Source organism: Vibrio sp. A8-1 (assembly GCF_013048685.1).
Classification (GTDB): domain Bacteria; phylum Pseudomonadota; class Gammaproteobacteria; order Enterobacterales; family Vibrionaceae; genus Vibrio; species Vibrio metschnikovii.
On sequence record NZ_VHTC01000014.1, the window covers coordinates 1 to 57,671 of the forward strand.

A 57,671-nucleotide genomic window follows, 5' to 3' on the forward strand; every position below is an offset into this window, starting at 1 on the left:
CAAACGTTAACATGATGCTGCCAAGTTTGCTGTAGAAATAACATAAAAGCCTCCATAGGTAATGACTGTTGTCATTATCGGGGCTTGGGTTTAAATGGGAATAATGTCGAGAACTAAGCGCTTACAAAGCCGCTGAATCATTCAGCGGCTTTTATTATTCAAAAACGATCAATTACTTTTTCTTTTTGGCTTTCGCGTTTGGCAGGTCAGTAATTGTCCCTTCAAACACTTCTGCAGCAAGACCAACTGACTCATGCAACGTTGGGTGAGCGTGAATCGTGAGCGCGATATCTTCTGCATCACAACCCATTTCAATCGCTAAACCAATTTCACCAAGCAGTTCACCACCATTGGTACCGACAATCGCACCACCAATCACACGATGAGTCTCTTTATCAAAGATAAGCTTAGTCATACCGTCTGCACAATCAGAAGCAATAGCACGACCTGAGGCAGCCCATGGGAAAGTAGCGACTTCGTAGTTAAGACCTTCCGCTTTCGCTTCTTTCTCAGTCTTACCAACCCAAGCAACTTCTGGCTCGGTATACGCGATGGATGGAATCACTTTTGGATCAAAGTAGTGTTTCTTACCAGAGATCACTTCAGCAGCAACGTGACCTTCATGGACACCTTTGTGTGCCAACATTGGCTGACCGACAATGTCACCAATCGCAAAAATGTGCGGTACATTGGTACGCATTTGCTTATCGACATGGATAAAGCCACGCTCATCAACTTCAATGCCCGCTTTTTCAGCGTCCATCAGTTTACCATTTGGCACACGACCGATAGCAACTAAGACCGCATCATAACGTTCAGCTTCTGCTGGTGCTTTCTTACCTTCCATTGACACATAGATACCATCTTCTTTGGCTTCTACAGCGGTCACTTTGGTTTCGAGCATCAAGTTAAATTTGTTCTGAATGCGTTTGGTGTACACCTTCACAACATCTTTATCTGCCGCAGGAATCACTTGATCGAACATCTCAACAACGTCGATCTTAGAACCGAGAGAGTGGTAAACCGTTGCCATCTCAAGACCGATGATACCACCGCCCATAATAAGCAGTTTCCCTGGAACTTCTCTTAGCTCTAGTGCATCGGTTGAATCCCAAATGCGAGGATCTTCATGAGGAATAAACGGCAATTTAATTGGACGAGATCCGGCAGCTACGATCGCATTATCGAAGTTAACCAGTGTCTTACCTTCTTCACCATCGACTTCAAGCGTATTCGGACCGGTAAATTTACCAAAGCCATTCACCACGGTTACTTTACGCATCTTAGCCATACCGCCAAGACCGCCCGTTAGCTGGTTAATGACTTTTTCTTTCCATAAACGAACTTTATCAATATCAGTTTGTGGTTCACCGAATACAATGCCGTGATCAGCGAGCGCTTTCGCTTCTTCAATCACTTTAGCAACGTGGAGTAGCGCTTTTGATGGGATACAGCCGACATTCAAACAAACACCACCAAGGGTGCTATAACGTTCAACGAGTACGGTTTCAAGACCTAAATCCGCACAACGGAAAGCCGCGGAGTAACCGGCAGGACCTGCGCCCAGTACAACAACTTGGGCTTTAATTTCTTTGCTCATTTCGACCTCTTATAGTCAATATCCCTAACAGGCTGAGTGGAGGGTTCTATCTTGCTTGATAATAAAGAATTTAATCAAACATAATGGTTTAAAACGATTATTTTTCAGACCGCAACAGTTTACAGAGATGTTAATGGTGTGAAAAGTAAATCCATTTAGCCTGTGAGCTAGACGACAATTCGCTGAATAAAAAACACTATATCAGCCAATTACAAGATAATAGTTGAATCAAGGCGGCTGAAAAGCCGCCTTCACTCGCTAACTGCTTATAATACTAAACGACGAATATCGCTTAGGCAGCCATTCAAGTACGTAATAAAGCGTGCACCTTCTGCACCGTCGATCACTCGGTGATCGTAAGACAGTGACAATGGAAGCTGTAAGCGTGGAGCAAATTCTTTACCGTTCCACACTGGCTTAATTTCCGACTTAGATACACCAAGAATACCCACTTCTGGTGCATTGACGATCGGCGTAAATGCCGTACCACCAATACCACCTAGGCTAGAGATAGTAAAGCAGCCACCTTGCATATCAGCAGCGGTCAGTTTACCGGCACGCGCTTTTTTCGAGACTTCAGCCAGCTCAGCTGAAAGCTCGTAGATGCCTTTTTTATTAACATCTTTAAATACAGGTACCACTAGACCATTCGGTGTATCTACCGCAATACCCACGTTAACGTACTTCTTGAGAATCAAGCTTTCGCCATCTTCAGACAATGAAGAGTTAAATGCCGGGAAGGCTTCTAGCGCTTTAGCGACCGCTTTCATGATGAACACCAGTGGGGTGATCTTCATGCCAGTGTCTTTCTTCGCTTCGATGGCGTTTTGCTCTTTACGGAAATTCTCTAACTCAGTAATGTCCGCGTTATCCCATTGGGTAACGTGTGGGATCATTACCCAGTTACGGTGCAAGTTAGCACCAGAGATCTTCTTAATGCGAGAAAGTGGTTGAACTTCGGTTTCACCAAACTTGCTAAAGTCCACTTTTGGCCAAGGAAGCAGACCAAGTGCCGCGCCATCACCTTTACCAGAAGCGACCGCCGCTGATCCAGATTCAAGACGCTTTAGCGCTTCTTTAACGTAGTTTTGTACGTCTTCTTTTAAGATGCGGCTCTTACGACCAGATCCTTTCACTTTAGACAGGTTAACACCGAACTCACGAGCGAGACGACGAACCACTGGAGAGGCATGAGCGTATTCATGATTCTCTTGGAAATCAGCTGTCGTAGCAGCACTCGCTTGTGCTACTGGTGCAGCAGCGGCAGCGCTTGGTGCTGAAGCTTGTACAGGAGCAGCAACCGCCACTTGCGCAGGAGCTGCGCCAGCCACTTCAAACACCATGATCAGTGAGCCAGTAGAAACTTTGTCACCCGCAGCGACTTTAATCGCTTTCACTTTACCAGCAAAAGGTGCAGGAACTTCCATCGAGGCTTTATCGCCTTCAACGGTGATCAACGATTGCTCTTCTTCAACCATGTCGCCAACCGCAACCATGATTTCGGTCACTTCAACTTCATCGCCACCGATATCTGGCACTTGAACGTCTTTATCTGCTGCTACAGCCGGAGCTGCTGGAGCGCTAGCTTGAGCAACAGGCGCTGGAGCCGAAGTACCAGAACCAGCTACTTCAAAGACCATGATCAAAGAACCCGTGGTCACTTTGTCACCAGAGGCAATTTTGATTTCTTTCACTGTACCAGCGAAAGGCGCGGGTACTTCCATCGAGGCTTTATCGCCTTCAACGGTGATCAACGATTGCTCTTCTGTTACCACGTCGCCGATGGCAACCATGATTTCAGTCACCTCAACTTCATCGCCACCAATATCTGGCACTTGAACTTCTTTCAGTTCAGTAGCGGCAGGAGCCGCGGCCGCAGCAGCAACAGGAGCCTCAGCCACAGGAGCCGCTGCAGCGGCACCTTCAGCTTCAAACACCATGATCAAAGAGCCGGTCGTTACTTTGTCGCCGACAGTCACTTTGATCTCTTTAACAATACCTGCTTGAGATGCAGGAACTTCCATTGAGGCTTTATCACCTTCAACAGTGAGAAGCGATTGATCTTCTTCAACCTTGTCGCCAACGCTGACAAGAATCTCAGTAACTTCAACCTCATCGGCACCGATATCCGGTACATTAATTTCGATTGCCATTATTCTTTCCTACCTTCAATTAAGCGTATAGCGGGTTAGTTTTTTCGGTGTCGATATCAAATTTCTTGATAGCTTCAACCACTACCGATTTCTCAACTTCACCACGTTTGGCCAGTTCGCTTAGTGCTGCAACCACAACATAACCTGCATTCACTTCAAAGTGACGGCGAAGGTTTTCACGGCTGTCTGAACGACCAAAGCCATCTGTACCTAATACTTTATAAGACTCTGCTGGTACGTAAGCACGTACTTGCTCCGCATAGTTTTTCATGTAGTCAGTCGCAGCAATCGCAGGCTCTGTACCCATCACTTGTGCGATATAAGGTACTTTCGCTTCCGCTTCAGGATGAAGCATTGCATCACGCTCACACGCTTGACCATCACGAGCTAATTCGTTAAATGAAGTCACCGAGTAAACATCCGAAGCAACGCCATAATCATCACTCAGAATTTGCGCGGCTTTGCGCACTTCATTCATGATCGTGCCAGAGCTCATCAACTGAACTTTCGCTTTTGAACCTGTGTAGGTTTCTAGCTTGTAGATACCTTTACGGATGCCTTCTTCAGCGCCTTCAGGCATTGCTGGCATTGCGTAGTTTTCGTTCATTAGCGTCAAGTAGTAGAACACGTTCTCTTGGTCACCATACATACGACGAATACCGTCTTGAATGATCACCGCCACTTCATAAGCGAAGGTTGGGTCATAAGAGATACAGTTTGGTACTGTGCTCGCTAGGATGTGTGAGTGGCCATCTTCATGCTGTAGACCTTCACCATTTAGCGTAGTACGACCCGCCGTTGCGCCCAATAGGAAGCCACGAGCTTGTTGGTCGCCCGCCATCCATGCCATATCACCAACGCGTTGGAAACCAAACATCGAGTAGTAGATATAGAACGGGATCATCGGTAGATCGTTAGTGCTGTAAGAGGTCGCCGCTGATACCCATGACGACATTGCGCCTAGCTCGTTGATGCCTTCTTGCAATACCTGGCCTGACGTCGCTTCTTTGTAGTAAGAAACGATATCACGATCTTGTGGGGTGTAGTTCTGACCATGCGGGTTGTAAATACCGATTTGACGGAACAGACCTTCCATACCAAAGGTACGCGCTTCATCAGCAATGATCGGTACGATGTTTTTGGCAATATTCTTGTCTTTCAGAAGAATATTCAACGTACGTACAAACGCCATGGTCGAAGAGATATCACGCTTTTGCTCTTCAAGTAGCGGTTTGAATTCTTCTAACTCAGGAATAACTAAAGGCTGAGTAAAGTTAGGCAAACGCTGTGGGGTATAACCATGTAAGGCTTTACGACGCGCATGCAAGTACTCGTACTCTTTTGAACCTTCTTCAAGCGTTAAGTAAGGTAAATCGTTGATCGCTTCATCTGAGATAAGATCTTGTAAACCAAGACGATTACGCATCGCAAGAACATGAGTCATGTCCATTTTCTTGACTTGGTGCGCAATGTTTTTACCTTCCGCCGCTTCACCCATGCCATAACCTTTAACGGTTTTCGCTAGGATAACGGTTGGACGACCTTTAGTTTCTTGCGCATTCTTGAACGCTGCGAACAGTTTTGATGGCTCATGACCACCACGTTTCAGAGCAAAAATCTCATCATCAGTCATATCGGCAACCAGTGCCGCTGTTTCTGGGTATTTACCAAAGAAGTGTTCACGAACGTAAGCACCGTCTTTCGCTTTGAACGTTTGGTAATCGCCATCGATGGTTTCATTCATCAATTGCAGTAACTTACCAGAGGTGTCTTTCGCTAATAGTGCATCCCAGTTGTTACCCCAAATCACTTTAACCACATTCCAGCCAGCGCCTTTAAATAGGCCTTCTAGCTCTTGAATGATCTTGCCGTTACCCATCACTGGGCCATCAAGACGCTGCAAGTTACAGTTGATAAGGAAACATAGGTTATCCAGTTTTTCACGAGCAGCAAAAGAGATTGCGCCGCGTGATTCTGGCTCATCCATTTCACCATCGCCAAGGAAAGCGTAAACGCGTTGCTCAGAAGTATCTTTAAGACCACGACCATCTAGGTACTTAAGGAAACGAGCTTGATAAATAGAGGCGATTGGACCCAGACCCATAGATACGGTCGGGAATTGCCAGAATTCAGGCATCAATTTCGGGTGTGGGTAAGAAGGCAGACCTTTGCCATCGACTTCCTGACGGAAGTTGTCCAATTGTTCAGCAGTCAGGCGACCTTCAACGAAGGCACGCGCGTAGATTCCTGGAGAAATATGACCTTGATAATAAACGAGGTCACCACCATCTTTTTCGTTAGGAGCACGGAAGAAATGGTTGAAGCACGTTTCATAAAACGCGGCAGAAGACTGGAAAGAAGCCATATGGCCACCCAAATCAAGATCTTTCTTCGAAGCACGAAGAACAATCATGATCGCGTTCCAACGAATGATTGAACGAATACGTTTTTCAATCGTGGTGTCGCCAGGGTAAGCGGGCTCTTGGGCTGCAGGGATCGTATTGATGTAATTAGTGTTGATACCGGTTGGCATATCAACACCACCAAGACGAGCTTTTTCTAGAACTTCTTCTAGTAAAAATTGCGCACGCTCTACGCCTTCTTCACGTACAACGGATTCCAGGGCAGCTAGCCACTCCTGAGTTTCCAGTGCATCTACGTCATGCTTCATGTCAGACATGGCGATCTATCCTTCTGTTGGTTGGATTTATTTAGAACCGCAATGGACCGCTATTGCGGCTCATTACCCTGTTGGATGCGACGGAGAGAACGTTCACGTCGAGACTCTTCTCGGGTCAAATCCAACAATGTTTCTTCGATATAAGCTAAATGTGAGTGTGACATTTCTCGTGCTTTTTCTGGCTGACCAGAAACGATCGCATCCACGATATTAGCTCGGTGCTTAGTTACTTTCTCCTCCGCTTCGGGGCGGCGGCGTAATAATTTAAAATTTTGCAAAATATTTTGCTCAAGCAAAGGCGCAAGGCTACGAACGATATGCAGCAGCACCACATTATGAGTGGCTTCGGTAATCGCTATCAAAAAGGCCATGACCGTGCTGGCTTCTGCTTCGGTATCTTTCAAGTCTTGAACTTCGCTAATTCGCGCCAAACTGGTTTGAATACGAGCAAAATCTTCATCGGTACCACGCAAAGCGGCAAAATAAGCTGAAATACCTTCCAACGCATGGCGTGCTTCCAGTAAATCTAACTGTGTTTCCGAATGACTAGACAATAAATTTAGCAGAGGATCAGAGAAACTTTGCCAGATATGTTCACTGACAAAGGTTCCGCCACCTTGGCGACGCGTCAATAAACGTTTTGCTTCTAAACGCTGTATCGCTTCACGTATCGAAGGACGAGAAACCTCGAACTGTTTTGCCAGCTCTCGCTCCGGAGGGAGTTGCTGCCCTGGGGCTAATGTTCCTTCCACAATCAACCGTTCTAACTCTTGCTCTATCACATCAGAAAGTTTCGGCTGACGAATCCTTTGATAAGCCATAATTTATTGTTCTTCTACTGGTCATTTTTTGCAGGCAATTGGTAATACCAATTTCAAGTTGGGGTAGAAATTAACATAATTAAAACGCGAGTGTCCAGTCAAAAGTTGACCCAAATCATAGAACCAGCCAAGTTAAAACACTTTGATAACAACCGCGCATTAAAACAGCAATAGTATAGGTCAGACCAATTACAAATTAAGCCTAAGTCAATAACCTAATAAGGTCGTAGCGAAAAATAATAGCAATAGAGTGACCGGACTGAGTGTAGGTGAACTCAGTCCGGAATGAGAAGTTGGCGAGGATTATTTGGCTTCTAAGCAATCAATCAGTAACTGTAAAGACTGGTTGCCACGAAATTCGTTAATGTCGAGCTTATAAGCTAAGCGTACCGTTTTCACCGAAGCATCGGGCCAACGACGGAGATCAACATTAAAAGCAATACCATCGATCATGATATTGGTTGGATGACCTTTAAATAACGGTTCAAGCATTAATTTTAAGTGTTTTTCACCGACTAATTTTTGGTGGAGAACTTTAAACTCACCGTCAAACAGTGGATCAGGGAAGGCTTGTCCCCAAGGCCCTGCGGATCTTAATAACTCGGCGGTATGCATCGAGAACTCTTCTGGAGTTAACTCACCATCACTGAGTACGATCCCTTTTAAGCTGGCTTCATCTAACTGTAAAGCCACTTCATGCTCAAACAGCTGACGAAAACGCGGCAAGTTAGCTTCAGCAATGGTTAACCCTGCCGCCATCGCATGACCACCGAATTTGATAATGATCCCCGGATTCTGGGTATCAATTTTATCTAAGGTATCTCGCATGTGTAAGCTAGGGATCGAGCGACAAGAACCTTTAATTAATCCGTCGCCACCATCGGCAAAGGCAATCACGGGACGGTGGTATTTGTCTTTGACCCGGGAAGCTAAAATACCGATCACCCCTTGATGCCAATCTCGTTGAAATAACACTAACCCCTGTGGCAACGCGCTATTATCGGCAAACTGAAGACGCTCACAAAACGCCAACGCTTCTTGCTTCATCCCTTCTTCGATTTCTTTACGAGTTTGATTCAGGGCATCCAATTCGCTGGCCATACGCCGCGCGGCATGGATATTGTCGGTCAACAACAGTTCAACCCCAAACGACATATCATCCAACCGCCCTGCCGCGTTAATCCTTGGCCCGAGCGCAAAACCGAAATCGGCAGCCACTAGTTTTCGCGCATCGCGTTTGGCAATTTCAATTAAGGCTTGGATCCCCGGACGAGCCTTACCTGCGCGAATACGCTGTAAACCTTGATGGACTAAAATCCGATTATTGTCATCCAGCGGAACCACATCAGCTACGGTACCTAATGCCACTAAATCGATCAATTCCATGAGTTTAGGTTCAGGGATGCCGTGTTTAATAAACCATCCTGACTGACGCATATGCACGCACAGTGCCATCATTAAGTAAAACGCCACCCCTACTCCAGCAAGCGCTTTTGACGGAAACGCACATTGCTGTAGATTAGGATTCACCATGGCATCGACCTCAGGCAAGACTTGTCCGGGTAAATGGTGATCGGTGACTAAGACTTGCAAACCATGTTGCTTGGCATAACGTACCCCTTCGATGGAAGAGACGCCATTATCCACCGTCATGATCATCTCTGCGCCCATATGTAAGGCTTGATCAACCACTTCAGGACTGAGTCCATAGCCATCTTCAAAACGATTAGGGACTAAATAATCAACATTACGGCTACCCAGCATTCTCAGCGCTAATACCGACAACGCGCAACTCGTGGCCCCATCGGCATCAAAATCGCCGACAATAATGATCCGCTTTTGCTGCTCAATGGCATTCAATAGGAGTGACACGGCTAGTTCAATCCCATGCAGACTTTGATACGAATGCAAAGATTTAGCGCTTTTCTCTAATTGCTCAACACGGGTAATGCCTCGATTAAGATAAATACGTTTCAATAAATCGGGGATACTGTCAGGCAATAGGCTTAAATCGACTTCTGGTCTTCTGTGGATCTCGATCATAAAAATAATCAGGCTTGGACATGCCAAGCCTGTTTCCTCGTAATAAACAACGTCGTGAGATTAGCCTTGTTGAAGGCGTTGCAGTAATTGAGCTGCGGGTAAGTAGCCACCGATCATCTCACCGTTTGGTAAGAACATTGCTGGCGTACCTGAAATACCCAGCTCTTGACCTAATTGATAATGTTCAGCAATGGTCTGTTTACACTGAGCGATATTCCCTTGCGGGGTTAACGTTTTGCGCTCAATTTTCACCTCGTGCATCGCTTGCTTCGGATCGCTAGCACACCACATCGCCGCCATTTGCTCGGCAACAGGGCCGGCAACGCCTTGACGAGGAAACGCTAAATAACGGATGGTGATCCCCAAATCATTGTAATCTTTAATTTGGCTATGCAAACGAACACAATAACCGCAGGTCGTATCGGTAAACACACTAACGATATAACGCTCTTGAGGCGCTTTAAATTCAATTGTGCTCGATGCAATTTTTTGTAGTTTTTGTGCATTAATCGGCGCTTGGCGCTTGGCTAATACATCGACATAACTGCCGTCATCCTTCAATGCGTATAACGTTCCGGCAATAAAATGTTTACCGTCTGGTGAGGCATATAACACGCCACCGGGCGTTTGCACTTCGACCAACCCGCTGATCTCAGAAGGGACGATAGCCGTGACATCAATACCTAATGGGGCAAAACGTTGCTCAAACCCTGCTTTATCCAAACTTGGCGTTTGCTCTTTTGATTCCTGTGCATGGCATGCCATGGTGAAAAATGGTAAAGCAAAAAGCGTCAGACGGTGTAAAACCTTCATAAATAATCCTTTCTTTTAAGCCCTTGGATGGTGCTCGCTGTGTATTTGTTTGAGTCGCTCAGTCGCAACATGAGTATAAATTTGCGTGGTCGATAAGTCACTATGACCAAGCAGCATCTGTACCACGCGTAAATCGGCACCATAGTTGAGTAAATGAGTTGCAAAGGCATGACGTAAAACATGGGGAGACAGCTTTTCGACATCAATCCCAGCAATCACGGCATAATATTTAATCCGATGCCAAAAGGTCTGCCGCGTCATTTGTTGCGCACGTTTACTTGGGAAGACCACATCAGACGTATTCTCGCCCAGTAAATGTAAGCGCCCTTGAGCGATAAACGTTTCAATCCATTCAATGGCATTTTCACCCATCGGCACTAAACGCTCTTTACCGCCCTTACCAACTACCCGCACCACACCTTGACGTAAGCTGATGTTTTCCATGGTTAACGAAATCAGTTCAGTAACACGCAGTCCGGTCGCATACAATAACTCTAGCATGGCTTTATCACGCAACTCCAATGGATCATTAGGATCTGGCGCATTCAACAGCGCTTCGACTTGCTCTTCACTGAGATCTTTCGGTAAACGCTGTGGCAATTTAGGGCTCACCAATAAGGCACTCGGATCGTCACTACGCACTTTTTCACGATGCAAATACTGAAATAAACGACGTAACGCCGAGAGCATTCTTGCTCGTGAGGTTTGTTTATAATCTTGATCGGTTAGCCAGCTCTGATACTCCAACAACCCAGCCAAGCTGATGAAATCTAATCGGTAATCGTGTTGCTCCATCCAGAGCAATAATTTTGTGAGATCATTGCGATAAGACATCAGGGTATTTTCCGCTAATCCTCGCTCCATCCACATCGCATCTAAAAACTGCTCAACCAGTCCATGGTCGGCCGACAATTGCTTTGACACCGCTTCTTCTCATTATTTATTAGATTTAGACCTCAACTTAATACCACAAAATAGTCGCCACTCCTAGGTGGCATCTCTGGTCGAATTGGGTATAGAATTCGTCCATCGTTCTAAACCATGAATAAGATTCTATGAAAATTGGCCTATTTTACGGTTCTACCACCTGTTATACCGAAATGGCAGCGGAAAAAATGCGCGCCATTATTGGCGAAGAATTATTGACCCTCCATAATGTCAAGGAGACGCCACTAAGCAAAATGCGTGATTACGACCTGCTGATTTTAGGCATCTCAACTTGGGATTTTGGTGAAATCCAAGAAGATTGGAGTGCAATATGGGATCACATCGATGGCGTACCGCTAAACGACAAGTGCGTCGCATTGTTCGGCTTAGGCGATCAAGAAGGCTATGGCGAGTGGTATCTGGATGCGATGGGGATGCTGCACGACGAGATCCAGAAGAGCGGCGCTAAGCTTATTGGCTACTGGCCCAATCATGGTTACCATTTTGATGCCTCGAAAGCACTGACTGCCGATGGTGAATATTTTGTCGGTTTAGCACTCGATGAAGATTCACAATATGAACTCAGTGATGAGCGTATTGCCAACTGGGTAGAACAGATCCTCACTGAATATCAACAGCTCAATTAAAGCGATAGCTGCTGAAAAAAATAGCGCCAATCAAATACCAATCCTGGATCGGTTTTGCGTTGCGGAGCGATATATTGATGACCGGTGATCCGCTGCTGAGTGATTGCCGGATAACGCTGTTGCAAAGCCTTTGTTAAGCGTACCAATGATTGGTATTGCGCCGAAGTATAGGGCACATAATCACTGCCCTCTAACTCTATACCTATTGAATAATCATTACACCGCGCTTGACCCGCAAAGGATGATTGTCCAGCATGCCAAGCTCGCCCAGAAAAAGGTACAAACTGCACGACCTCGCCATCACGGCGAATTAAACAGTGCGCTGAGACCTGCATCGTCGCAATGGTGGCAAAAAATGGGTGTGCGCTCGGATCCAATTGACCGGTAAAAAACTGTTCAATATAAGGCCCTCCGAACTGCCCCGGCGGTAAACTGATGTTATGCACGACCAATAGAGAAATGGGTTGTTGCTGAGTGCGCTGATCAAAAAAAGGCGACGGAACATATCGAGCGACTTGATACCAGCCCTGTTGGTCAATCATCATTTTCACCTTATCCGTTACACAAAAACCGCGATTAATGGCTGAATTTCACAGCGAGTCAGCGTATGATTCTGACTCCATTCGATAGCATACTAGATTAGATTCGCGATGAAAAATACCCATAACAGCCAACAACGCCTTGCCTACCTTAAACAACAGCTTCCCTTGGATATTACGCGTGCGGTACGTGATGCACTAGAAGAAGATCTTGGTGGTAGTGTCGATCCAACGGCAGATATTACCGCCAGCCTGATCCCTGCCGATGCCCATAATGTGGCGACGATCATTACTCGCGAATCGGGCGTATTTTGTGGCCAAGCTTGGGCTGATGAGGTTTTTCGACAACTTGGGGGTGAAGTAGCGATAGATTGGCATGTGCAAGATGGTGACTCGCTCGAACCCAATCAAGTATTGTGCACGCTAAGCGGCCCTGCGCGTGCACTCTTGACCGGTGAACGTAACGCGATGAATTTTATCCAAACCTTATCTGGCTGCGCTACCGTTACCGCCCAATACGTCAAGCAACTGGAAGGCACCTCGTGTCGTCTATTGGATACCCGCAAAACGCTACCGGGACTACGTAATGCCTTAAAATACGCCGTCACTTGTGGCGGTGGCTTTAACCATCGTATCGGTGTATTTGATGCTTACCTGATCAAAGAGAATCATATTATTGCTTGCGGTGGGATCACCCCCGCGATCACGACTGCAAAAGCGCTTAATCCGGGCAAACCGGTTGAAGTGGAAACCGAAAACTTAGCCGAGCTCGAAGAAGCGATTCACGCCGGGGCTGATATTGTTATGCTCGATAATTTTAGCTTAGAGATGATGCGTGAAGCCGTGCGTATCAACGCAGGACGGGCTGCTCTGGAAAACTCAGGCAATGTCACCTTAGCGACCATTCGCGAATACGCGCAAACGGGGGTAGATTATATTTCGGTAGGGGCATTAACCAAGCATATTCAAGCGTTGGATCTCTCCATGCGCCTAAAAGGCTAAAGGTTCATCGGGTTTTATCCCCCTGAAGCATCGCCTCAGCCTATCATCGAATTGATATCAAACCACCATTGCCTCTTTATCACTCCCGATAAACACCAATTGCCACACTGTTTATCGGGATATCTTTAACTGACTCGCAGAATTTCAGCAACGACATTTCAACGCGGATGTAAAAATTGTCACCTGACTCGAAGCACATTTGTGTGACGGTTTTATTAATATAACCAGACACCTATCCTAATTCGGTCTCAACGACTGACCATACCCAAGGATAACTCTGTTATGAATACTCACTATACTAAACAACAAGGCTTTACTCTCATTGAACTGATGATCGTCGTGGCGATCATTGGCGTGCTAGCGGCAGTCGCTGTACCTGCTTATAAAGATTATGTCACCAAATCTCAAGCATCCTCTGCTATTGCCACATTGAAAGCACTACAAACCCCGGCTGAACTGCATATTCAAGAGTATGGCTCATTAACTGCTCTCGGTGATTTAGGCACTTCGGAAAAAGCGAATGGATTAGGCACATTATCAATTGGAGAAGATAAAGAAAGCATCGTCTTTACCTTCGATAAGGGTGTATTGGATACCAAGAAAATTACTTTAGAAAGAGATAAGGACACTGGCTGGACATGTAAGGCTGATAAAGAGATAACAGATTTCGACATAAAATCTTGTAACACAACAAAATCATAATTTATCAATAACTTATGCTCACCAATCTCATCGCGATTTTGCGTCAGGCGCAACTACTTAGCCTGACCCAAGAAAAAGCGCTGGTCGAACATATCCAAGCTTCTGGCGCTAGCGCGCCGGAAGCTTTGTTGGATTTGGCGATCTTCGATAGCCAAGAGCTGAGCGAACACATCAGTCAGCTGTTCGCACTGCCGATCCAAAACCTCAGCGATTATGCCTACCCAGAGCTGTGCCAACAGCTCGGATTACGTGAGTTAATCATGCGCTACCAAGCGCTACCGATTGAGAATAATGGCTTGGTACTCACCTTAGCCATGGCCGACCCGACTCATCTGCAAGCAGAAGAAGAATTTCGCTTTGCCACCGGACTCGCGATTGAAGTGGTGTTGGCAGACTATAAAGTACTACAAGGGGCTATTCGCCGCTTATACGGACGCTCATTAGCTGGACATTCTGCGCAAGGCAAAGAGATCAGCCAAGACGAGCTAGCCAGCTTAGTCGATATTTCTGATGATGAGCAGCAACAAGTCGAGGATCTTAGCCAAGATGACTCTCCAGTTAGCCGATTTATTAACCAAATTTTGCTTGATGCGGTGCGTAAAGGTGCGTCCGATATTCACTTTGAACCTTACGAGTCCCTTTATCGAGTTCGCTTACGCTGTGATGGTATTTTGGTGCAAACCCAACAACCCGCCAGCCATTTAGGCCGCCGGCTAGCGGCGCGAATTAAAATTTTAGCGAAACTGGATATCGCCGAGCGGCGCTTGCCACAAGACGGGCGAATTAAACTGCGCCTCAATGCCACCACCGCGATTGATATGCGCGTTTCCACCTTACCCACCTTATGGGGAGAAAAAATTGTCCTCCGTTTACTCGATAGCAGCGCCGCCAGTTTAGATATTGACAAATTAGGCTACAACGAGATGCAAAAACAGCTCTATCTCAATGCTCTCAAACAGCCACAAGGGATGATTTTGATGACTGGCCCAACCGGCAGCGGCAAAACCGTTTCCCTTTATACTGGGCTGAGTTTATTAAATCGTGAGCAGGTGAATATTTCTACCGCCGAAGATCCCGTCGAAATCAATCTCCCCGGCATCAATCAGGTACAAGTGCAACCGAAAATCGGTTTTGGCTTTGCTAAAGCGCTGCGTTCTTTTTTACGCCAAGATCCGGACATTGTCATGGTCGGTGAAATCCGTGATGTCGAAACCGCTGAAATTGCCATTAAAGCTGCTCAAACCGGGCATTTAGTGCTCTCTACGTTACACACTAACTCAGCAGCAGAGACCGTGATTCGCCTGACTAATATGGGCATTGAACCTTTTAATCTCGCTTCTTCATTAAGCTTAATCATCGCTCAGCGCTTAGCACGCCGTTTATGTCCGAACTGTAAAGTCGCCAAACAACCAAACGTAACGGAACAACAGCAGTTTGACTTATCAGCCGATGACATTCTCTACGCGGCGGATCCGAACGGTTGCAGTGAATGCACCAAAGGCTACAGTGGCCGAGTCGGCATTTATGAAGTGATGGCTTTTAATAGCCAATTAGCTGAAGCGATCATGCAGCGCGCTTCGATTACTCATATCGAAGCCATTGCTAAAGCTAATGGTATGCAAACTTTACAAGAATCTGGAATAGAAAAACTCCAACAGGGGATCACCAGCATTGACGAGCTGCAGCGTGTTCTTTACTTCTAATCGATTGGATTTCTCGCTATGACGCTATCTAAAGCACAAGAACTGAAAAATTATCGCTGGAAAGGCATCAATAGCTCTGGCAAAAAAGTGTCAGGGCAATTTTTAGCGATCAGCGAATTGGAAGTGCGCGATAAACTCAAAGATCAACATGTGCAAATTCAAAAGATCAAAAAAAGCAGCCTCTCTTTGATCACTCGTCTCACTCATCGCGCCACAAACAAAGAGATTACCCTGCTGACTCGCCAACTCTCGACCATGCTCGCGACGGGGGTCCCCATTGTTCAAGCCTTAAAGTTAGTCGCTGATAGTCATCAAAAAGCAGAAATGAAATCGATCATCACTCAAATAAGTAAAGGCGTAGCAGCAGGGACGCCGATCTCAAAAGCAATGCGTACCGCCAGTAGCCTGTTTGACCCTCTTTACGTTGATTTGGTACAAACGGGTGAACAATCGGGTAACTTGGCGGAAGTTTTTGAGCGCCTTGCCACCTATCGAGAGAAAACCGAACAACTGCGCGCCAAAGTGATCAAAGCGTTAATCTATCCAGCGATGGTGATGTCGGTTGCGCTTGGCGTCTCTTACTTAATGCTCACCATGATTATTCCTGAATTTGAGCTTATGTTTCAAGGTTTTGGTGCCGAGTTACCTTGGTTTACTCAACAAGTACTTAAACTGTCGCATCTGGTTCAAGCCTACAGCTTAGTCTTTGTACTGCTCTGCATTTCCATCGTATTCGGTTTTAAACTTATCCGTAAAAAATCGTTCCAATTCCGTTTAAAAACCAGCCGCTTAGCACTCACTATACCCATTGTTGGTGGCATACTCTGCAAAGCGTCGATCGCCAAATTTAGCCGAACCCTCGCCACCAGCTTTGCGGCTGGGATCCCGATTCTTGATAGCCTAAAAACGACCGCGAAAACCGCAGGTAATCTTCATTTTGAAACGGCTATTCAACAAGTCTACCGAGATACTGCGGCAGGCATGCCAATGTATATCGCAATGCGCAATACCGGCGCTTTCCCAGAATTGGTTCTACAAATGGTTATGATTGGCGAGGAGTCTGGTAAGCTCGATGACATGCTGAATAAAGTAGCAACGATTTATGAATTCGACGTTGATAACACCGTAGATAATTTAGGTAAAATCCTCGAGCCCCTAATTATTGTCTTTCTTGGTACAGTGGTTGGTGGACTGGTCGTGGCAATGTATTTACCTATCTTTAACTTAATGAGTGTATTGGGGTAGTATACTCACTTTCGATGTTTTATCCCCAAATCACTGAAGAAGCAGATTGGTCATGATGAGTGATAAGCTCATCGCCTTGCTAAGCGCTCATTAAATATCAATAGGCTTAGCCCACCTCACGCCCACTCTAAGTTGAAAGGGAATAACACTCCTGCTGCCAACAAGAGCACCCTAAATGGACATTTTTTACTATATACCTTGGCTATTTCCCGCCTTAGCAACGCTATTAGGGTTAATCATTGGTAGTTTTTTGAATGTGGTGATTTACCGCTTACCAACGATGATGCAACGAGAATGGCGTCAAGAATGTGCCGACGCTTTTCCTGACTATGGCATCACACCCCCTGATGGCAAGCTCACGCTCAGTACACCTCGTTCAACTTGCCCTAAATGTCATACGCCTTTGCGCATAAGAGATAATATTCCACTTATCAGTTGGCTCTGCTTGCAAGGCAAATGCGCGCACTGTTCAGCACCGATCAGCGCTCGCTATCCGGCGATTGAGCTATTAACTGCCGTGAGCAGTTTGATCATTGCTCTGCACTTTGGCTTTAGCCCTTATAGTGTGGCACTGCTGCTGTTTACTTATGTGTTAATTGCCGCCACCTTCATTGATTTGGATAGCATGTTGCTGCCAGACCAATTGACTCTGCCTTTACTGTGGGCAGGGATCAGCCTAGCACTGTTGAATATTAGCCCACTCTCACTCAATGACGCCGTGATTGGAGCGATAGCAGGCTATCTTTGCTTATGGTCGATTTATTGGCTATTTAAGCTACTGACCGGTAAAGAAGGTATGGGCTATGGTGACTTTAAGTTGCTTGCCGCGCTCGGAGCTTGGTTAGGTTGGCAATTATTACCGTTAATCGTATTACTCTCTTCACTGGTCGGTTTGGTGTTTGGATTGATTCAATTGCGTTTGCAAAAACAAGGCATTAATAAAGCTTTCCCGTTTGGTCCTTACTTGGCGATTGCTGGTTGGCTGGCGATGTTGTGGGGCGATAAACTGATCGCTTGGTATCTACATTCATTGGTAGGATAACGCTCATGACGCTGATTATTGGTCTAACTGGAGGCATCGCGAGTGGCAAAACCACTGTCGCCAATCTGTTTCAAGAACATTTCTCGATTGATATCGTTGATGCCGATATCATTGCTCGGCAAGTGGTTGAAGTCGGCACTCCGGGCCTGAGCGCCATCATCGAGCACTTTGGTGAGGATATTTTACAAGACGATGGCCACTTAAACCGCAGCGCCTTACGTGAACGAATTTTTGCCGACCCTAAAGAAAAACAATGGCTTAACGCAACGTTACACCCACTGATCAACCAACAAATGGCCGAGCAATTAAAGCTCGTTACATCGCCTTATGGTTTACTCGTTGTACCGTTATTAATTGAAAATCAATTACAATCGATGGTTGATCGCGTGTTAGTGATTGATGTAGATGAACAGACTCAAATTTCGCGCACCATGGCACGAGATAAGGTGGATGAACAACAAGCTCGAGCGATCTTAGCCGCTCAAGCAACCCGAGCTGAGCGTTTAGCGATGGCCGATGATGTGATTAAAAATGGAGCAAAAAACCGACAACTTTTGCCGCAAATCACAGAATTACATCAAAAGTATCTGGTAATGAGCGGTACAAATCGGTGAGAATACAGGTAAATCAATCAAGGCCAGTTTCATGAGCACACATAAGTTTGAACATCCGCTAAATGAAAAAACGCGCATTTATTTACGCGTCGAAGCGCTGCTCAATCAAATGGATCGAGCCTGTCAAACGGCTGACGGTATTCAGCATCAGTTGCTGTTTCGTTCTCTCTTTGACCTACTAGATATTTTTGAGCAGATGCAACTGAAAAGTGAATTAGCAAAAGATATTGAAAAACAGCGTCAAACCTACCGACAATGGATTGATATTGACGGTGTCGACCAACAGATGCTGACTAGCCTGTTACAAGAGATTGACAGTGTTCATCGCTGCCTATTAGCCGGCGAACGCTTCGGCCAATCGCTAAAAGATGATCGATTCTTAAGTACCATTCGTCAACGATTTAACCTCCCTGGTGGCTCTTGTTGCTTTGATCTTCCCGCTCTGCATTACTGGTTACACTTATCATCAGAACAGAAGCAACTCGACATAAAACAATGGGTTGCAACCTTGCAACCCCTATCTGATGCGCTTGCATTATGGCTAAAACTCACCCGAGAAACCGGACATTTCCGAGCACGAATGGCACAAGATGGTTTCTACCAAAGCGACGCGGAAGACGCGAATATCCTGCGTTTATCGATTCCTTTAGAGTACGGCGTCTATCCGATGATTTCTGGTCATAAAAATCGCTTTGCCATTAAGTTCATTGATTTTTCTTCTGGTAAAGCCAGCAGCCAAAATATTCCTTTTGATCTTGCGGTGTGCAGCTAAATCCGTATCCTTCTGATTTGGTTTACCTACAGGATAGTGTCATGTCAAAAAAAATCACCGTGGTAAAATGCCCCCAATGTGGCGATGATGTGCCGTGGAGCGCGCAAAGTCCTTTCCGGCCCTTTTGTAGTAAACAGTGTCAGATGATTGATTTTGGTACTTGGGCTGATGAAGAAAATACCATTCCTGGTGCACCCGATATGTCAGATAGTGACGGTTGGTCTGAAGAGCCGCTATAAGTCCCTCAGGGATAGAGGTTTAAAATACCCACCACCCTGAAGTAAATCTGAGCATAAAAAAATCCCCAGCAGATTGGCTGGGGATTTTTTATGCTCTTATTCTACAACCAAAGGATCGGTAGGTTCTGCATCAATCTCTATTTGCGTCACCCGCTGTAATCCTCTCGGTAGCAGTGCCCCTCGGCGGCCTCGCTCACCTCGGAAATTATCTAAATCCGTAGGCTTTAAGCCTAACTTTCGCTTTCCAGCGTAAAGCGTAATCGATGATCCAGACGGAATAGCCAGCAAATGAGAAACCACTTCTTCTCGCGCTTTCGCTTTCGCACTAGGAATATTAATGATCTTATTGCCTTTACCTTTGCTTAATTGCGGCAGATCTTTGATTGGAAATAGCAGCATTCGTCCCTGATTGGTCACCGCTAAAATCTCATCATGTTGCAGATCATTGACGGCTTGTGGTGCCAGTAACTCAGAGTTATTCGGCAAATTCACTAAAGCTTTACCACTGCGATTTTTCGATAACAGATCCGAACCTTTACACACAAAACCATAACCGGCATCAGAACCGACCAACCATAGCTGATCGTCTTCACCCATAATTACTTGGCGAATCGAACTGCCTTCAGTAATGTTCAACCGTCCGGTAATCGGCTCTCCCTGACCACGAGCAGAAGGCAGAGTATGTGCTTCTAATGAATAACTACGCCCATCACTGCCTAAAAAAGCCACCTGTTGATTACTCTTCCCGCAAGCATGCGCGAGGTAGTTATCACCGGATTTATAGTTCAAGCTATGGCAATCAACCTCATGCCCTTTAGCATGACGTACCCAACCTTTCTCTGAGATCACCACAGTGATCATTTCATTAGGCATCAGGTCACGTTCGGTTAAGGCTTTGGCCTCCGCACGCTCAACAATCGGTGAGCGGCGATCGTCACCGTATTTTTCCGCATCCGCTTTTAATTCTTTCTTGAGTAGCGTGTTCAAGCGTCGCTCAGAACCAAGTAACTCTTCTAATTTAGCGCGCTCTTTATCCAAAGCATCTTGTTCGCCACGAATTTTGACTTCTTCAAGTTTTGCTAAATGGCGCAGTTTGGTGTCTAAAATCGCATCGGCTTGAATGTCGCTAATCCCGAAGCGCTCCATCAAGATGCCTTTGGGTTCATCTTCTTGACGAATGATCTCTATCACTTCGTCAATATTGAGATAAGCAATCAACAAACCCTGTAGGATATGTAAGCGAGCCAAAACCTTATCAAGACGATATTGCAAACGAGCGCGCACCGTTTCACGGCGAAATTCAATCCATTCACTCAGAATCTGCGTTAAGCCTTTAACTTCAGGGCGATTGTTCAGGCCAATCATATTGAGGTTAACCCGAAAACTCTTTTCTAAATCAGTTGAAGCGAATAAATGATTCATCAAAGTATCGCAATCAACTCGACTTGAGCGCGGTACAATCACTATCCGTGTTGGGTTTTCGTGATCCGATTCATCGCGTAAATCTTCCACCATCGGCAGCTTTTTAGCGCGCATTTGCCCAGCAATTTGCTCCAACAGTTTCGCACCAGAGACTTGGTGCGGCAGCGCTGAAATAACGATATCCGAGCCTTCTTTATGCCATACCGCACGCATTTTGATGCTACCACGCCCGGTTTGATAGATTTTTTCTAAATCAGACGGTGGTGAAATTATTTCCGCTTCGGTTGGAAAATCAGGACCTTTGACATACTGCATCAAGTCAATAAGACTGGCAGAAGGATGCTCGATGAGGTGAATCGTCGCCTCAACGACTTCACGGACATTATGGGGCGGAATATCGGTTGCCATACCAACAGCAATGCCGGTAACCCCATTAAGCAAAATATGTGGTAAGCGAGCCGGTAACATTTTCGGCTCTTGCATGGTGCCATCAAAGTTAGGCTGCCATTCCACCGTACCTTGGCCTAATTCACCCAATAGCACTTCGGCAAATTTAGACAACTTAGCTTCGGTATAACGCATCGCGGCGAACGATTTAGGATCATCCGGAGCCCCCCAGTTGCCTTGACCATCAACCAGTGGGTAACGATAAGAAAACGGCTGTGCCATCAATACCATGGCTTCATAACAGGCCGAATCGCCATGAGGATGATACTTACCCAGTACATCACCGACGGTTCGTGCCGATTTTTTGTATTTCGCTGATGCCGACAACCCCAGCTCAGACATGGCGTAAATGATCCGCCGCTGAACCGGCTTTAAACCATCGCCGATATAAGGTAAGGCGCGGTCCATAATCACATACATAGAGTAATTGAGATAGGCGTCCTCGGTAAACTTGCGCAGCGGTAACTGTTCTACGCCCTCAAAACTGATTTCACTCGACATTCTATTGTACCTCGGCCATATCACCATTGCGTTGTAACCAACTGCGTCGATCGTCCGCGCGTTTTTTACCCAGCAACATATCCATCATTTCATCGGTCTCTTTATCGTCATCAATGGTTAACTGCACTAAACGACGGGTGTTCGGATCCATGGTGGTCTCACGTAATTGCAGAGGATTCATCTCCCCCAAGCCTTTAAAACGTTGGACGTTGATTTTAGCTTTTTTACTACTGAGACGTTCGATGATTGCCTTTTTTTCATTGTCATCAAGTGCATAGTGCACTTCTTTACCGCAATCAATCCGATACAGTGGCGGCATCGCCACATAGACGTGACCGGCACGAACCAAGGCACGAAAATGACGAGTGAATAAGGCGCACAGCAATGTCGCAATGTGTAACCCATCGGAGTCCGCATCGGCTAAAATACAGACTTTACCGTAACGCAGTGCCTCTAAATCATCATTATCAGGGTCAATCCCCAAGGCAACAGAAATATCATGTACCTCTTGTGAAGCCAGCACTTGATCAGCTGAGACTTCCCAAGTATTAAGGATTTTACCGCGCAGTGGCATGATGGCTTGAAACTCACGGTTTCGCGCCTGTTTGGCACTGCCACCCGCCGAATCCCCTTCGACCAGAAACAGTTCTGTGCGGCTGAGATCTTGCTGAGAACAATCGGTTAACTTACCAGGCAGCGCAGGACCAGAAGCGATTTTCTTACGCACCACTTTTTTACTCGCGCGCATCCGGCGATGAGCATTGCTGATACACACTTCTGCCAATAGCTCAGCCAATTGTGGCTTTTCATTCAACCATAAGCTAAACGAATCTTTAACAACACTGGCAACAAACGAGGCGGTTTGGCGAGAAGAGAGTCGCTCTTTGGTTTGTCCTGCGAATTGTGGATCCTGCATTTTTATCGATAAGACATAGGCGCAGCGATCGAATACGTCCTCACCGGTAAGTTTGACTCCACGCGGCAACAAATTACGAAATTCACAAAATTCACGCATCGCATCAAGTAGCCCTTGGCGTAAACCATTAACGTGCGTACCACCTTGTGGAGTAGGAATTAAGTTCACGTAGCTTTCGGTAATTAAATCGCCACCTTCCGGTAACCAAATGACTGCCCAGTTTGCGGCTTCTGTCTCGGTTTTAAACTCGCCCGTAAACGGCTCTTCAGGCAGTAAGGTATAACCTTTTACCCCTTCGGCAAGATAGTCTTTCAAACCGTCTTCATACAGCCAACGATACTCGTTATTGTTCACTTTATCGGTGAAAGTAATTTCTAGACCGGGGCAAAGTACGGCTTTGGCGCGTAAATTATTGACCAAACGCGAGACGGAAAAATTGGCAGAATCAAAATAACGCGCTTCTGGCCAAAAATGCACCGAAGTACCACGATTACGACGTCCACAAGTCCCAGTGACCGTTAAATCAGAGACTTTTTCACCATGTTCAAAGGCAATGTCATACACCTGACCGTCACGGCGAACCGTCACTTCAACCCGTTTAGAAAGGGCGTTAACCACCGAAATCCCCACCCCGTGTAAACCACCAGAAAATTGGTAGCTTTTATTGGAGAATTTACCGCCAGCGTGAAGCTTACATAAAATAAGTTCAACCCCAGAAACGTTCTCTTCTGGATGAATGTCTACGGGCATACCACGCCCATCATCAATCACCTCTAGTGATTGATCAGCGTGAAGTATCACCTGAACCTTGGTGGCGTATCCGGCCAACGCTTCATCGACACTATTGTCGATGACTTCTTGCCCAAGATGATTGGGACGCGTGGTATCCGTATACATCCCGGGACGGCGACGTACTGGTTCTAAGCCATTGAGAACTTCGATGGCTCCAGCATTATATTGTTCAGTCATAATACGGAATGCTTTTATCGATAAATGATTGGTAACTTTACTACCCATTAAGGATTTACGCTTGAATTATCCACCAAAAAGCAGATTTGGTGATAAAACACAGCAGCTCAATGGAGCAAGAACAAGACAGACATAGTCTGGAAGAGCCCCTTCGATGTCAAGTGACATCCGTAAGCCTAAGGTAAAATTATGACTTTTCGCGCATGATGACAGCGAATTTATAAGTGCAGAAAATCGATGATTGCCGACGGATAGCGCTCAAAACCAACAAAACTATGATCACCACCGTCTTCAACCGTCTGGCGAGCATGACGATATTTCTCTACCGCTTGTCGATAATCGAGCACTTCATCACCCGTTTGCTGTAATAGCCAAAAATGCTCAGGATGATCAATCGAGTCAATCTCTAGCGCTTTTAATTCATCAATATGCTCAACCGTCAGCAGGTAACGTTGTTGAGTATACGGATTCTGCTGCTCACCAAGAAAATTACGCAGTAATTCATACGGTTTCACCGCTGGATTCACCAACACCGCAGGAACCGTATAGTGCGCATTAAGCCAAGTGGCTAAATAGCCACCTAATGAACTTCCCACCAGACCAATCTGATAATCGGCTTGATAAGACTCCATTAAATTACGTAACTGTTCAGCGGCTTGCTGTGGAAAAGGCGCTAATTTAGGGATAACGACCTTGATATCCGGCCGTTGCTGAGCACAATACTGCTGGATCACCTGAGCTTTGTGTGAAAGCGGTGAGCTGTTAAAACCATGTATATACAGCAGTAGCGAAGAGCGCACACCCATATTAATACCCATTTGAAGTAAAGTCCGGCACAAAGGCTCCGCGTGCTAATCGTTTGACCTGCGTTGTCACTTGACCATCAGCGTGTAATTCAAGCTCACGCCAACCAGGAGAGCATTGATCTAACGCGAAATCATCGGAATTCGGTTTAAACTGTACACACGTTGACGGACTTGCCATTACTTTTACCCCGGCGAAAGTGCGGTCCATATCTTGATGAACGTGACCACACAAAACGGCTCGTGCGTTTTGATGTCGCTGAATGACGCTCCAAAATGCATCACTGTCTTTTAAGGTATGTTGATCAAGCCAAGCACTGCCCACTAACAGAGGATGATGATGCAATAAAATCAACGCATAGCGATCTGGACGTTGAGCGAGTTTTTCATCTAATAGATTCAGTTGGTAATCACTGAGACGGCCATGCGGCACGCCAACGACTTGAGAGTCGAGTAAAATCATTTGCCAGTGCTTCCCAAGCAAGACATGCTCGGGGGCATGCAGTTGTGAAGACGGCATAACACTACCCATGTTGGGTTTATAATCATGATTACCCGGTAACCAAAAGCACGCTTTTTGCAAGGCGCTGATCTCAGAAGCAAAACGCTGATAAGACTCCGCGCTATGATCTTGTGAAATATCGCCAGTAGCAAGCAGAGCATCAAAAGCAACCTTTTGCTCAATAATCGCTTGCACAATGGCATGAAAACTGTCTGCTGTATTCACACTAAGTAAACAACCGTCATCAGCCGCAAACAGGTGCGTGTCCGTGATCTGAACAAGCTTAATATTGTCTGATGGGTCTAAACTGGGCGACACGTTCAAATTGATAAACCTAATGCTATGAATAGTTAATATTAATCGGCGCTCGGCTAATGCCTTGTTTCAAACAGAAGGTGAGCCAATCACCTAAAAAACGGTTGATTTGTGCTTTCTCATCTTTTTGCACCATCTTATGGTTAGGATACTCATAACGAGCCGCAATACGCGTTAATTGATCGCTAGCACACACTTCAGCAACTCGTGCATCGTGATACAGCCTGACAGACATCACAGGTAATGAAAACGTTGAAATATCATCACTTTGACAAATTTCCACCAAAGTTGTGTACTTTGTGACCTCGAGCACTTGTAACTGATAAATCAGATCAGCCGCTTGATAACAACGGACTTCACCTACACTCGCTGGTTTTGGCAGCAGAGCATTGAGTTTTGCGTAATTGGTTTCATAAGTTCGCATCAGATCCGCAAGATCCACATGATACGACTTAGTGGCTATCGCTCTGCGCATGAGGTTATCAACTCCGCCATTGAGATTGTAATTGCTGATGATGCAACTCTAACCATTGTAGTGCGATTATTGAGGCACCATTCTCAATTTGGCCATCTTTGATCCATTGATAAGCTTGCTGACGACTGAGCACATGCACTTTAATATCTTCACCTTCAGTGTCCAAACCATGCACACCTCCCGCCAGTGTAGTATCTACTTCACCAATGTAGACATCGAGTTTCTCAGAACATCCCCCTGAAGAAGGGTAATAACTGGTGATTTTTTCTAATCTTGCCACCGAGATCCCAGCCTCTTCGAATGCTTCACGACGTACAACGTCCTGCGCATCCTCACCCGGTTCAATCATGCCTGCGATAATTTCTTTCTGCCATGGCTGATCATGTTCTAGTGCTCCGACCCGGATCTGCTCAATGATCACTACTTCATCACGTTGAGGATCATAAGCTAACAGCGCCGCGGCGTGACCACGCTCGAACATTTCTCGCTCGATCGTCTCACTCCACCCACCTTGGAATAATCGATGCTTAAATTGGTATTTAACCATGCGAAAAAAACCTTGGAACAGTGTCTTTTTTGAGACAATCTGCAGATCATTAACGCTAAACTGGTCTTTTTCTTGGTCTGTGGGTTGCATAGCCATTCCTTCTCGGTGAATCTATTAGTTTACTCATGAAGGTTTACGACTGCCAACGACATTGCTCAACTTTTTGTATAAAAGTTATGTTTTTTTTTAAGTGATTGCTCTTTTATCATGATAGATAGCTGATTAAATAAACCTTTTTATGTAATGAACCATTCGCAAGCTCTGTCACTGATTGGTTAATACATTAATTTATATTGCACAAGTGGATAATTAAGTGTAAAAAAGTGCAAACTTTCGCATGAAATACCAACAATTTGAGTTACACTCTGTCAACGTAACTCCTTTCATATCTAGGCAGGAATAGGACCGATGAAAAAACTGCTTCCTTTTTTAGTGAGTGCAACCCTTGGTAGCTTTAGTATTAACGCATGGGCCGATGATCTTGCACAAATTTATGATCAAGCAAAACAAAATGATCCGCAATTGCTCAGTGCTGCTGCTCGTCGTGAAGCCGCTTTTGAAGCAATCAATTCGAGCCGTAGTTCGTTGTTACCACAGATTAATTTAACGGCTGGGTATAACCTCACTCGTAGCGATGTTGATGCGCGCGATAGCGATCGACTATCAGCAGGCATCAGTTTTGCTCAAGAACTGTATAACCGCTCAAGTTGGGTATCATTAGATACTGCTGAGAAACAAGCTCGCCAAGCCGATGCACAATACGCCGCCGTACAACAAGGATTGATGTTGCGCGTCGCTCAAGCCTACTTCGAAGTGTTGAGTGCACAAGATAACTTAGAATTTGTCCGTGCCGAAAAAGCCGCGGTGGCACGTCAGTTAGAACAAACTAAGCAGCGTTTTGACGTTGGGCTCTCAGCCATTACGGATGTCCATGATGCACAAGCGCAATACGATAGTGTTTTAGCGCAAGAAGTTTTAGCGGATAACACCTTAATCAATAGCTATGAATCATTAAGAGAAATTACTGGTCAAGGCTATTCACAATTAAGCATTCTTGATACTCAACGTTTCTCAGCCAGCCGCAATACGGAATCAATGCAGGCATTGATCGAGCGAGCTCAGCAACAAAACTTAGCCTTGCTTTCTTCGCGTATTGCTCAAGATGTGGCAAAAGATAATATCGCTCTCGCCAGTTCCGGTCATTTGCCGTCGTTGAAGTTAAACGGTGGTTATAATTATGCGCGTGAGTCGAATAGCAATAATTCCGCGAATAATACCGATTTTAACGATTTTACCATTGGGCTAAATCTCAATGTTCCGCTGTATACGGGTGGTAACGTAACGTCATTAACCAAACAAGCCGAACATGCGTTTGTCGCCGCAAGCCAAGACTTAGAAGCGACCTTCCGCAGCGTGGTCAAAGATGTGCGCGCCTATAACAACAATATCAACGCTTCAATTGGCGCATTACGTGCTTATGAACAATCGGTGATTTCCGCTCGTTCTGCCCTAGAAGCAACCGAAGCCGGTTTTGAAGTTGGTACTCGGACGATTGTTGATGTATTAGATGCAACGCGACGTCTGTATGACGCCAACCGTAATCTCTCTTCAGCGCGCTACGATTATATTTTGAATCGTCTACAACTTAGTCAAGCAATTGGCTCTCTCAGCGAACAAGATATTCTCGATATCAATGCTGGACTACAACGCGTGAGTCGATAAAGCAATCCCAAAATGAAATAAGGGGCTTCAATTGAAGCCCCTTATTTTTATGCGCTTACGCACTGAAAACACAGCGATTGGCTATCTCCATCGAGATCACCGTCGTTAACCTTTACCGCCTTTAATCGCCTTGATAATGTCTGTGGTCGAACAGCCTTCTTCGAAATTCAGTACTTTCACTTCACCACCCGCAGCAATCACTTCTTCACCACCAGCGATATCTTCAGGTTTATAGTCGCCACCTTTAACTAAAATGCTTGGTAACACTTCTGCAATTAAGCGCTGCGGAGTATCTTCGCTAAATGGAACCACCCAATCTACGGCACCTAGCCCGGCTAGTACCGCCATGCGACGATCGGTTGGATTGACCGGACGCCCTGGGCCTTTCAAACGTTTCACCGACTCATCGGTATTAACCGCTACAATTAAGCGATCGCCAAGCTCTGCTGCATGATTCAAATAAGACACATGTCCAGCGTGTAAAATATCAAAACAGCCGTTAGTCATGACAACTTTTTCACCGCGGGCTTTGGCTTTTTTGACCGCTTCAATCAGCGCACTTTCACCAATAATGCCAAAATCCGCCTCTTTGCTGCCATGAATGGCTTCAGCCAATTCAATCGTCGATACCGTCGAAGTTCCCAGTTTTCCAACCACAACGCCAGCGGCAGCATTGGCTAAAACACACGCTTCATCCAAAGATTTACCTGCAGCCACCGACGCAGCAAGCACCGAAATCACCGTATCACCAGCACCGGTTACATCAAAGACTTCTTTGGCTTGCGTTGGCAAATGGAAAGGCTCCATACCACGACGCAACAAGGTCATACCATGCTCACTGCGGGTCACCAACAAAGCTTGTAGATCAAACTGTTCAATGAGCCCCAAGCCTTTTTCAACCAACTCTTGATCCGACTTAACTTTTCCTACTACCTGCTCAAACTCACCCATATTCGGTGTCAATAAGGTTGCACCACGATAGCGTTCAAAATCAGCTCCTTTAGGATCAATAAACACTGGGACATTGGCCATGCGGGCTTTTTGAATCAACTGCTGAACGTGCTCCAAAGCGCCTTTCGCATAGTCAGATAAAATCACCGCGTTCACGCTCGCCAGAGAACGTTCCATGCGCGACAGGATCAGCTGAGCATCAATATTCTCAAATTTGTCTTCAAAATCGAGACGGATCAATTGCTGTCCACGACTTAACACTCGTAATTTGGTGATGGTGGGGTAATCAGCTAAACCAACGAAGTCACACTGCACATTCAGCGAGGTTAATTTTTCTTGCAGCACTTGTGCTGGCTCGTCAATGCCAGTTAAACCTATGATATGCGCCAAACCACCTAAAGAGGCAATGTTCATCGCCACGTTAGCAGCGCCTCCTGGACGCTCTTCGTTATGCTCAACTTTTACCACTGGCACTGGCGCTTCAGGGGAAATACGTCCCGTTGGACCATACCAATAACGATCAAGCATGACGTCACCAATGATAAGCACACCCGCTTTGCTGTAGTCAGGTAGGATTGGTTTCATTATCGATCTTCTCCACTATTAATCTATGGCGCAGTGTAACATAGCCCTCTATCGGCAAACCACTTTGAGTTACCGCTAAGCGGTGTCAGTACGACCAATCTTTATCGGGTTCAGTAGGCAGCGTTTCCTCGCTGACAGTGTTCAGCCTAACCAGTGATGCCAAGTTTCAATCACCCATTCTCGCTGAGCTACCCATTGTGCTTCATCCACATCCGCATCAAGATTCAATAAGTTACGATGATGGATTTGATCTCGCATCTCGGTATACGCGCGAGTTAATGCCTCAGCTGATGCGGGATCCAGTACCGCTTCGTTCATCAACGATTCAAAAATACGCACATTATCCGACCAACGCGTCAACTTTGGATGCTGATGACTATAACGTAAGACAAAATATTGCGCGAGAAACTCAATATCGGTGATCCCACCTTGATCGTGCTTTAACATGAAACGTCCGGCTTTTTTGCTGGCCAAGTGTTGACGCATTTTGTCACGCATCTCGACCACTTGTTGTTGCAAAGTGTTTGGATCTCGCGGCAAACAGAGTACAGAATGTCTGACATGATTAAATTTGGCTTGTAAATCCGCTTCACCGTAAATCATTCTTGCTCGGACCAAGGCTTGATGCTCCCACGTCCAAGCCTCTTGATGCTGATAATCGGCAAAAGCGTCTATCGAGCTGACCAATAACCCCGAAGCGCCGGAAGGACGTAGACGGGTATCGACTTCGTACAAAATACCGGAAGCGGTACGGGTCGAAAAAAGGTGAATGATCCGCTGAGCAAGACGCAGATAAAATTGTCGCCCATCAATCGGTTTGATCCCTTGAGTCATGGAAGAAGCCGGACAATCATGAATAAAGACAATATCTAAATCGGAGTTATAACCCAGCTCCCATCCCCCCACTTTGCCATACCCTGCCACAGCAAAGCCTTTACCAGCTTGTTGGGTTAAATGATCCGGCACACCATGTTTGGCACTGACTTGCAACCAAGCTTGATTAACGACGGCATCGACAATGGCTTCAGCTAAATACGTTAAATGATCACTGACTTTCATCACTGGCAACACACCCGCGATATCAGCAGCAGCGATTTTCAATATCCCGATCTGCTTAAATTGACGCAGCGCTTCCATTTGCTGCTCCATGTCCTCTTCTGGAATACGAGCAAGAAAATCACGCAGCTCGGTTTTATAACTACCAAGATCGATCGGATGATAAAGATGCTGCGGATCAATCAACTCATCCAATAAAATCGGGTAACGAGCCAGTTGCTCAGAAATCATCGGGCTGGCTGTGCACAAACGAACCAGTTGATGCAGTGCTGCTGGATATTCATCCAACAGCTCTAAATAGGTGGTGCGCGTGGCAATACTATTCAGTAAATGCAGCACTCGCGCTAAACCAAATTGCGCATCAGGATGAGAGAATATAGCCTGATAAACCTTAGGCATTAAGCGATTTAATACCTCTCGGCCACGTGGACCAATGGTTTTTTTAGCTAAATCCTGCTTAAACGTTAAGCAGCAATGCGCCAAATTCGAAGGTTCTTCAATCGCCAACTCCTGCCTAAAAATAGGTACAATCACATCCAGCTTATCTGCCATGTCCCACAGTTCATGAAAATGATCAGCCGTGGTGCTTTCTTCATCATCATCCTCACCAATCAAAGTGATGAACACTTGATGAACCTGCGTCATATGATGTTGTAACTGGCTAAGTAACGCATCCCAACATTCATAGACCATCGCAATGGCCAGACGCCATTGATCGTCTTCTTTTTCTGGCAGCGTTTGCGTCTGTTTATCTTCCATGGCCTGCATTAGGTTTTCTAATCGGCGCAAAAAACGATAAGCGGCGACCAATTGCGCGACTTGTTCGGTGGTTAATAGTTCAAGTTCGGCAATCGCCTGTAGTGTTTCTAACAATCCTCGCTGGCGCAAACTGGGCTCTCGTCCGCCACGAATGAGCTGGAAAACTTGGGCAATAAATTCAATCTCCCGAATACCACCAGCACCCAGTTTAATGTTATTACTCAATCCACGACGACGTACCTCACTACGGATCATCGATTTCATTCGCCGCAACGATTGAATAGCACTAAAATCGATATAACGACGAAATACAAAAGGCCGCAGCATTTGCCGTAGTTCTTGATACTGATGATGCATTTCACGGCCCATCACCCGCGCTTTGACCATCGCATAGCGTTCCCAATCACGTCCTTGTTCTTGGTAGTAATCCTCTAATGCGGCGTAGCTCATCACTAAAGGACCACTTTCGCCAAACGGACGCAAACGCATATCAACCCGATAACAAAAACCATCGAGTGTCGGTTGATCAAGCATTTTTATGATCCGCTGGCCTAAACGGGTAAAGAACTGTCCGTTATCAATACTGCGCCTGACGCCTTGAGTTTGACCGTTTTCAGGATAAGTAAAAATCAGATCGATATCCGAAGAGAAATTGAGCTCCCCACCACCTAATTTACCCATGCCGATAATCAGCATCGGTTGAGCCTCACCTTGCGCATTGCATGGCGTTCCCCACTCTTGACAGCACAGTGAATATTGCCATTGATACGTCTCGACGATCAGCGCTTCCGCCAGTTCAGAAAGATGTTCAAGGCTCTGCTCGACAGGCCAAGTGGCTAAAAAATCACGCCAAGCAATATAGACCATCTCTCGATAACGAAACTGACGTAAAATCCGTTGTCCGGTTTGTTCATCAGGGCACGACGTTAATAAAGCCTGTAATCGCTCGCGATAAGTCTCTGCTCTCGATTCACTTTGTAACCAATTAGGAAATTCATCGACCAGCCACTCATCACGAGAGAAGGTCTGGGTGACAAAACGGCTCAACGTAGTCACATAACGAAGTGATTGCTGTAATTCAGACGGCCACTGACTCAGCTTCGGCTGCTCAGCAAGCAACTGTTGGTAGGCGTTATCGGCATGAGTCATTAAGTGTTCGGGGAGCTGCATAAATCATCCTTGTCTCTCATCATCGACTCACTCTATCGCAGTCTGAGATAAATAAAAACGCCCACTAAACAGTGAGCGTCGTTGATATCAATTAATCTGAACCGATCACACCTTGAAGACGGTGATTTTTCGATCCAGCTCTTCAGCATTATTTTGCATCAGCTCAGAAGTTTCCAGCAACTCACTGACTACCGTAACCGATGCTTCGACTAACTCTCTCACATTGGTGATATTTTGATTGATCTCCACCGCGACACTGCTTTGTTGGCCCGCTGCTGTCGCAATCTGTAAGTTCATATCATTGATGAGTTTGACTTGTTGGACAATACCGTCCAACTCTGTGCCGGCATTGGTGATTAATTCAACGCCATCAGCCGCTTCAACGACACTTTTTTCCATTAAATCCACTGCCGAGTTAGCACTGCTTTGTAGATGGCTAATCATATCTTGAATTTCAACCGTTGCCGTCTGAGTACGCTGAGCTAAGTTACGAACTTCATCGGCAACCACAGCAAAACCGCGCCCCGCCTCGCCAGCACGAGCGGCTTCAATCGCGGCATTTAACGCCAATAAATTGGTTTGTTCAGAAATACTTTGAATGGTACCGACCACACTGCCAATCGCAACGACTCGCTCTTCAACTTGGTTTACGGCTGAAGCTGAAGCGGCAATATCTTTTGATAACTGATCAATTTTACGAATGGTTTTTTGAACAAACTGCTGCCCCGTAGCCGCACTATGAGAAGCGGTCTCGGTCAATGAAGACGCACTTTGTGCATGATCGGCGACCGTTTGTACCGTTGACGACATTTGATTCATTGCGGTGGCTATTTGATCAATCTCATGGAACTCTTCCTGCGCGGAGTCTTTCGTCTCTGACATACTGATTGTCATGACTTCCGTCAAGGTGGTTAATTCTTGTGATGTGGTGATCTGCACTTTGATTAAATCTTGCAGTTGGCGGCGAGTTTTCTCTAGCTCACGAGCAACATCACCATACTCATCTTTACAGTCCATAAAAATAGGTTCGGATAAATCGCGTTCAGCCATCTGCTTGATTGACTGACTAAGAAATTGGGTTTGCCGTAACATCACTCGCGCGGCAAACATCAGTAATGAAACAAAAGTGACAATCATAAACCCGGTTTGCCAAATGACTTGGACGATGTAGGTATCATAATGCAGTTTGGCTATTTCCGTACTTTGAGTCGCAGCAAGTAAAGAGTCATAGAACAAGCTCGCATCCCACAGTTGCTTGCCGATCACTAAAATCGTACTAAAAAACATTAGCATGACCATTTTAGGGATCAAACGTATGTCTGTGATCACCCGTTCCCACGGTTTAAATGCCATCCTCGCCATGACTGATTCTCCACTCCGTTTTTAATGCTCGCCCATCATGGTTGTGATACCCACCTACCACGTATGAATTATTTCGAGCTTCGTATGAAATTAATACTATCAAAAACCAGCGGCTCTCGATGTGTATTACCTCGCGAATTTGCAGATTGATGGTGTGATTTGTCTAAGCCGATGGATTATGCATTACACCCTCTCTAATGCAGTATATCTCCAACCATCACCGTTTTTATCGGCGACACATCAAATGGCTACAATGGAATACACCAGCGGTTGCGCTATTTGTGAGTTAACTCTAGTTTTTCAATAAAGAAGGGAGTAATGGAAAGGTAGGCTCAAAGTGGCACATTCCCGAAGCGAAAGTTCAGAAATGTGCTTGATGAGCGTATACCCAAACGACTTGAAGTTGCAGGTAGGCGGCAAGCGAGTGAATCCCCATGAGCATAGGCAAACGATGTGATTGGGGTGAACGAACGTAGCCAACACCGCTGCAGCTGCAAGTACGAAGGGGATAGGCACTATTCACGCCAATAAGGCGTCGCTTCTATGCCAATGCGACGCGTTTGCTCCATGGCGTGCAAAATCGAGTTTTCTTGACGATTAAGCCAACGGGTTAACTGCTCTTGATCTTGTTCATCTTGTAACATATCCAGCAGTTGCTCTAACGTTTTTAAGGTTAATAAGTCATCGATACCATGTAATAAATCAATCCATGGCATCCGAAACGCTAAACGCTGCTCGGCATCATATAAACGCGCGAAACTGACCCCAGTATAAAGCGCACGTATCAAACGATATTGCTGTTCAATATAATCATCAGCTGAGAGTGCCTCTTCTGGCGGAAAAACCTCAACCAACTCCGCCCATGCTCGGTCAAGCTGTTTGACAGAAAAAGGCCCCACCAGTCGAGCCATTCGCTCACGAGCTTTATCATCCAAAAACGGCTGCCATCCGCGGGTTAAAATCCAACGGCTGAGATCCAGCAATAATGCAGTATAACGGGCACTGTGTAATAATTTTAATGACGCTTCACGTTGAGGTAAGGCTTCTTGGCGCTGCTTAAGCTCGTTGACTAAAAACTTACGGGCATCCAGCTTACGTAACGCATAGCCCTTATCTTTGAGTAAGTCTTCTAGATAGTCATACTGTTTTAACCACGCCAATTCACCATCTAACCATTTAAGTTCTTGACGTAAAATCGCACTGGCTCGGCGTGGAACAATACCACCGTATACGCTGAGTAATTGGCGAATAAAACTGATTGCATGACGAATCTCATGCAAAGCGGCTATCGAGTCTTGTTCGGTGTAAATTTGTTCATGGCGATGCCAATGAGCAAGAGCGTGCTCGAGTGAGCGAATAAAGCAAGACTCAACGTTATCATTGCTCTGGGTATTCACCAGCGTGAGCCCTTGCACCTCATCACCTTCGTACCCCATCGCTAAACGATAACCTTTTGCCGCTTTACTTTGGTTCCCCAACCGCATACCACCTTGTTCAGAGAGGTGACGAGCAAGCAAAAACAGAGCATCTATCTGCCCCGATTTAAGCTCTAACTCAACCTCACAAATCGGCGCTTGTTTATCCCCAGCCTCGACAACGCCTTGATCAAACGCCACTTCAATTTGACTACCATCATTCATGGCGACTAGCCACTGTTCACGGGTAAAATTGGTCGAAAATAAAGCGACCAATTGCGATTGCAGGGTTTCAGCATCGCGCCCTTGAGGCCAAATATCTTCAGGATGTAGGGTTAAATCGGGATGATTGCCCGTGTGCTCTGCATTGTATTCCGGCCTTTGATGCAGGCCTGCAACGACTCGTCCTGCAGTTTTGACGGTTTGCACGTACACCTCATCAAAACGACGAATACGTAGCCCAATATCGTGTTGACGTAACCAATGGTCAGCAGAATCAAAATAGGTGTTACCCAGTTGCCGACAATGGTGCTGAAGCACTTTGGTTTCGGAAATTTTATTACGCAAAACGTCTGAAAAATCAGGAGAAACAAAAAACTTCAGTTCTATCTCGGTTTCCATAGTTATACCTTTCACAGCAGATAGCGACAGGATATTGCCTAATAGACAGCGGGGCAAGTGAGAAATATCGTCCTATTGATGATCTAAAACAGTTTTAATGATTCTATTATTAGGTTACCATGCGCGCCTTTATAGCCAACGCTCAACATTTCACCAGGCTATCGTGGTGTCTGTTCTTTCTCGGTTATAGTAATTAGGTTGAATGACCATGCCAGTAAATACCATTATGGGGTTATTTGCAAAGTCCCCCATTAAGCCTTTGCAACGACACGTTGTGTGTGTCAATGAATGCTGCTCGCACCTGATCAACTTCTTTGAAGTTTGTGCTCAAGGTGATTGGGAAAAAGCGGCAGAAATACGTGCACAAATTTCTCATTTAGAGAAAGAAGCCGACGTGTTAAAACGCGAAATTCGTCTGAAACTCCCTCGCGGTCTGTTTCTGCCGGTTGATCGTACTGACATGCTTGAGCTTCTCACTCAACAAGATAAGCTGGCAAATCTTGCTAAAGACATTTCTGGCCGTGTTTACGGTCGTCAGCTTATTATCCCTAAACCTCTCCAAGATAATTTCCTCGCTTATGTTCAACGCTGTCTTGACGCGGCGACACAAGCACAGAAGGTGATCAATGAACTTGACGAGTTATTGGAAACCGGATTTAAAGGTCGTGAAGTCACGCTCGTGGCGGAAATGATTAATCAACTGGATGTCATAGAAGATGATACGGACAACATGCAGATTCGCTTACGCCAACAGTTAATGGCTATCGAGTCAACCATGAATCCGATTGACGTCATATTCTTGTACAAAATCTTTGAATGGGTCGGCGGTATCGCTGATCAAGCTCAGCGAGTCGGTGCTCGACTTGAACTGATGCTTTCCCGTTCTTAAATCATTTAAGTTAACCAAATAACTAAGAGTCATAATCGTGTTTCCCACCATTCAAGCGCTGACTATATTCTTGCGCTAATGGTTTTTTTCGTGCCTAAAAAGCACCACGATGAGTCTCCGCTTGTTATCAACAACTAGGTATTACGATGGATATCCTTGCGAACTACGGCATTGTCCTGATTATTGTTGCAGCGATCTTCGGTTTATTAATGGCCATTGGTATTGGTGCAAATGACGTCGCCAATGCGATGGGCACATCTGTTGGCTCAAAAGCGCTCACCGTCAAGCAAGCGATCATCATTGCGATGATCTTTGAATTTGCTGGCGCTTATTTAGCCGGAGGCGAGGTCACCGATACGATTCGCCAAGGCGTTATTGACACCACCCTGTTTGCCGATCAACCAGACCTGCTGGTCTATGGCATGATGTCATCCCTGCTCGCCGCAGGTACTTGGCTGCTTGTTGCCTCTTATATGGGCTGGCCAGTCTCAACTACCCATTCGATTATTGGTGCGATTATTGGTTTCGCAACAATTTCTGTCGGTACAGAAGCTGTTGATTGGAGCTCAGTACAAGGGATCGTTGGCAGTTGGGTTATCACGCCATTTATTTCCGGCTTATTGGCTTACGCTATTTTTGTCAGTGCACAAAAACTGATCTTTGATACAGAAACGCCGCTGATTAATGCCAAGCGTTTCGTCCCCGTTTACATGTTTATTACCACCATGGTGATCGCCTTAGTGACCATTAAAAAAGGCTTAAAACATGTTGGGCTGCACTTAACCAGTAGTGAAGCTTGGATCTGTTCGATTCTGGTTTCAGGCATTGTCATGGTTATTGGCTATCTGTACATTTATAAGAAATTTGCCGATACCGAAGAAAACCATGGTTTTTCTAATGTTGAGCGTATTTTCTCTGTTTTAATGGTCATTACCGCCTGTGCGATGGCGTTTGCCCATGGTTCAAACGATGTCGCGAATGCGATTGGTCCCCTAGCCGCGGTGGTTTCTACGGTTGAAAGCCTAGGTAATGTCGCGTCTAAAAGTGCGATTGCCTGGTGGATATTACCACTCGGTGGTATCGGGATTGTGATCGGCCTTGCGACACTGGGTCATAAAGTGATGGCTACCGTCGGAACAGGGATCACTGAGTTAACACCAAGTCGTGGTTTTGCCGCTCAGTTAGCTACCGCTTCGACGGTGGTACTCGCTTCAGGTACTGGCTTACCGATTTCAACCACTCAGACCTTAGTGGGTGCGGTGTTAGGGGTAGGCTTTGCTCGTGGCATCGCGGCGCTCAATTTAGGTGTGGTGCGTAATATTGTCGCGTCATGGATTGTGACTTTACCCGCCGGTGCTTTACTGGCCGTGATCTTCTTCTATGCGATTCAAGCGGCGTTTACTTAATCGATTCGTCAATCCAATGTAAACGGATTGTCATTATTGACTCAAACGCACAGAAAGGGAGGCTCAGCCTCCCTTCTTTGTTGCGCCGCGCGCAGAAAGTTTTTACTATTTGTAAAACAAACCTTAAGACTGATAATAAAGTCGTACATAACCCTATTGCGCGCCCATCAACAGAATGAGATGATTCAAAGCTCTCACGCGCAATATTGACCATAATTAAGGGATCTACCGTGAAAAAACTCATCTGCATGGTGCTATTTTCTTTATTAGCAGCACCAGCGCTCGCTCAAGACCGTTATGTCGCAGATAAACTGTTTACTTATATGCATTCTGGCCCAAGTAATCAGTTTCGTATTATTGGATCAATTGATGCGGGAGAGAAAGTCAAACTGCTCAACACCAATAAAGAGACAGGTTATAGTCAAATTGTGGATGAACGAGGACGCAATGGTTGGATAGAAAGCCGCTTTGTAACTCGTGAAGTCAGTATGGCGGTTCGTCTGCCACAACTTGAAAAAGAACTTAAAGAAGTAAAAAACCAACTGGCTAATGCTCGCCAAAATGCCGATAGTGAAAAAGCCGGACTGGTCGATTCATTAGAAATCCGTAACAAACAAATCGCCGATCTAGAGCAAAGTTATAGCGATATCAGTCAGCAACTGATTGCTTCGCAAACTGAAATCCGTGAACTGCGTGCTCGCCTAGATACCCAAAAAGAGGATTTACTCTTGAAATACTTTATCTATGGCGGTGGCGTTGCTGGCGGCGGCTTGCTGTTTGGTCTAGTGCTGCCACACATTATCCCTCGCCGTAAACGTAATCCGGCCGGATGGGCATAATGACACGAACAACGGTCACCTAAGGTGGCCGTTTTTGTCTTCGCACTTGTTTTCTCAATAAGGAGCCTCTGTGCAAGTTTATCTCGTCGGTGGCGCGGTGCGCGATCAATTACTCTCTTTGCCAGTACATGATCAAGATTGGGTCGTCGTCGGCAGTAGTCCAGAGCAAATGCGTCAAGCCGGCTATCAAGCGGTCGGTAAAGATTTCCCTGTCTTCTTACACCCTAAGACAAAACAAGAATATGCTCTGGCTCGTACCGAGCGTAAAACAGGATCAGGCTATACCGGATTTGCTTGTTATTACGCCCCAGATGTCAGTCTTGAAGAAGACCTCGCTCGGCGCGATCTGACGATCAACGCCATAGCACAAGACAACACCGGCAAGCTGATTGATCCCTATGGGGGTCAGCGTGATTTGCACAACCGTCTATTACGCCACGTTTCTGATGCCTTTATCGAAGATCCGCTTCGCGTCCTTCGCGTCGCACGATTTGCGGCAAAGTTAGCACATCTCGGGTTTACCATTGCTAGCGAGACGATGCAATTAATGACACAGATCGCTCAATCTGGAGAGTTACATCATTTAACCGCGGAGCGCATCTGGCAAGAGTGGCATAAATCGCTTTCGACCGCGAATCCAGAAGTCTTTCTCTCTACACTGCGCGAATGTGGGGCGCTGGCTATTATATTACCTGAAATTGACCGCTTATTCGGTGTCCCACAGCCCAAGCAGTGGCACCCTGAAATAGATACCGGAGTACACACGTTAATGGTCGCCGCACAAGCGGCAAAGCTCTCTCCATCCATTGCGGTGCGTTTTGCTGCGCAAGTACATGATGTAGGTAAAGGCGTAACACCGCAGAATGAATGGCCAAGCCACAAAATGCACTGCCATACCGGAGTTAAGATTATTAACGCGTTATGCGAACGTGTCCGCATTCCTAATGAGTGCAAAGATCTAGCATTATTAGTCTGTGAACAACATTCAAACATTCATCGAGCGGCAGAGCTTAAAGCAAGCACCAAGCTTAAGATACTCGACAAACTCGATGTCTGGCGTAAACCCGAGCGTTTGCATGACGTTTTGCTCTGTTGTCAGGCGGATCACGCTGGTCGATTAGGCTGCGAAGCAAACGCTTATCCGCAACGCGATCTCTTTCTTAATGCTTATCAAGCGGCTCTAAGTGTCGAGGTACAGCAGGTGATCGCTGATGGTTTTCAGGGAAAAGCTATTAAAGAAGAGCTTAATAAACGACGAATACAAGCGATTAGCGCAGCGGCATAAGCCCCCTACTGCACCGGCCTTGTACTTATCTTCAATATAAAAAAACGCCCTGCTATGCAGGGCGTTCTCTAAGCAATAATGCTAAGCCGTATCCAAAAGGATTACGCTTGGCCTTTCACTTCTTTTAGACCGTTGAAAGGAGCACGACCCGCTAGCGCTTCTTCAATACGGATCAATTGGTTGTACTTAGCAACGCGATCAGAACGGCTCATAGAACCCGTTTTGATTTGACCTGCAGCAGTACCTACCGCTAGATCAGCAATCGTTGCATCTTCAGTTTCGCCTGAACGGTGAGAGATAACAGCAGTGTAACCAGCATCTTTCGCCATCTTGATAGCAGCCAATGTTTCAGTTAGTGAACCGATTTGGTTAAACTTGATCAGGATTGAGTTAACAATACCTTTCTCAATACCTTCTTTCAGGATCTTAGTGTTGGTTACGAACAGATCATCACCCACTAATTGCAGCTTGTCACCAAGTAGTTCAGTTTGGTGCTTGAAGCCATCCCAATCTGACTCATCAAGACCGTCTTCGATAGATACGATTGGGAACTTGTTAGCTAGCTCAGCAAGGTAGTGGTTGAACTCTTCTGAAGTGAAGGTTTTACCTTCACCTTTCATGTTGTAGATGCCGGCTTCTTTGTCGAAGAACTCAGATGCTGCACAGTCCATCGCTAGAGTGATGTCTTTACCTAACACGTAGCCAGCCGCTGCAACCGCTTCTGCGATAACTTCTAGCGCTTCAGCGTTAGATTTTAGGTTAGGAGCGAAACCACCTTCGTCACCAACAGCAGTGTTGTAGCCTTTAGATTTAAGAACTTTAGCTAGGTTATGGAACACTTCTGCGCCCATACGTACTGCTTCTTTTAGCGTTTTTGCGCCAACAGGTTGGATCATGAACTCTTGGATATCTACGTTGTTATCGGCGTGCTCACCACCGTTGATGATGTTCATCATTGGTAGAGGCATAGAGAATTGACCAGGAGTGCCGTTTAACTCAGCGATGTGCTCATACAAAGGCATACCTTTAGCGGCAGCGGCTGCTTTCGCGTTCGCTAGTGATACCGCAAGAATCGCGTTCGCACCAAACTTAGATTTGTTTTCCGTGCCATCAAGGTCGATCATCACTTGGTCAATCGTCGCTTGATCTTTTGCGTCTTTACCGACAAGAGCATCAGCAATTGGGCCATTAACCGCAGCAATCGCTTTAAGAACACCTTTACCTAGGAAACGAGACTTGTCGCCGTCACGTAGCTCAAGCGCTTCGCGAGAACCAGTAGATGCACCAGATGGAGCAGCTGCCATACCAACGAAACCGCCTTCTAGGTGTACTTCAGCTTCTACTGTTGGGTTACCACGTGAGTCGATGATTTCACGACCTAGAACTTTAACGATCTTAGACATTAATGTTTCCTCTCATTGAATTTAAATGTCAAAACTAAAAGGATAGCCGCACAACTTAAGCCGCTACCCATATCCTTTTACTTTAATTCACCGCGTTGGAACTGACCGGCTGCTTTCACAAAACCTGCAAATAATGGATGACCATCACGAGGCGTCGATGTGAATTCTGGGTGGAATTGAGCCGCAACAAACCATGGATGAGCTGGGTTTTCAATCACTTCCACCAGTTTCTTGTCTGCTGACAATCCAGACACTTTCAAGCCTGCTTTTTCAATTTTTGGACGAAGATGGTTATTCACTTCATAACGATGGCGATGACGCTCATGAATCGTCGCGCTACCATAAAGCTCATAAGCTTTGGTGCCTTTCGTCAAGTGACAAAGCTGCGAACCTAAACGCATGGTGCCGCCCAAATCGGAACTTTCGGTACGCTCTTCTACGTTACCTTCACCATCAACCCACTCGGTAATTAAGCCTACCACAGGGAATGGGGTTTCTTTGTTAAATTCTGTTGAATGCGCGCCTTCCATACCCGCAACATTACGTGCGTATTCAATCAACGCCACTTGCATCCCCAGACAGATGCCTAAATAAGGGACATTATTTTCACGTGCATATTGAGCAGCAAGGATTTTACCTTCAATACCACGATCACCAAAGCCACCTGGAACCAAAATAGCGTCAACACCTTCTAAGATTTCAACACCTTTGGTTTCAACATCTTGCGAATCGATGTATTTGATATGCACGCTTAAACGGTTTTTAAGGCCCGCGTGTTTCAGTGCTTCGTTAACCGATTTATACGCATCCGGTAACTCGATGTATTTGCCGACCATGCCAATCGTCACTTCACCCGTTGGGTTAGCATCTTCATAAATGACTCGTTCCCACTCGGTAAGATCGGCTTCTGGAGCGGTAATACCAAAACGTGCACATACCAAGTCATCTAAACCTTGTGACTTGATAAGCTGAGGGATTTTGTAGATCGAATCAACATCCTTCATTGAGATAACGGCTTTTTCAGGGACGTTACAGAATAGAGCAATTTTCTTACGCTCATTCGCAGGGATCACTCGATCACTACGACAAACCAGAATATCAGGTTGAATACCAATCGAGAGTAGCTCTTTAACCGAATGTTGGGTTGGTTTGGTTTTTACTTCACCAGCGGCAGCAAGATAAGGCACTAACGTCAGATGCATAAACATCGCCCGCTCACGACCGACTTCGATCGCTAACTGACGGATAGCTTCCATGAAAGGTAAAGACTCGATATCACCGACGGTACCACCAACTTCAACAATCGCGATTTCATGGCCTTCAGAGCCAGCAAGAACACGATCTTTGATCGCATTGGTAATATGAGGAATAACCTGAATCGTTGCACCTAGGTAATCACCACGACGCTCTTTACGCAATACATCAGCATAAACACGACCAGCAGTAAAGTTATTGCGCTTAGTCATTTTGGTACGAATAAAACGTTCGTAGTGACCAAGGTCAAGGTCAGTTTCAGCGCCATCTTCCGTGACAAACACTTCACCATGTTGGGTTGGGCTCATTGTGCCCGGATCAACGTTGATGTAAGGGTCAAGCTTCATCATGGTCACTTTAAGACCACGAGCTTCTAAAATCGCCGCAAGCGATGCTGCTGCAATACCTTTACCTAGAGAGGATACAACCCCGCCAGTAACAAAAATATAATTTGTTGTCATGTTTAACCTGAAATTGGTTGAATGAGGGAAATGGATTTCTTCTGGACGGGATAAAACTATACCAGAACCCATTTATCGCCACAACGTGAAATCTATCACACTCAGTTTTTTATTTTTTGCTTCAAATCAAACAGATTGAAGTCGGTGCTTTTTCTTGGCTCACCACGGTTGATTAACTCGCTCAAAATGACGCAGTGAGAAGATCCATGCGATACATAGAGTCAACGAACCTTTTTCTCTTGTCGTTTTACTTGTTCCCATAACGCATCTAACTCGTTTAATGTCAAACTGGTTAGTGACTGCTCAGCTAATGATGCTAATTGCTCTACGGCTTGAAAACGGCGTACAAACTTATGATTGGCTTTATTTAAGGCCAGTTCAGGATCCTTACCTAAATGACGAACCAGATTAACCGTCGCAAACAGTAAATCCCCAAGCTCTTCTTCTACCTTTTGCTCATCGACGGGCACTTGCAGCACTTCCGCCATCACCTCATCCAACTCTTCCTGCACCTTCTCCGCCACAGGGCCGACACTTGACCAATCAAAACCAAATTGAGCGCATTTCTTTTGGATTTTATTAGCCCGCGACAAGGCCGGTAACGCTTGTGGTATTGAGTCTAGAATACTTTGTTCTGTTTTGCCTGCTTGCTGCTTTTCTTTATGTTTTTCGGCCTGCCAATGGGCAGCCAGTTGCTGCTCATCGGCAAACTTTGCGTCAGAAAAGACGTGCGGATGACGGCGAGTGAGCTTTTCATTGACGGTGTCTACCACATCAGAAAACTCGAATAATCCTTGCTCTTTAGCCAGCTGGCTATAAAAAATCACTTGGAACAATAAATCGCCGAGTTCTTCTTGTAAGTTAGGCCAATCTTGCTGGACTATCGCATCGACGACTTCATAGGTTTCTTCGATGGTATGCGGAATAATCGTTTCAAAGGTTTGTTGTTTATCCCATGGGCAGCCATGCTCTTTATCACGTAACTGCGCCATAATCTGTTCAAGTTGTACAATAGGATGAGACATACTTTCTCTTTACTGATACGTAATAACGAGGCCAATGAGCATCATCGCACCTCGTTATTGATTAAGGACTAATCAGCGACACGACGCCATCGCCACTCGCACTGATCGGCGTAGGTCATGGTTCAGCCCAATCGTTTGACGAGCATAACGTCTTTGATTTGCTCCGTTCGCTTCATGATCCGCTGTAGAACTTCAACACTATTGACCTCTAACTCAAAGTCCATGATCGTCAATTGACGTTTATAATCACTGCGGTTTTTCATGCTGATCACTTTCACTTTCTCGTTAGCCAGTAATGTGGTGATGTCTTTTAATAACCCGCTGCGTTCCATCGCTTCAATCCGTAACGTCAAGCGATAAGTTCCCACAAAACCTCGCCCCCAAACCGTTTCAATGATGCGTTCAGGCGCATGGTGACTGAGTTCTTCAAGCTGCTCGCAATCGCTACGATGTACCGAAATACCGCGTCCTTGAGTGATATAACCGCGAATATCATCACCAGGAATCGGCTGACAGCAACGAGCAAGATGGGTCATTAAATTATCCACCCCTTGCACCACGACCGCATCCTTGTGAGTGGTTTGAGTGGTGGTCGTTTTTACTTCACCGGCTAATTTTTCTAAGGCGATCTTATCTTCTTCTTCAGCGGTGGGCTTATTCACTAATGCATTGATATGATTAATGATTTGATTGATGCGCAGATCACCACTGCCAACACCAACGTAAAGCTCATCGGCGCTATTAACATTAAAGCGCTTTAACGCGTACGCTTCGGCATCTTTTAACTTAGCGCCAATTTTTGCCAATTCGTTTTCGAGAATTTCACGTCCCGCTTCGAGGTTTTTCTCTCGGCTCTGTTTACGAAACCAAGCGTTGATTTTGGCTCGAGCCCGACCAGAATGCACAAAGCCCAGTGATGGATTTAACCAATCACGAGAAGGATTAGGCTCTTTAGCGGTAATAATTTCTACCTGATCTCCCATGTGTAATTTATGGGTAAACGGCACAATTCGCCCTGCCACTTTAGCGCCAATGCAGCGATGACCTACTTCTGAGTGAATATGGTAAGCAAAATCGAGCGGTGTTGCGCCCATCGGTAAATCGACGACGTCACCACGCGGCGTAAAGGCATAGACCCGATCGTCAAAGACTTGACTGCGCAGTTCATCAAGCATTTCCCCTGAGTCGGACATCTCTTCTTGCCAATCAAGCAGCTTACGTAGCCAGGTGATTTTTTCATCATAACCACTACGAGCCGTCGATGCGCCTTCTTTATATTTCCAGTGCGCGGCAACGCCAAGCTCAGACTCTTCATGCATCTGCTTAGTTCGGATCTGAATCTCAATGGTTTTGCCTTCGGGGCCTAAAATCACCGTATGAATCGACTGATAACCATTAGGTTTCGGATTGGCCACATAGTCGTCAAATTCGCCCGGCAAGTGTTTATATTTAGTATGCACAATGCCTAAAGCGGCGTAACAGTCTTGCAATTTATCAGCGATGATCCGCACCGCGCGCACATCAAACAGCTCATCAAACGCGAGGTTTTTCTTCTGCATTTTGCGCCAAATGCTGTAGATATGCTTAGGACGACCACTCACCTCAGCATTGATATTCAATGCTTGCATCTCTTGGCGAAGATCATTGACGAAATCACGGATGTATTGTTCACGGACAATACGCCGCTCAGAGAGCTGTTTAGCGATTTGTTTATAAGTATCTGGTTGTTGATAACGAAACGCGTAATCTTCAATTTCCCATTTTAACTGACCAATCCCCAAACGGTTCGCTAGTGGCGCATAGATATTGGCGCACTCTTTAGCTGCGGCGCGACGCACTTCATCAGGCTGGTCTTTTACTTCACGTAAATTGCAAATTCGTTCTGCTAACTTAATGACTACACAACGAAAATCATCAACCATCGCCAACAACATACGGCGAACATTATCAACTTGTGCCGACGCTTCACTGCCTTGCATGGTGATATTGAGTTGCCCAATCGCTGCCATCTCTTCAACACCATGAATCAACTTGATGATCTCTTTGCCGTAATGCTCTTCGAGTTCTTCTTGATCCAACAAACCGCTGGTGGCAATCGGAAACAGTAGCGCTGCCACTAAGGTGGGTTTATCCATCGACAAAGTGATCAATATTTCGATCATTTCCCGTCCACGCCATAGCAACATTGGACCTTGAGAGTGCCCCTCAAGCCAATGATCACACTGACGATAGACTTCCATCAGTCTCGCCGTCGTTTTGCTATCTTGCTGCAAACTAGCAATCCATTTTTCTAGTTCAAACTGTTCGTCTGGGTTTAAATGTGCGCTACGAACCGCAACCATAGGGATAATCCTAATTTTTAGATTTTAGGGTATCGACTGACTTTCGCTCCCGAAAGTTCAGCCGCTTACCGATTTTTTACAAACAGAGCCATCGATTCTAAATGACTAGTATGAGGAAACATATCAAGCATAGCCAATTTCGCCAAATGATAACCTTGATTGAGTAAGCTTTGGCTATCACGCGCTAAAGTTGCGGGGTTACACGAGACATAAACAATACGTTGAGCCGATAATTGTCCCAACTGTTCAACAATCCCTGCTGCGCCCGCTCGCGCCGGATCAAGCAGTATTTTATCAAACTTTTCAGCCGCCCACGTTGCCTTGGTCATATCTTGTTCCAAATTGGCTTGGTAAAAGGCGCTATTATTGATCTGGTTCAAATGAGCATTCTCACTGGCCACTGAAACCATCTCATCGACGCCTTCAACCCCAACCACATAGTGAGCAATGCGTGCCAGCGGTAAACTAAAATTGCCTAAGCCACAAAAGAGATCAAGCACTCGGTCATTGGCTTGAATCTCTAACCATTCGATAGCTTGGTCAACCATGCGCTGGTTGATGGATTGATTAACCTGAATGAAGTGAGTGGGCAAAAAATGCATCGTCACTCCCGTCTCTTGATAGTAAGGCGTTTCACCTTGCACATGCTCCAACGGGTGATCATCGGTCAACAAATACAATGCCAATTGATGACGCTGAGCGAATTCAGACAAACGTTGCTTATCGGCACTCGGTAACGGCGCTAAATGGCGCAATAAAAGCACACTGGTATTATCGGCTTTGATCAACTCAACATGCCCCAGTTGTTCTGGCTGCTTAAACCCACTCAGTAAAGGTTTTAACTCAGCTAAGCATTGATTAAGATGAGGTTCAAGGACTGGGCAATCCGTCACATTGACAATACTTTTACTCTGCTTACGCCGAAACCCAACCTGCAATTGCCGTGTTTTTTTATCCCACCATAAACTGAGTCGCGCTCGGCGACGGTAGCCTTTATCTTCATCAATGATCGACGCTGACAATGGTACCGCTTGCTTAGCGAACTTGCTCATTAAATGGCTAAGAGTTTGCTGTTTATGAGTAATTTGCGCTTCACGAGATAAGTGTTGCAAATCGCATCCGCCACACTGCTGATAATATTGGCAAAATGGCACGACGCGTTCGGGACTAGGGGCAAGCACCTTGATAAGCTTTGCCCGCGAAAATTTGCTTTTACTTTCAGTGATTTGAATCACAACTTCTTCACCAGGCAACGCTCCGTCAATAAAAGTCGGTTTGTCTTGCTGATACGCAATCCCCGCGCCAAGATGATCCAGCTTAGTCACCATGACTGACTGATGTTTAGATTGAATCGAGGTGTTCTTCTTCGCTTGGAAAAAACGTGCCATGCTCTGTGCCTAAGTGTGATTTATAAAAAGGTTTTTGCCCCAGCATCACTATTCTGTGTGGGGAAGATTGTCGAAGCCATTACTCTTGCATTAAGCTATAGTGGCTTAGCGTTGTAGGTAGACAACCGCCGTCTGACTCAACCACGATAGCGACTTATTGAATAGCTTCGCCACTGTAATGCGGGTTATTTTCCCATATCCACACCACGATGTTTAGACAATAATGACCAAATATGGCTTACGTGCGCGTGTTATTACCCTGACTTTAGCACCAACCTTAATTATTGGGTTACTGCTTAGCGCTTTATTCTCATTCAATCGTTACCACGATTTGGAAATTCAGGTTCTCAATTCTGGGGCAAGTATCATTGAACCACTGGCGATTGCCAGCGAAGAAGCGTTAAAAAACCAAAGTAGAGAATCGGTACGACGGATCATTAGTTATGCTCATCGTAAACATTCCAAATTAGTACGCAGTATTGCGGTATTCGATGCTCGCCATGAGTTATTTGTTACCTCCAACTTTCATCCCAACTTTGAAAGCTTGATGTACCCTAAAGAGCAACCGATCCCCGTCCTCGGCAGCGCTCAGCAACATGATAACACCCTGATTCTCCGTACACCGATTTTGGCAGAAAGTCGCCTACTCGAAGATAATACCAACAGCGCGCGATCGGTACCGGTACTGGGTTATATTGCCATTGAATTAGATCTCTCCTCGTTGCGTTTACAACAATATCAAGAGATTTTCTCCGCCTGCTTAGTATTAATTATGGGCTTAGTGCTCTCTAGCGTTTTCGCCGTTCGCCTCATGCACGACGTGACTCGTCCCATTACCCATATGAAAAACATGGTTGACCGCATTCGGCGCGGCCATTTAGATGTTCGAATTGAAGGGAGAATGCATGGTGAGTTGGACTCGCTACGTAAAGGCATTAATGCCATGGCGGTCTCGCTATCCGAATACCATGTAGAAATGCAACACAGTATTGATCAAGCCACCTCAGATCTGCGCGAAACCCTTGAGCAATTAGAGATCCAAAACGTTGAACTGGATATTGCCAAAAAGCGCGCTCAAGAAGCCGCTCGAATTAAATCTGAGTTTTTAGCCAATATGTCACACGAACTGCGTACTCCGCTCAATGGGGTGATCGGCTTTACGCGTCAAATGCTGAAAACCCAGTTAACCAACAGTCAAACTGACTACCTACAAACCATTGAGAAATCAGCCAATAACTTATTAACCATCATTAATGACATCCTTGATTTCTCAAAACTCGAAGCGGGCAAGCTCGCTCTGGAAAATATTCCTTTTGAATTTCAAGAAACCTTAGAAGAAGTGGTTAATCTCCAGGCCACCAGCGCCCATGAAAAAGGCTTAGAAATCACGCTCAAAGTTGATCCAAAGATCCCGTTAGGCCTCGTCGGCGATCCACTACGCATTCAACAAGTCTTAACCAATTTAGTCGGCAACTCGATTAAGTTTACCGAACGTGGCAACATTGATATCAGCGTCGAAATGCGCTCACAACGGGATGATATGGTTGAGTTGCAGTTTATGGTCCGCGACACCGGAATCGGCATTTCAGAACGTCAGCAGGCCCAGCTCTTCCAAGCCTTTAGTCAAGCGGATGCGAGCATTTCGCGTCGTTACGGTGGCACAGGTTTGGGCTTAGTCATCACGCAAAAGTTAGTCGGGCAAATGGGCGGCGAAATCAGTTTAACCAGCCGGCTGCATCAAGGTTCGACATTCTGGTTTACGTTGCGTTTACCTGCGACAACCATGCCAATCAGTGATTGGGTCGATCCGCAGGCGCTATTAGATAAACAGTTATTACTTGTTGAACCTAATATGCAGGCCGCTTCTATTGTTCAGCAGCAGTTAGTGCAAGCCGGGTTAAGCGTTACCTATCGCTCATCGATGCCTGAAGAATCGGAACACTACGATTATATTTTACTGAATTTATCACCAACGAAAGAAACCGACAGCACCATCGTGGAGCAATGGATTCAACAAGCATTGCAATCTGCACCACATGTCATTATTGGTACACCAAGTACCGAGCTGGCATTGGCAGACCAACTGATGAAGCATTATCCGGTACAATGCGTCACTAAACCGTTGTCACGCCGCAAACTATTGCAAACCTTATTAGCTCATCAGCCGACACGAGCGACGCCTATAGAGCAACCGCGTGAAATAGATAAACTGCCCTTGACCGTGATGGCGGTTGATGACAACCCAGCCAACTTAAAACTGATCAGCGCCCTACTGCAGGAAAGGGTTGCACAGGTGGTCACTTGCAGCGATGGAATAAGCGCAGTGGAGCAAGCGACGCTGCGCGCCTTTGATATCATTTTAATGGATATTCAGATGCCACATATGGATGGGGTTAGCGCTTGTAAAGCAATTAAACAGTTACCGCTCAATGCCACCACACCGATTATTGCGGTAACCGCACACGCCATGGCCGGAGAGCGAGATCGGCTGCTAAAAGCGGGCATGGACGATTACCTAACCAAACCGATTGAAGAGCATATTTTACAACAAGTACTGGTGCACTGGAGTCCAACCCACTTAACTCATGGTGTAGAGAAACTTCCCTTGAGCCACCATCAAGCAGAGCCGATCCTCTCGCCCCACTCTACCGCCAATCTATCCTCTTCAATGGTGATTGATTGGCCACTGGCCTTAAAGCAAGCCGCAGGCAAAGAAGACTTAGCTAAAGAGATGCTACAACTGTTGGTCAATTATCTTCCTGATGTTATTCAAGTGGTGAATCAAGCACAGCAAGATGATCAATATGCGTTAGACGATTTACTGCATCATATCCATAAACTACACGGTAGCTGCTCTTACAGCGGTACGCCATCACTAAAAGCCATCTGTGCAACCTTGGAACACATGTTGCGCTCAGGGAGCCAACTCAGTGATATCGAACCAGAATTATTTGAACTGCAAGATGAAATGGAGAAGCTACTCAGCGAAGCGCCACAATACCTTCACTAGTACGCGTAGTGGAGATAGGCGGTTAATTCGAAGGCACCAATGACTCAAAAATCACCGTAGCGACAGCATAATGTCGCTCATCGGAAAGCGATAGATGAATGGATGTGACTTGCATGGCTTCGGCGAGTTGCTTCGCTCGGCCATGAAGAGTTAGATGAGGTTTACCTTGGGCATCATTGGTGATTTGAAAATCATGGAACGTGACACCATTGGCGATCCCAGTACCTAAGGCTTTGGCCGCCGCTTCTTTGGCGGCAAAACGTTTGGCTAAAAAGCGCGCGGGCTGTTTTAAAGCCGCACATTTAACCTGCTCTTCAGGGGTGAGGATCCGCGCCGCAAAGGCACTACCACTGCGGGTAAGCACCTTCTCAATGCGTTCAATCTCAGTAATGTCTGTGCCTAAGCCTACAATCATCGACGATTAACGACGTACGTTATCCATGATGGCTTTCATATCTGCAACCGCTTTACTCAAACCATCAAACACCGCTCGGCCTACAATCGCATGACCAATGTTCAGCTCATAAATTTCAGGGATAGCAGCAATTGCCGCTACGTTGTGGTACGTCAAACCATGTCCGGCATTGACCGTAATACCAAGATCGCTGGCGTAGGCTGCTGCTGCCGCGATTTTTTTCAATTCATTTTGCTGTTCTGTCTCATTAGAGGCTTCTGCATAATGCCCAGTGTGCAATTCAATAAAAGGCGCACCGCATGCTTTCGCGGCGTCAATTTGCTCACGATCGGCATCGATAAATAGAGAGACTTTAATTCCTGCAGCGGTCAATTTTTCGGTCGCGGCTTTCACTTTCTCTAACTGTCCTAGTACGTCCAGACCGCCTTCAGTGGTCAGCTCTTCACGCTTTTCTGGTACCAAGCAAACAAATTCAGGCTGAGTGTTTAAAGCGATTTCGAGCATCTCATCGGTCACCGCCATCTCAAGGTTCATCCGCGTTTGCAAGGTTTCGCGCAAAATACGCACATCACGGTCTTGAATATGGCGACGATCTTCTCGCAGGTGAATGGTAATGCCATCCGCTCCCGCTCGCTCAGCGATCTCTGCCGCATGCACAGGATCAGGGTAACGGGTACCACGCGCGTTACGTAACGTGGCAACGTGGTCAATATTGACACCTAAAAGAATTGAGCTCATGTTTCTATACTCCGTGCTCTAGATAGCGTTGTGGGTCGGAATAACTCCCGACTTTTTAAAGGTTTGCCGCCAAGATACGGCTTTAAGGCGATACGTGTAAAGCGCTTTGCGGCTTGCAATTGATTTTTGGTGGTAAAGCGTCGCTCACTGATCGCAATCAGCTCATCGCCATAAAAGGTTAAATTATCGCGTCTTACCGATGCAATAAAGCCTTTTTGTTCACGATAACGATAGGTCATCGTCGGAGTGATTGGCTCACCGGTGCCCGCACAATGTAAAAAATCAACGCCATAGCCAAGAGAGGACAATAATGCCAGTTCGAAACGACGCAAGGCTGGCTCAGGATTATCACTTTGCGCTAACTCAGTCAGCGCAAACAAATAATCATGAAATAGTGCGGGACTGGGAACGTCATTCGCTAAGACCCGGCCAACCAATTCATTGACGTACATCGCCGAGTAGAGACTGATGCCACTTAAAGGAAGACCTAAGCTTATCGACTCAGCCTGACGTAATGTCTTCATAGTGCTGTTGCCAGACCATTTCAGCAATAGTGGAGTAAACGGCTGTAAAGCGCCTTTAAGCTGAGAGCGCTTGCCACGAGCCCCCTTCGCCATCAACGTTAATCGACCATACTCTTCACTAAATACATCTAAAATTAAGCTTGATTCGCTATAAGGACGGCGATTAAGGACAAAGCAACGCTGAAAACCATCAATCATAACGACACCAACCACTCCAATCAAAGTACAGCGTAGAAGGCCAAATGTACGATGCAAAGAGCCGCATAAAGCGACTCTGTCTTATTCGTTAAGCTCATTGTGGATCATCTTCTGGTGCGCCGTTTAACCCACCAGAAACGATTTATAAATCGTCAATATAGCCTAATGAACGTAAAGCTCGCTCATCATCAGCCCAACCAGATTTCACTTTGACCCACGTTTCTAAATAGACTTTACGTCCAAACAACTCTTCCATATCGAGGCGGGCTTCACGACCAATGGTTTTGATTTTCTCACCCTTTTTACCAATGACCATTTTTTTCTGGCCAATCCGTTCGACCAAAATCAGGGCATTAATATGGAAACCATCGGTTTCTGGGTTGTAATCAAAACGCTCAATCTCTACGGTAACCGAGTAAGGTAATTCCTCCCCCGTAAAACGCATTAATTTCTCGCGGATAATTTCCGAAGCCATAAAACGCTGTGAACGATCGGTCACATACTCTTCAGGGAAATGGTGCTTTGCTTTCGGTAAATGATGACGAACATGCTGATGGAGCACATCAATATTTTTCCCCAACTTAGCCGAAATAGGCACAATATCGACAAAGTTCATCAAGCTGGAAAGATCTTGCATGTGTCGCATCACATCGTTACGATCTTTGACGTTATCGACCTTATTGATGCACAGCACGACCGGAAAATTGGCTTGACGCAGTTTATTGAGCACCATCTCATCATCGGCAGTCCAGTGCGTCCCATCCACCACAAACAGTACTAAATTGACATCACTGAGTGAGCTACTGGCGGCACGATTCATTAAACGGTTGATCGCCCGCTTTTCTTCAATGTGCAGCCCGGGGGTATCAACATAAACCGCTTGATAATCGCCCTTGGTGTCCACACCCATAATACGATGGCGAGTGGTCTGTGGTTTACGTGAGGTAATGGAAATTTTTTGCCCAAGAATATTATTTAACAGCGTCGATTTACCAACGTTAGGGCGACCAACAATAGCGATAAAACCACAGTGTTGGTTATCCGGTGATGAGCTCGGTTTTTGATCTGATGAAAAGTACGCATCAATATCGAATTCTTTATCAGCCATGGTTTAATTGCTCCAGAGCAGTTTCAGCCGCTGCTTGTTCGGCTTTACGTCGGCTAGTGCCTTTACCTATAACGGGTGTGGCAATGCCAGCAACATCACACGATACCGTAAACTCTTGGTTGTGTGCTTCCCCTTTAATATTAGTCACAATATAGATAGGGAGCGGGCTACGTTTACCTTGTAAAAACTCTTGTAAACGCGTTTTAGGATCTTTTTGCGATACGCCGGGTTTGATGGCATCCAATCTCGGCTGATACCAATTTAAGATAATCCCGCGCACCATCTCGATATCACTATCCAGATAAATCGCACCGATAATCGCTTCTACGGCATCAGCTAAAATTGAATCACGACGAAAACCGCCGCTTTTCAGTTCACCTGGACCTAATTTTAAGTAATCTCCCAAGCCAAATTCTCGGCCTAACTCCGCAAGGGTATTGCCGCGTACGAGTGTGGCACGCATGCGGCTCATATCACCTTCATTGATCTTAGGAAAGCGACGATATAATTCGTCAGCAATGACAAAACTTAAAATTGAATCGCCCAGAAACTCAAGACGTTCATTGTGTTTACCATTGGCGCTACGATGGGTAAGCGCCAATTCCATAAACTCGGGATCATTAAATTGATAACCGAGTTTGGGTTCTAATCTACTAATTGGAGAATTCATGCTCTCTCGATGTGTTACGGGTCAGCGAAATGCTGACCTAATTAATGCCACCTATACGATTAAATCGCACTCCGGTTGGGATCCAAGCTGGCAAGATGCTATCTGCTGATCGTTCAAATTCAAAACTGATCCAAATAGCAACGGCTTTACCCACTAAGTTTTCTTCTGGTACAAAGCCCCAAAAACGGCTGTCAGCACTATTGTCACGGTTATCACCCATCACAAAATAGTGTCCTTGTGGAACAATCCACTCATTAACACCCGCGCGAGGTTGATAATCTCGAATATTATCCATCCGTAACGGGTTAACTAAAATACTGTGTGCCTGCTGGCCCAGTTGTTCATCCATCTGCATTAATGGAATATTATTCTGTACAAATTCGCTTTCAAGCACATTAGATAATTTCACCGTTTGGCAACGGGAATCTTGTTGAGTCTGAATGCAAATCTCTTTCGTCGGGCTGTAGCGAACAATATCGCCCGGCATGCCAACCACACGCTTAATATAGTCAATACTTGGGTTAGGTGGGTATTTAAACACCACCACATCGCCGCGCTCAGGCTTGCCAGTTTCCACTAATTGTGTGCGCCATACAGGATCTTTAAGGCCATAGGCGTATTTTTCAACCAGAATAAAATCCCCAACCAATAACGTTGGCATCATCGAGCCGGATGGGATTTGAAATGGTTCAAAAATAAACGAGCGTAATACTAAGACAAAAGCGATCACTGGAAAAATCGAGACCGCATTTTCTACCCACCAAGGTTGTGGCGCGATTTTGCTAACCACTGCCGCATCAATCCCATTGGTTTCGTTCTGCACTTGAGCTTGTTTTTGTAGACGTTTTTTTGACCACAGCCACTTTTCCAACGCCCAGATGATCCCGGTCACGAGAGTAACGATCACCAAAATGAGTGAAAATGTATTCGCCATTGACTTCCCTTATCTAAAAATACGAAAGTGAAAGGGCCAAGACCCTTTCACTTGAGAGCAAATGCTGAACGCACGAGTAAAAGATTAATCTTTACCTACGTGCAAGATAGCCAAGAACGCTTCTTGTGGTAACTCTACGTTACCAATCTGCTTCATGCGTTTCTTACCTTCTTTCTGCTTCTTCAACAGTTTTTTCTTACGGCTAATATCACCACCGTAACATTTCGCTAATACGTTTTTACGTAACTGCTTAACCGTTGAACGGGCAATAATATGGTTGCCAATCGCCGCTTGAATTGCGATATCAAACATCTGACGAGGAATGAACTCTTTCATTTTCTCGACCAACTGACGACCACGATTTTGAGCAAGATCTTTATGGGTGATGATTGCCAACGCATCGACTTTCTCTCCGTTAAGGAGTACATCGACGCGAACCATGCTCGATTCTTCAAAACGTTGGAAACCATAATCCAGTGATGCATAACCACGTGATGTCGATTTCAAACGGTCAAAGAAGTCTAAAACCACTTCTGCCATAGGAATATCGTAGGTCAACGCCACTTGATTACCATGATAAATCATATCCACCTGAGTACCGCGTTTTTCAATACATAAGGTGATAACACTACCTAGGTAATCCGATGGCACTAAGATATTACAACGCGCAATCGGTTCACGAATTTCTTCTATGTCATTGATCGCTGGTAATTTCGCCGGACTATCAACGTAGAGTGTCTCTTTATCGGTTTTAAGCACTTCATAGACAACGGTTGGTGCCGTCGTGATCAAGTCCAGATCGTACTCACGCTCTAAACGCTCTTGGATGATCTCCATGTGCAGCATTCCTAAGAAGCCACAACGGAAACCAAACCCTAGCGCCGCAGACGTTTCTGGTTCATAAAACAGTGACGCATCATTGAGGCTCAATTTACCCAAAGCATCACGGAAGTTTTCATAATCATCCGATGAAACAGGGAAAAGTCCTGCGTAGACTTGTGGTTTTACTTTCTTAAAACCCGGTAATGGCTTTTCACTGCCATTCTTGGCGAGCGTTAATGTATCACCAACAGGAGCACCTAAAATATCTTTAATGCCACAGACGACCCAGCCTACTTCACCACAACCCAATCCGTTGGTATCCACCTGTTTTGGAGTAAAGATACCAATTCGATCCACGCCCCAGATTTGGCCAGTGCTCATGACTTTGATCTTGTCGTTTTTCTTCAAGCTGCCATTTTTGATACGCACTAAAGAAACCACACCAAGGTAGTTATCAAACCAAGAGTCAATGATCAACGCCTGTAAGGGTGCCTCAGGGTCCCCTTCTGGTGACGGTATTTGAGAAACAATTTTCTCTAATACATCATCGACACCTAAACCGGTTTTAGCGGAACAACGAACGGCATCGATCGCATCAATCCCGACAATGTCTTCGATCTCTTCCGCAACCCGCTCAGGCTCAGCCGCTGGTAGATCGATTTTATTAAGGATCGGCACCACTTCGAGATCCATTTCAATGGCCGTGTAACAGTTAGCCAAGGTTTGAGCTTCAACCCCTTGACCAGCATCCACCACCAACAGGGCACCTTCACAAGCGGCAAGGGAGCGCGATACTTCATAAGAGAAGTCAACGTGTCCCGGAGTATCAATAAAGTTAAGCTGATAGGTTTGGCCATCTTTAGCGAGATAATCGAGTGTC

At 45.8% G+C, this 57,671-nt stretch carries 45 protein-coding genes (1 of these 45 running past the window's edge); 15 read left to right on the top strand and 30 right to left on the bottom strand.

The window, feature by feature from the left end:
* Positions 1 to 172: 172 nt before the first annotated feature.
* The 7 genes from lpdA to xerD form a co-directional block, all read right to left on the bottom strand.
* Positions 173 to 1,600 (bottom strand): dihydrolipoyl dehydrogenase, encoded by a 1,428-nt coding sequence (lpdA, locus tag FKN93_RS09345; RefSeq protein ID WP_004394244.1) that lies wholly within the window; start codon positions 1,598 to 1,600, stop codon positions 173 to 175.
* A 266-nt stretch (positions 1,601 to 1,866) separates the two neighbouring features.
* Positions 1,867 to 3,753 (bottom strand): pyruvate dehydrogenase complex dihydrolipoyllysine-residue acetyltransferase, encoded by a 1,887-nt coding sequence (aceF, locus tag FKN93_RS09350; RefSeq protein ID WP_158144694.1) that lies wholly within the window; start codon positions 3,751 to 3,753, stop codon positions 1,867 to 1,869.
* 19 nt (positions 3,754 to 3,772) lie between these two features.
* The gene (gene aceE / locus FKN93_RS09355) at positions 3,773 to 6,433 is read right to left on the bottom strand and encodes a pyruvate dehydrogenase (acetyl-transferring), homodimeric type (RefSeq protein WP_161426634.1); all 2,661 of its coding nucleotides are present in this window, start codon (positions 6,431 to 6,433) and stop codon (positions 3,773 to 3,775) included.
* Between the two features lie 50 nt (positions 6,434 to 6,483).
* Positions 6,484 to 7,254: a pyruvate dehydrogenase complex transcriptional repressor PdhR gene (pdhR, locus tag FKN93_RS09360; protein ID WP_004394247.1), complete on the bottom strand. Its 771-nt coding sequence runs from the start codon at positions 7,252 to 7,254 to the stop codon at positions 6,484 to 6,486.
* Between the two features lie 303 nt (positions 7,255 to 7,557).
* A complete protein-coding gene (recJ, locus tag FKN93_RS09365; RefSeq protein WP_158139070.1) occupies positions 7,558 to 9,297 on the bottom strand; it encodes a single-stranded-DNA-specific exonuclease RecJ in 1,740 nt (579 codons plus the stop codon).
* Between the two features lie 60 nt (positions 9,298 to 9,357).
* Positions 9,358 to 10,110, bottom strand: coding sequence for a thioredoxin fold domain-containing protein (locus tag FKN93_RS09370; RefSeq protein ID WP_170904981.1), 753 nt, complete (start codon positions 10,108 to 10,110; stop codon positions 9,358 to 9,360).
* Positions 10,111 to 10,125: 15 nt separating this feature from the next.
* Positions 10,126 to 11,034, bottom strand: a complete 909-nt coding sequence (xerD, locus tag FKN93_RS09375) for a site-specific tyrosine recombinase XerD (protein ID WP_154170166.1) — start codon at positions 11,032 to 11,034, stop codon at positions 10,126 to 10,128.
* 131 nt (positions 11,035 to 11,165) lie between these two features.
* Between xerD and fldB the strand changes: the two genes are divergently transcribed.
* Entirely contained in the window at positions 11,166 to 11,684 is a 519-nt protein-coding gene (gene fldB / locus FKN93_RS09380) for a flavodoxin FldB (protein ID WP_154170164.1), read from the top strand.
* Here fldB and ampD read toward each other — a convergent pair.
* Positions 11,681 to 12,226 (bottom strand): 1,6-anhydro-N-acetylmuramyl-L-alanine amidase AmpD, encoded by a 546-nt coding sequence (gene ampD / locus FKN93_RS09385; protein WP_170904982.1) that lies wholly within the window; start codon positions 12,224 to 12,226, stop codon positions 11,681 to 11,683. The two genes, fldB and ampD, sit on opposite strands and share 4 nt — an antisense overlap.
* 108 nt (positions 12,227 to 12,334) lie before the next feature.
* Between ampD and nadC the strand changes: the two genes are divergently transcribed.
* The 8 genes from nadC (at position 12,335) to yacG (ending at position 19,542) form a co-directional block, all read left to right on the top strand.
* Complete coding sequence (gene nadC / locus FKN93_RS09390; RefSeq protein ID WP_170904983.1) at positions 12,335 to 13,225, top strand: carboxylating nicotinate-nucleotide diphosphorylase; 891 nt, start codon at positions 12,335 to 12,337, stop codon at positions 13,223 to 13,225.
* Positions 13,226 to 13,507: 282 nt separating this feature from the next.
* Positions 13,508 to 13,927, top strand: coding sequence for a pilin (locus FKN93_RS09395; protein WP_170904984.1), 420 nt, complete (start codon positions 13,508 to 13,510; stop codon positions 13,925 to 13,927).
* 14 nt (positions 13,928 to 13,941) lie between these two features.
* On the top strand, positions 13,942 to 15,630 hold the full coding sequence (gene pilB / locus FKN93_RS09400; protein WP_170904985.1) for a type IV-A pilus assembly ATPase PilB: 1,689 nt from the start codon (positions 13,942 to 13,944) through the stop codon (positions 15,628 to 15,630).
* Between the two features lie 18 nt (positions 15,631 to 15,648).
* Positions 15,649 to 16,875, top strand: a complete 1,227-nt coding sequence (locus FKN93_RS09405) for a type II secretion system F family protein (protein ID WP_170904986.1) — start codon at positions 15,649 to 15,651, stop codon at positions 16,873 to 16,875.
* Positions 16,876 to 17,050: 175 nt separating this feature from the next.
* Entirely contained in the window at positions 17,051 to 17,917 is an 867-nt protein-coding gene (locus tag FKN93_RS09410; RefSeq protein WP_158138884.1) for an A24 family peptidase, read from the top strand.
* Between the two features lie 5 nt (positions 17,918 to 17,922).
* Positions 17,923 to 18,531: a dephospho-CoA kinase gene (coaE, locus tag FKN93_RS09415; protein WP_158138885.1), complete on the top strand. Its 609-nt coding sequence runs from the start codon at positions 17,923 to 17,925 to the stop codon at positions 18,529 to 18,531.
* Positions 18,532 to 18,562: 31 nt separating this feature from the next.
* Positions 18,563 to 19,303, top strand: coding sequence for a cell division protein ZapD (gene zapD / locus FKN93_RS09420; RefSeq protein WP_170904987.1), 741 nt, complete (start codon positions 18,563 to 18,565; stop codon positions 19,301 to 19,303).
* Positions 19,304 to 19,344: 41 nt separating this feature from the next.
* Complete coding sequence (yacG, locus tag FKN93_RS09425; protein WP_040903818.1) at positions 19,345 to 19,542, top strand: DNA gyrase inhibitor YacG; 198 nt, start codon at positions 19,345 to 19,347, stop codon at positions 19,540 to 19,542.
* Between the two features lie 96 nt (positions 19,543 to 19,638).
* On the opposite strand, the gene parC is transcribed toward yacG, so the two are convergent.
* The 6 genes from parC to nudF all read right to left on the bottom strand — a co-directional run bounded on the left by parC (position 19,639) and on the right by nudF (position 26,529).
* Entirely contained in the window at positions 19,639 to 21,912 is a 2,274-nt protein-coding gene (parC, locus tag FKN93_RS09430) for a DNA topoisomerase IV subunit A (RefSeq protein WP_170904988.1), read from the bottom strand.
* A 1-nt stretch (position 21,913) separates the two neighbouring features.
* A complete protein-coding gene (gene parE / locus FKN93_RS09435; RefSeq protein WP_040903866.1) occupies positions 21,914 to 23,797 on the bottom strand; it encodes a DNA topoisomerase IV subunit B in 1,884 nt (627 codons plus the stop codon).
* Positions 23,798 to 24,015: 218 nt separating this feature from the next.
* Positions 24,016 to 24,603: an esterase YqiA gene (gene yqiA, locus FKN93_RS09440; protein ID WP_170905004.1), complete on the bottom strand. Its 588-nt coding sequence runs from the start codon at positions 24,601 to 24,603 to the stop codon at positions 24,016 to 24,018.
* 1 nt (position 24,604) lies between these two features.
* Positions 24,605 to 25,426, bottom strand: coding sequence for a 3',5'-cyclic-AMP phosphodiesterase (gene cpdA, locus FKN93_RS09445; protein ID WP_170904989.1), 822 nt, complete (start codon positions 25,424 to 25,426; stop codon positions 24,605 to 24,607).
* A 16-nt stretch (positions 25,427 to 25,442) separates the two neighbouring features.
* Positions 25,443 to 25,892, bottom strand: a complete 450-nt coding sequence (locus tag FKN93_RS09450; protein ID WP_158138889.1) for a DUF1249 family protein — start codon at positions 25,890 to 25,892, stop codon at positions 25,443 to 25,445.
* A gap of 7 nt (positions 25,893 to 25,899) precedes the next feature.
* Positions 25,900 to 26,529, bottom strand: coding sequence for an ADP-ribose diphosphatase (gene nudF / locus FKN93_RS09455; protein ID WP_004394274.1), 630 nt, complete (start codon positions 26,527 to 26,529; stop codon positions 25,900 to 25,902).
* Positions 26,530 to 26,847: 318 nt separating this feature from the next.
* Here nudF and tolC point away from each other — a divergent pair, with 318 nt between their 5' ends.
* Positions 26,848 to 28,161, top strand: coding sequence for an outer membrane channel protein TolC (tolC, locus tag FKN93_RS09460; RefSeq protein WP_158138890.1), 1,314 nt, complete (start codon positions 26,848 to 26,850; stop codon positions 28,159 to 28,161).
* Positions 28,162 to 28,266: 105 nt separating this feature from the next.
* On the opposite strand, the gene hldE is transcribed toward tolC, so the two are convergent.
* The 4 genes from hldE to FKN93_RS09480 all read right to left on the bottom strand — a co-directional run bounded on the left by hldE (position 28,267) and on the right by FKN93_RS09480 (position 36,080).
* Positions 28,267 to 29,697, bottom strand: coding sequence for a bifunctional D-glycero-beta-D-manno-heptose-7-phosphate kinase/D-glycero-beta-D-manno-heptose 1-phosphate adenylyltransferase HldE (gene hldE, locus FKN93_RS09465; RefSeq protein WP_170904990.1), 1,431 nt, complete (start codon positions 29,695 to 29,697; stop codon positions 28,267 to 28,269).
* A 141-nt stretch (positions 29,698 to 29,838) separates the two neighbouring features.
* Entirely contained in the window at positions 29,839 to 32,682 is a 2,844-nt protein-coding gene (gene glnE, locus FKN93_RS09470) for a bifunctional [glutamate--ammonia ligase]-adenylyl-L-tyrosine phosphorylase/[glutamate--ammonia-ligase] adenylyltransferase (RefSeq protein ID WP_170904991.1), read from the bottom strand.
* A 105-nt stretch (positions 32,683 to 32,787) separates the two neighbouring features.
* A complete protein-coding gene (locus FKN93_RS09475) occupies positions 32,788 to 34,044 on the bottom strand; it encodes a methyl-accepting chemotaxis protein (RefSeq protein WP_040903825.1) in 1,257 nt (418 codons plus the stop codon).
* Positions 34,045 to 34,559: 515 nt separating this feature from the next.
* The gene (locus FKN93_RS09480) at positions 34,560 to 36,080 is read right to left on the bottom strand and encodes an inorganic triphosphatase (protein ID WP_154170140.1); all 1,521 of its coding nucleotides are present in this window, start codon (positions 36,078 to 36,080) and stop codon (positions 34,560 to 34,562) included.
* A 208-nt stretch (positions 36,081 to 36,288) separates the two neighbouring features.
* Between FKN93_RS09480 and FKN93_RS09485 the strand changes: the two genes are divergently transcribed.
* The 4 genes from FKN93_RS09485 to FKN93_RS09500 all read left to right on the top strand — a co-directional run bounded on the left by FKN93_RS09485 (position 36,289) and on the right by FKN93_RS09500 (position 40,499).
* Positions 36,289 to 36,969 (top strand): TIGR00153 family protein, encoded by a 681-nt coding sequence (locus FKN93_RS09485; RefSeq protein WP_161425902.1) that lies wholly within the window; start codon positions 36,289 to 36,291, stop codon positions 36,967 to 36,969.
* 146 nt (positions 36,970 to 37,115) lie between these two features.
* Positions 37,116 to 38,375 (top strand): inorganic phosphate transporter, encoded by a 1,260-nt coding sequence (locus FKN93_RS09490; protein ID WP_158138894.1) that lies wholly within the window; start codon positions 37,116 to 37,118, stop codon positions 38,373 to 38,375.
* A 230-nt stretch (positions 38,376 to 38,605) separates the two neighbouring features.
* Positions 38,606 to 39,214, top strand: coding sequence for a TIGR04211 family SH3 domain-containing protein (locus tag FKN93_RS09495; RefSeq protein WP_158138895.1), 609 nt, complete (start codon positions 38,606 to 38,608; stop codon positions 39,212 to 39,214).
* 70 nt (positions 39,215 to 39,284) lie between these two features.
* Positions 39,285 to 40,499: a multifunctional CCA addition/repair protein gene (locus FKN93_RS09500; protein ID WP_154170136.1), complete on the top strand. Its 1,215-nt coding sequence runs from the start codon at positions 39,285 to 39,287 to the stop codon at positions 40,497 to 40,499.
* Between the two features lie 101 nt (positions 40,500 to 40,600).
* Here the strand turns inward: FKN93_RS09500 and eno are convergent, their stop codons facing one another.
* From eno to rlmD, 5 genes are all read right to left on the bottom strand, one after another.
* Positions 40,601 to 41,902 carry a phosphopyruvate hydratase gene (eno, locus tag FKN93_RS09505; RefSeq protein ID WP_004394305.1) on the bottom strand — a complete coding sequence of 434 codons (1,302 nt, stop codon included), beginning with the start codon at positions 41,900 to 41,902 and terminating at the stop codon, positions 40,601 to 40,603.
* Between the two features lie 77 nt (positions 41,903 to 41,979).
* Complete coding sequence (locus FKN93_RS09510) at positions 41,980 to 43,617, bottom strand: CTP synthase (RefSeq protein ID WP_154170134.1); 1,638 nt, start codon at positions 43,615 to 43,617, stop codon at positions 41,980 to 41,982.
* A 221-nt stretch (positions 43,618 to 43,838) separates the two neighbouring features.
* Positions 43,839 to 44,642, bottom strand: coding sequence for a nucleoside triphosphate pyrophosphohydrolase (gene mazG, locus FKN93_RS09515; RefSeq protein ID WP_170904992.1), 804 nt, complete (start codon positions 44,640 to 44,642; stop codon positions 43,839 to 43,841).
* A gap of 122 nt (positions 44,643 to 44,764) precedes the next feature.
* Complete coding sequence (relA, locus tag FKN93_RS09520) at positions 44,765 to 46,984, bottom strand: GTP diphosphokinase (RefSeq protein ID WP_004394308.1); 2,220 nt, start codon at positions 46,982 to 46,984, stop codon at positions 44,765 to 44,767.
* Positions 46,985 to 47,049: 65 nt separating this feature from the next.
* On the bottom strand, positions 47,050 to 48,372 hold the full coding sequence (rlmD, locus tag FKN93_RS09525; protein WP_154170130.1) for a 23S rRNA (uracil(1939)-C(5))-methyltransferase RlmD: 1,323 nt from the start codon (positions 48,370 to 48,372) through the stop codon (positions 47,050 to 47,052).
* Positions 48,373 to 48,595: 223 nt separating this feature from the next.
* Between rlmD and barA the strand changes: the two genes are divergently transcribed.
* A complete protein-coding gene (barA, locus tag FKN93_RS09530) occupies positions 48,596 to 51,382 on the top strand; it encodes a two-component sensor histidine kinase BarA (RefSeq protein ID WP_170904993.1) in 2,787 nt (928 codons plus the stop codon).
* Positions 51,383 to 51,404: 22 nt separating this feature from the next.
* Here the strand turns inward: barA and acpS are convergent, their stop codons facing one another.
* From acpS to lepA, 7 genes are all read right to left on the bottom strand, one after another.
* Entirely contained in the window at positions 51,405 to 51,797 is a 393-nt protein-coding gene (acpS, locus tag FKN93_RS09535; RefSeq protein WP_170904994.1) for a holo-ACP synthase, read from the bottom strand.
* 6 nt (positions 51,798 to 51,803) lie between these two features.
* The gene (gene pdxJ, locus FKN93_RS09540) at positions 51,804 to 52,535 is read right to left on the bottom strand and encodes a pyridoxine 5'-phosphate synthase (protein WP_154170123.1); all 732 of its coding nucleotides are present in this window, start codon (positions 52,533 to 52,535) and stop codon (positions 51,804 to 51,806) included.
* Positions 52,532 to 53,257 carry a DNA repair protein RecO gene (recO, locus tag FKN93_RS09545; RefSeq protein WP_004394321.1) on the bottom strand — a complete coding sequence of 242 codons (726 nt, stop codon included), beginning with the start codon at positions 53,255 to 53,257 and terminating at the stop codon, positions 52,532 to 52,534. The genes pdxJ and recO overlap by 4 nt, the downstream gene beginning before the upstream one ends.
* Before the next feature lie 142 nt (positions 53,258 to 53,399).
* On the bottom strand, positions 53,400 to 54,365 hold the full coding sequence (era, locus tag FKN93_RS09550; protein ID WP_170904995.1) for a GTPase Era: 966 nt from the start codon (positions 54,363 to 54,365) through the stop codon (positions 53,400 to 53,402).
* On the bottom strand, positions 54,358 to 55,035 hold the full coding sequence (gene rnc / locus FKN93_RS09555) for a ribonuclease III (RefSeq protein WP_154170121.1): 678 nt from the start codon (positions 55,033 to 55,035) through the stop codon (positions 54,358 to 54,360). The genes era and rnc overlap by 8 nt, the downstream gene beginning before the upstream one ends.
* 37 nt (positions 55,036 to 55,072) lie before the next feature.
* Positions 55,073 to 55,969 (bottom strand): signal peptidase I, encoded by an 897-nt coding sequence (gene lepB / locus FKN93_RS09560; protein WP_004394329.1) that lies wholly within the window; start codon positions 55,967 to 55,969, stop codon positions 55,073 to 55,075.
* 84 nt (positions 55,970 to 56,053) lie between these two features.
* On the bottom strand, positions 56,054 to 57,671 hold the 3' portion of the coding sequence (gene lepA, locus FKN93_RS09565) for a translation elongation factor 4 (RefSeq protein WP_154170735.1). The gene runs 176 nt beyond the window's last position; the window shows 1,618 of its 1,794 coding nt (coding positions 177–1,794); its start codon lies beyond the right edge, outside the window — the gene reads right to left on this strand; the stop codon is at positions 56,054 to 56,056.

Coding starts and splice junctions, on each gene's coding strand:
- lpdA (WP_004394244.1), bottom strand. CDS start 1,600: ATGAGCAAAGAAATTAAAGCCCAAGTTGTTGTACTGGGCGCAGGTCCT.
- aceF (WP_158144694.1), bottom strand. CDS start 3,753: ATGGCAATCGAAATTAATGTACCGGATATCGGTGCCGATGAGGTTGAA.
- aceE (WP_161426634.1), bottom strand. CDS start 6,433: ATGTCTGACATGAAGCATGACGTAGATGCACTGGAAACTCAGGAGTGG.
- pdhR (WP_004394247.1), bottom strand. CDS start 7,254: ATGGCTTATCAAAGGATTCGTCAGCCGAAACTTTCTGATGTGATAGAG.
- recJ (WP_158139070.1), bottom strand. CDS start 9,297: ATGATCGAGATCCACAGAAGACCAGAAGTCGATTTAAGCCTATTGCCT.
- FKN93_RS09370 (WP_170904981.1), bottom strand. CDS start 10,110: ATGAAGGTTTTACACCGTCTGACGCTTTTTGCTTTACCATTTTTCACC.
- fldB (WP_154170164.1), top strand. CDS start 11,166: ATGAAAATTGGCCTATTTTACGGTTCTACCACCTGTTATACCGAAATG.
- ampD (WP_170904982.1), bottom strand. CDS start 12,226: ATGATTGACCAACAGGGCTGGTATCAAGTCGCTCGATATGTTCCGTCG.
- nadC (WP_170904983.1), top strand. CDS start 12,335: ATGAAAAATACCCATAACAGCCAACAACGCCTTGCCTACCTTAAACAA.
- FKN93_RS09395 (WP_170904984.1), top strand. CDS start 13,508: ATGAATACTCACTATACTAAACAACAAGGCTTTACTCTCATTGAACTG.
- pilB (WP_170904985.1), top strand. CDS start 13,942: ATGCTCACCAATCTCATCGCGATTTTGCGTCAGGCGCAACTACTTAGC.
- FKN93_RS09405 (WP_170904986.1), top strand. CDS start 15,649: ATGACGCTATCTAAAGCACAAGAACTGAAAAATTATCGCTGGAAAGGC.
- FKN93_RS09410 (WP_158138884.1), top strand. CDS start 17,051: ATGGACATTTTTTACTATATACCTTGGCTATTTCCCGCCTTAGCAACG.
- coaE (WP_158138885.1), top strand. CDS start 17,923: ATGACGCTGATTATTGGTCTAACTGGAGGCATCGCGAGTGGCAAAACC.
- zapD (WP_170904987.1), top strand. CDS start 18,563: ATGAGCACACATAAGTTTGAACATCCGCTAAATGAAAAAACGCGCATT.
- yacG (WP_040903818.1), top strand. CDS start 19,345: ATGTCAAAAAAAATCACCGTGGTAAAATGCCCCCAATGTGGCGATGAT.
- parC (WP_170904988.1), bottom strand. CDS start 21,912: ATGTCGAGTGAAATCAGTTTTGAGGGCGTAGAACAGTTACCGCTGCGC.
- parE (WP_040903866.1), bottom strand. CDS start 23,797: ATGACTGAACAATATAATGCTGGAGCCATCGAAGTTCTCAATGGCTTA.
- yqiA (WP_170905004.1), bottom strand. CDS start 24,603: ATGGGTGTGCGCTCTTCGCTACTGCTGTATATACATGGTTTTAACAGC.
- FKN93_RS09450 (WP_158138889.1), bottom strand. CDS start 25,892: ATGCGCAGAGCGATAGCCACTAAGTCGTATCATGTGGATCTTGCGGAT.
- nudF (WP_004394274.1), bottom strand. CDS start 26,529: ATGCAACCCACAGACCAAGAAAAAGACCAGTTTAGCGTTAATGATCTG.
- tolC (WP_158138890.1), top strand. CDS start 26,848: ATGAAAAAACTGCTTCCTTTTTTAGTGAGTGCAACCCTTGGTAGCTTT.
- hldE (WP_170904990.1), bottom strand. CDS start 29,697: ATGAAACCAATCCTACCTGACTACAGCAAAGCGGGTGTGCTTATCATT.
- glnE (WP_170904991.1), bottom strand. CDS start 32,682: ATGCAGCTCCCCGAACACTTAATGACTCATGCCGATAACGCCTACCAA.
- FKN93_RS09475 (WP_040903825.1), bottom strand. CDS start 34,044: ATGGCGAGGATGGCATTTAAACCGTGGGAACGGGTGATCACAGACATA.
- FKN93_RS09480 (WP_154170140.1), bottom strand. CDS start 36,080: ATGGAAACCGAGATAGAACTGAAGTTTTTTGTTTCTCCTGATTTTTCA.
- FKN93_RS09485 (WP_161425902.1), top strand. CDS start 36,289: ATGCCAGTAAATACCATTATGGGGTTATTTGCAAAGTCCCCCATTAAG.
- FKN93_RS09490 (WP_158138894.1), top strand. CDS start 37,116: ATGGATATCCTTGCGAACTACGGCATTGTCCTGATTATTGTTGCAGCG.
- eno (WP_004394305.1), bottom strand. CDS start 41,902: ATGTCTAAGATCGTTAAAGTTCTAGGTCGTGAAATCATCGACTCACGT.
- FKN93_RS09510 (WP_154170134.1), bottom strand. CDS start 43,617: ATGACAACAAATTATATTTTTGTTACTGGCGGGGTTGTATCCTCTCTA.
- mazG (WP_170904992.1), bottom strand. CDS start 44,642: ATGTCTCATCCTATTGTACAACTTGAACAGATTATGGCGCAGTTACGT.
- relA (WP_004394308.1), bottom strand. CDS start 46,984: ATGGTTGCGGTTCGTAGCGCACATTTAAACCCAGACGAACAGTTTGAA.
- rlmD (WP_154170130.1), bottom strand. CDS start 48,372: ATGGCACGTTTTTTCCAAGCGAAGAAGAACACCTCGATTCAATCTAAA.
- barA (WP_170904993.1), top strand. CDS start 48,596: ATGACCAAATATGGCTTACGTGCGCGTGTTATTACCCTGACTTTAGCA.
- acpS (WP_170904994.1), bottom strand. CDS start 51,797: ATGATTGTAGGCTTAGGCACAGACATTACTGAGATTGAACGCATTGAG.
- pdxJ (WP_154170123.1), bottom strand. CDS start 52,535: ATGAGCTCAATTCTTTTAGGTGTCAATATTGACCACGTTGCCACGTTA.
- recO (WP_004394321.1), bottom strand. CDS start 53,257: ATGATTGATGGTTTTCAGCGTTGCTTTGTCCTTAATCGCCGTCCTTAT.
- era (WP_170904995.1), bottom strand. CDS start 54,365: ATGGCTGATAAAGAATTCGATATTGATGCGTACTTTTCATCAGATCAA.
- rnc (WP_154170121.1), bottom strand. CDS start 55,035: ATGAATTCTCCAATTAGTAGATTAGAACCCAAACTCGGTTATCAATTT.
- lepB (WP_004394329.1), bottom strand. CDS start 55,969: ATGGCGAATACATTTTCACTCATTTTGGTGATCGTTACTCTCGTGACC.